Below are 57,671 nucleotides of genomic sequence, written 5' to 3' on the forward strand. Positions count from 1 at the left end.
TGGTTACTTTTATTTTAGCAAAAGTGTTCTTATTTTTGTACAACAAAATAATCCAGATGCCAATCAATTTGACTGGTATCTGGATTTTTCGTTTAGACTTATGTCCCAAGCTCTTTTTGTTTCATCAATGAGTATCGCTTTGCAGCAATGAACTTTCATAATAGTTTAAAGATTGTCGCAAATGATTGGCCATCGTCAGTGTGATCTGCCCATTTTGGAACAAAACTTGGACAGTTTCTCGTTCAGCGTCGAGGGCCTTCATATAGTATTCATGCATTAATTTTTGATAATCCTTTTTACTTTGCGTACTTAATTGCTTGATACGTTGAAGTTTATGTAAATACTCATGGAGCTTTTGAGTGACGATATGCTTATGTAACTCAAATCCCTCGCTTGTAGCATCCAAGTCCTTTTTATAGGCGCGGAGAGCATTAATAGCACCCTTAGTACTTTCAATTTCAAGCTTTAGTAGGGAGGTTTCACCTAAGGTCATTTGCTCTGGCTGTTGATTGGATTTAAATTGCCAGAGAGCTAGATTTCCCTGGCGGCGCAAGACTGTTAGCATTCGTTTAAGTGAATTGACAAAGCCAGGCTGAAGAGCCACTTTTTTTGTTGTCACGATTCGGATATAATTTTTTGCAAATCGTTCGGAGACCCCACCATTTTTGACGGTCTCTTCGACACCAGAAAGCTCACCAACGATTGCCACTTCTTGTACTCGCTTTTCTAAAGTGGCATATAAGCGGTTCGTTTGATCGTCATTTTGTTCTTTGTATAAGTATCTCAGACGAGATTCAAATTCTTGAATTAAGTCAGATAGGATTAAGTGATCACGATTACTTAAGGATTCTTGTTTGAGAACCATTAAGGCGTGTTTGACCATCAGTTTACGGGCTTCTAGTTCAGTTAAGTTTTGGTCAGAGCCATCGATAACGTGTTTATTCAAAACATCGGACTTAGCCGAGCAATCATCTCCAACTAATGCTAGCCGTTTTTTCTTTTTGGTTAGAACTGGCAAGGTAATGGTGGCGACAATTAAGCTAGTTAGAATAACCCCACAGGCCAACGTAATAATTAGAGGTCGTTCTACAAATAAGTCTCCATTTGGCAGAACGAGTGGCATGGACATGATGGAAGCCATTGTAACAGCTCCACGAACCCCTGTTAGCCCCGTCATTAGTGCGGTAATAAACGAGGGCTTGTCATTTTTACCATTGTTTTTTCGCAAATAAGTCAGCCACATATACATGTAGGACCAAGCGACACGAATAATCAGTAAGAAAATCCAGATACAGAGAATCCAAAACAGTAAAGTTCCATTGTGAATTAAAGGATTTTCGATTGTCCCTCGCATAGCGATGGGAAGTTCAATTCCTAGTAAGATGAAAACTAATCCATTTAGTAAATAAACCAGTATATCCCACATTTTATTAGTTACTAGGCGCACCTCAGAATGCTGACTTCTAAAGATAGGGGTTTGGTTAATTGATAGAACGCCAGCCGCTACGACAGCAATGACGCCAGATGCGTGGGCAACTTCATCGGCCAGAATATAAATGACGAAGGGGGTTAAAATCTGGATAGTTGTATGAAGTACCACATCTTGAATCCCTTGCTGAACTAGGAAGACACGGAGGAAGTGGGCAAAAGAAATTAAGGCAACTCCGATTAAACCGCCGACAAGAGCCATATACAAAAAGTCACCAGCTGCTTGTGTCACTGAAAAATAGCCAGTCATAAAGGCGGCTAAGGCATATTTAAAGGCGATTAGACCACTAGCATCATTAATGAGACTTTCGCCACTAATTAAGCTTAAAATTTTGGGTGGTAATTTGATCTGTTCCGCAATCCCGTGAACAGCAACTGGGTCAGTTGGTGAAAGGACAGCAACTAAGGCCATTGCTAAGGCTAAAGGAACCTCGGGGATTAGCCAATGAATAAAGAATCCACCGACAATCGTTGTCAATAAGACGAGCCATATTGCATATGCGAAGATGGGGGCTCTTAACTCCCACAGTTCATTTTTAGGAAACAGTTTTCCATCGTTAAATAAAAGTGGCGCTACAAATAACAACATAAACCAATCAGCTTCCAAATTTATCTGGATATCTAATACTAGTGCAATGATAAGCCCTACAGCGATTTCGATTAAAGCTGTTGGGATGGCCACTAGATAATGACTAATAATATTTGACACAATCACAAGTACTATCATCATGATACTTGCTATTAAAACATTCATACACATCACCTCTCTTAGTTATTATACCAAATAAACGTCAGAATTAGTCAATAAAAATAGGTTATATTTAGATATAGTTGACAGTTTGTTTGTGAATATAAGAAAGATTATGATAATATTTTTTAATAAAGGTCTGTCAGATATTGCAAAAAAGGCCGATTTAAGATATAGTGTTCAAAGTGAGAAAGATACTAGAAATGAGGAAATAGTGTGGATAAACAATCAATTTATGGGTTGACGATGAGTGATCTCCAAACGTGGTTTGAAGAGCAGGGAGATAAAAAGTTTCGTGCCACCCAAGTCTGGGATTGGCTCTATATTAAACGTGTCAAAACATTTGCTGAGATGAGCAACTTATCAAAACAAACGATTGACCTTTTAAGTGAGACCTTTGACATGAGTCCGTTAAATCAAGTGGTTGTACAAGAATCTCAAGATGGCACTATTAAGTATTTATTTGAATTGTCGGATAAAAATATGATTGAAACTGTTTTGATGCGACATGAGTATGGACTATCAGTTTGCGTTACAACTCAGGTAGGATGTAACATTGGTTGTACATTTTGCGCAAGTGGCTTGTTGACTAAACAGCGTGATTTAACAGCAGGAGAAATTGTCGCGCAAATTATGCAAGTTCAGTTTTATCTGGATGAGCGCGGCTTGGACGAACGTGTCAGCCATATTGTTGTGATGGGGATTGGCGAGCCATTTGATAATTATGACAATGTTATGAAATTCTTATACATTGTGAATGATGCTAAAGGTTTGGCTATTGGTGCTCGTCATATGACTGTGTCCACTAGTGGACTAATCCATAAGATTCATGAATTTGCTGATAACGGCTTGCAAGTTAATTTGGCCATTTCTTTACATGCTCCAAATAACGAAGTTAGAACGTCAATTATGCGAATTAATCGCAGTAATCCAGTTGAAAAATTGATGGCTGCTGTGGATGATTATATTGAAAAAACGAATCGTCGGATTACGTTTGAATATATTATGCTTTCTAATGTTAATGATCGAGTGGAGCATGCTCAGCAGTTAGCTGATTTATTGAAGGATAAGAAAAAGCTGACGTATGTTAACTTAATACCGTATAATCCTGTGAGCGAGCACGATCAATACAGTCGTAGTACGAAGGAAGATGTCTTAGCTTTTTATGATGTCTTGAAGAAAAATGGCGTGAATTGTGTGATTCGTAAGGAGCAAGGGACAGATATTGATGCGGCTTGTGGTCAATTACGTAGTAAGCAAATTAAGAAAAAAGAACGAAAAAGAGTGACACAATAATGAAAAAGAATGAGGGGGAGACAAAGGTCTCATCCTCATTCTTTTTAGTCATTAAGTCGTTTTAGCTGATAAATTTTTGAAGGGCGCCCAATACCAGTAGGTCGCTCACCGATTTCAACAAAATAGTCTAGCATTGCCTTTTTATAATTGGAGTGATCAATACTTTTGTAATCCACGCCTAAAAATTTAGCAAATACCTTGCGAGCTTCTGTGATGGAAAAATCATCACCTAGGACTTGTAAGACTTTTGGCTCGTGATACATTTTATTGAGAACACGTTTAAATGCTTTCAGAATGATTTGCTCATGGTCGAAAGCAAGGGTTTCTTTTCCAATTGATTTTTCAGAGTCGATATCTAAAATAATTGCATCGTGCTGCCCATTTTCTAGCTTTAACAGATGGCCTTCTCGCTTGATAGTAAACCATTTTGCTGCTTTGGCATCATCGCCTGCTGTTAAGGGGTCTTCACCGATGAAAGCTAAGTAGCTGACGGTAATTACCCAGCCACGCGGGTCACGATTAGGGGTGCTGAAAGTATGCAATTGTTCAATGTTATCTAAGTTTATTGTTACGCCAGTCTCTTCTTGAGTTTCTCTGATGCAACTATCTTCTGTTGCTTCATTACGATTGACAAAGCCACCTGGAAGAGCCCATGAATACTGATAAGGATGGGTATTTCGTTGCACCAATAGAATCTTCAAATGATCCTCGGTACGGTTATAGCAGAGTAAGACATTATCAACCGTGACAGAAGGCGTCTCATATTTTGGCAAATCCTGTTGACCATACCAAGCTAAAAAATCTGCTTCACTTGCTTCGGTCTCATAATAATGTTTTTCTGCCTGCTTAGAAGAAAAATGAGTCATGATTCATCCAACCTTTCTGTTACAATTGTTAATTAAAAGTATTATCTACTTTATTGTAACAGAAAAGCTCAATGAGTAAAACAATAAAAGTGCTGCCGATTATTTAAGCCCACGTTGATAGCGTCTAATTTTTTTTAGAGCCCAATCATAGTGGCTAGAAGTAGCTGAGGCAAAGTAGGAGCCTAGACAAGTTGTGTTGGTCCAAGGATAGACTTTTTTAGTGAATAATTCCTCATCGCTATGAGCATTAATAAGTGACAACATTTTTTTATGGCTAGCAGCTAAGAGGTCGAGGGCCTCATCAAGAGGAGTCGTTTGATACTCTTGCCAGATGACGAGGTTCATCTCAGTAGTTGTTTTCCATGTATAGCCTTCTCGTGGCATGATGGGTTTATTTCCACTCATTCCGACAGTGTACCAATTTTCCATCATTGATTGCCATTCGTAAAGATGAACTAGGACGTCCCGAATTGTACGATCACGATCTTCAAAAGGAAAAGTACCTACTTGCTCCTCAGGGGAAAAGGAGTGAATCATGGTTAATAGTTTTTGATAGTTTGTTTCGCTAAAGCTGAGTAACTCTTCTTTGCTTCGAGCTCTTGCCATTAGTGATCATCCTTTCTTTCCGTAATTTGATAGCAGGCTTCGGTTACCCAGTTTTCAGGGAGCTTGCTTTCATTCGGTGAAACGTGAAAAATATTAAACATTGGTCCAGCAAGCTGAACGTTGCTAATCTCCATCCAGTTAGCAGCGGCTTCTGCGACAACGGGCATTTGGTCATAACTCCCGTTAAAGGTGATAGAGGCGACCAGCATTTCCGGAACCGTTTTAAAGGTGACTGACTCTGTGTTTTGATAACTTCCAGAGACGGAGCTTTGAATCTCAGTTTCAATCGTATGTTCTTGGTACTCATCGCCATGATAGAGGGTGAGACCTAGCGGTGGGGTACTTAGTTTGACATGTTGTTTTTTTGCTTCGACTCCGAGTAGCTCCCATAATTGTCCCTCATCATTATAAGTAGGGATGACTTGCTTAATACTCATAACATAGCGCTCAGGAATTATTTTTTCAACAACATGATAGGTTGATAATGACGTTGATTGGTGAATAATCGCTGTTGCAGAGGCAACTAACTGTTGTTGATGCTTTAATCTAGCAAGTTCTTCAGCGACTTCTTGCTGTCTGATTTCAAAGTAATGATCTAAAGGAATGGCTTGATTTCCTGTTAGCATCTCTTTAATGATGGCTAATGAGAAACCGAGTTCTTGAAGTTGTTTTATCTTGTTAACGGTGGCTAATTGAGCTGCTTGGTAGTAGCGATAATCAGATTCAGGATTAACCTGAAAAGGAGTTAATAGCCCTAACTTATCGTAGTGACGTAACATTCTGACACTTGTATTTGATAATCGTGAAAATTCACCAATTTTAAACATGTGATCCCTCCTGTAAGGTTTTTTATGGTCCCGTTATTTTGTGATTAATGATACTATATAGTCTAACATACTGTCAGAGTCAATAGTAACGCATAATTTTGGGTCAAAAAAAGGAGGAGACAAATGTCTCCTCACTTGATATCAGTTACTTGTTCTTGGAACAACGCTAGCACTCTTTAACTATTTTAGTTAATCTAGAGGGGTTATCTTTCTCGAATGACTTCGATTTTATAACCATCTGGATCAACGATAAAATAATAAGAAGGCGGAACGCCAGGTAAAGCTTTTAAATCAGTGACATTAAAACCAGTAGCTGAGTGTTTGGCATGTAAAGCTTCCAAATCATCAGTTGCAATGGCAATATGACCATAACCATTCCCTAAATCATAAGCTTCATGACCATAGTTATAAGTCAATTCTAACTCATAGCTATCCCCAGGTAAGGTTAAATAAACCAATGTAAATTTGTTTTCTGGAAAATCACGGCGCTTTGTTTCTTTAAAATCAAAGGCTTTTTGGTAAAAATCCAATGACGCGTCTAAATCTTTTACGCGAACACACGTATGTGCCATTTTCATATTAAATCATCCTTTCGAGATAAATGCTTACTCTTTCATTCTAGCATAGAGCGGAATCAGAATTCTAGTTAAATGATCGTTAGTAAGTCAAGTAGATGTATGTTTTTCTTGTTGCACACAAGTCACGGATAACGTAAAATAGAAATAAAACTGAAGGGAAACAAATAAGGATGATAGAAGTTCCGACTTTTGGCGATAAAGTAGAGGGGGAGACGTATGTTGAACGACATGCGGCTTATATTATTATTAAAGATTCTAATGAACAGATTGTTTTGGTTCAAGCTCCCAATGGCGCTTATTTTTTACCAGGGGGAGAGATAGAGGGCGAAGAGACAAAGGTGGAGACCGTTCACCGAGAAGTGCGAGAAGAACTGGGGTTTAAAGTATCGGTTGAGGCTTATCTTGGTCAAGCGGATGATTATTTTTATTCTCGTCATCGAGAGACGTATTTTCATAACCCTGCCTATTTTTTTTCGGCAAAAAATTGGCAGGAAGACGGCGAGCCATTAGAGAATTTTAACGTTATTAAATGGTTTTCGATTGAAGAAGCAATTGAAAAACTCAAACGAGGAAGCCATAAATGGGCGGTTAAAGAATGGCTAAGTGGTAAAAGACAAGAAATTTAGTTATTAATTAGATACCAAAAAAGCAGAGTCCTGGTCTCTGCTTTTTTGGTATCTAAAATTAAGCCCATGTGTTAACTGCGTGAGCGACACCTTGTTCATCGTTTGATTTAGTAATAAAATTTGCCGCTTTTTTGGCATTTTCTGAGGCGTTTGCCATAGCGACACCGATTCCGGCATAGGCTAACATATCTAAGTCATTTTCGTTATCGCCAATGGCCATGACTTCTTCTTGTTTGATAGATAAGCGAGCAGCGAGTTCACTCAGTGCTTGACCTTTACTTGCTTGTTTATTAACGAATTCAAAAAAGAACGGCATGCTATGAAGCATCGTATAGTCTTTGTAGAAGTCAGTTGGAATTTTAGGAATCGCTAGTTCCAATTTACCGGCATGATCTGCAAACATGATTTTATTGTAAGCTTGTTCGGGCATTTCCGCTATCGGGCAGTACTGTAAAGGCATCTGTGTAGCATGAGAATCGAAAACGGTGTATTCGCTAATGTGTCGATTAGGCGTATACATGCTAGCCAGATCAAGAACATGTAGTTTAAGTTCCAATTTATCCCCAAGTTCTGCTATTTTTTGAATATCAGCATAGTTAAGCGTATGTTCAATTAACTTTTTTTGATCGAGATTATGTTGAACGAGGGCTCCGTTATAGCTGATTGTATAATTGTTTTCAGTCAAAAGTCCAAGCTGCTCGATATACGGCAACATGCCGATCATAGGGCGACCCGAGCAGAGGACGACTTTCACACCTTCTGCCGCTTTAGCTTGCAAGGTAGTAATAGTATCTGGATGTAGCTGATGGTGTGAATCGATTAGTGTACCATCAATATCAATGGCAATTAATTTAATAGTCAAAATAAAAAGCTCCTTTAGCGAATAGTCAATTTTTTGTGAGTGTTAAGGCTTCGTTAAAGCACCATTATGAAGATAATGAGTAAAGGCAAAATACTCTTCCACAAATAGGTTGGGTTTGTCGGTTTGAATCATCTCTTTAGGGAAGAAAAAGCGTTCATCGCCATGAGTTTGTCCAGCTAAGGCGGCTACTAAATCACTCGCTTTTGATAATTCAATAAGACTACCATCTTTTTCAATCAATTCAATTTGGGTGCGGTGATGCTTTTGGTCTGGACGGTAAAAATCATATGGTAAGTCATAACTAGTGTTAACAGCCGTATAAAAGGTTGGATTGAAGCCAACTTTTTCAATAAGTTCTTTCATTTCAACAATTAGAGACTCATCCTCATCTGGTTGGAATCTAGCAGATTTAAAGGGTCTGCGATTTAAGAATCGGGCGGTTAAGTCACTCAGGATCTGATCACGGTCGTCAGTCCAGACTGTAAAATAAGTATTCAGAACACCATCGTCTAGTTTGAGGTAATCTGACAACGTGTAATTATTTTCAAAGAATGGAATCAGTAGTCGAGAGTGCCCTTCAAAGTAGTGGGGATCTTCTTCGTAAAGTAATGTGCCGCGCTTTAGCAAATGATCGAGAATGACTTCCATACCTCGTGATACAGGATGAAAATAGACTTGCATGTACATTTGATAGCGGCTGACGATATAATCTTCGACGGCGTGCATGCCATTGGTTGAAAAGCTAATCCCTTCATTATAAGGACGAATGACTCGCAGAATACGAGTTAAATCAAAGGTGCCGTATTCGGTGCCAGTAAAATAGGCATCCCGCAATAGGTAGTCCATACGGTCGGCATCAATTTGACTAGAAATCATTTGGACGACTTGAGGATTGGGGTAATCTTTTCGAATGACGCTGGCAACTTTTTCGGGGAAGCCTTCTTCTACTTGATTTAGACATTGAAATACTTCTGTTTCAGGTGACGTAATGATTTTAATTGTAAACTCTTCATGATTAGTGTTGAAAATCCCTTCAAATGTATGGGAATAAGGCCCGTGACCAACATCGTGCAGTAGAGCCGCACAAAGAGCAACGAGGCGCTCGCGATCATCCCAACCATTTTCAGGGTCTTCTTCAATTGAATAGTTGCGGCTGAAAAGGTCGCAAATCCTTCGGGTAATTTCATACACGCCTAGTGAATGCCCGAAACGGCTGTGTTCTCCTCCGTGGAAAGTAAACGAGGTTGTTCCTAATTGTTTAATTCGGCGTAATCGTTGAAACTCTTTTGTATTAATCAAATCGAGAATGACTTGGTGCTGTACGTGAATATAGTCATGGACAGGGTCACGAAAGACTTTTTCTATCGGTAATTGTTGGTCTTTATAGGGAATACTCAAGGTGCTTCAACTCCTTTTTCAATAATATCACTGTTGCGACGTCGCATTTTTTCAAGGTTTTTATTCAGTTCATCAGTCAAGTCTTTTTCAGCTACATAGGTTTCGAGCTCGGGTTCATGTAGGGTTTGCTCAAACTCACGAATAAAGAGTGCTTTTATTCGTTTTATTACCATCTTAGCGGTTAGAGGTGTGTGAAGAAGTTCGCTTAAATTGGCCATTGATGCAACTCTGACAGGTGGATACCCGTTTTGTCCAAAGGCTTCTGCTAGGCCAGCTTGATAAAAGTGACGAATCAACTCGCCGCGTTCATCTTGAGCTCCCTCAACACTTAAATAGATCATAACAGCAATTCCTTCTCGAATTCGTCTTTGAGCGATTCCAGCAAACTTCCGATTATTGATACTTAAATCGTAGTCGCCGGGACAATAGGAGTCACTGATTTCCTTAGCTTCAATAGTGACGTCAAAGTCGGCAAAAGCTTTTTGAATAACCAAAAGCATTAGCTCGTAAGCGTCTGGAATACTTATTTTTTGAGTGTCGGGTAACGGAATAATTAGTGAAAAATTAAGAATACCTGAGTCGGCTACAACGGCTAAACCGCCAGAATTTCGCGCAACATAATGATACTTGTGGTTGTCTAAAACTTCTAGTGCCTGCGGTAGTAAAGGGAGTCGGGTGTCTTTCATTCCTAGTATCACGGTTTTATCAGCTTCCCAGAAGTGTAGAATTGGTTGTTTGCTGTCACCAGCTTCTTTGGTTAGTAAATCGGTATAGGCGAAAGGATACAACGCATCTGGTATCTCTAAAGCACTTTGTTCAAAGACATAAAGGTCTTTCTTATTCAAAATAGTTTGCATTAACTCCATGTAATCAACAGCTTTCTCTATGTAAAATTACCTAATTAATAGGTCTAAATTTAGTTGCTTCAACTTTCATTATATACGATTGGCTCGCAAAATGTGAGGAATTCAGATCGAAAGTCTAAGAAAATACGGGATTTTGGATCGGATAGGTGAAACTTGAAAATTATTAAAATAAACAGTACACTACTTTACATATGTTTTAATTAAGAGCAAATGTAAAAAAGGGGGAGTCAGTGGTGACAAATGAGCAAAAAATACCAAATAGAGCCTTCCTTAAGGATGAAGAATTTGTTGATCTGCTGAAAAAAATGTGGCAGATTCGATTGTTTGAAGAAGAGGTTGAGGCTCTTTATCAGGCAGGAGAAATCCACGGAACTCTGCATCTTTGTATTGGACAAGAAGCGACGGCAGTCGGTAGTGGCTATTTATTGCGCAAACAAGACTGGATGATGTCAACTCACCGAAATCATGGTCATTCTTTAGCCAAAGGGACCAATCAGCGGGGGATGTTAGCGGAAATTCTTGGTCGTAGGACTGGAACCAATAAGGGAAAGGGCGGCAGTATGCACATTACGGATGTGGCAGCGGGGAATCTGGGCTCTAATGGAATTGTTGGAGGAAATTATCCTTTGGCAGCAGGCGCTGCTTTGACGGCAAAAATGACTGGCACGGATCAAGTGGTGATGGCTTACAATGGAGACGGCTCTGTTAATGAGGGAAGTTTTCATGAGGCGCTTAACTTGGCGAGTATCTGGCAGTTGCCAGTAATCTTTTTCATTGAAAATAATCAATATGGTATGAGTTCGGCGATTACGGATATGATGAACGTTAAACGAGTTGCTGACCGTGCTTCTAGCTATGGAATACCAGGAGTTACGATTGATGGTAATGATATTGTAGCGGTTATTGATGCTACTCAAGAAGCGATAACTCGCTGTCGAGAAGGGAAAGGTCCTATCTTGATTGAAGCATTAACCTACCGTCATTGCGGACATTCTAAATCTGACAAGCGGTTATATCGTAGTTTGCAAGAGGAAGAAGCTTGGCGACAACGGGATCCGATTCAGCGTTTAACTAAATTATTGTTGACTCAGGGATTAATCTCCGAGGAGCAGCTGATTGATATGCAGCTTGTTTTGAAGCAAGAGTTAGCGGAGTTGGTAGCGAGCGTGAAAAAAGATTTGCGACCAAGTTCAGCTGATTTATATACAGATGTTTACGCAGGAGGCCATGATGAGACAGCTAACTTATAAAGAAGCACTAAATGAAGCCCTAGATGAAGCAATGACGCTTGATCCTTTCGTTTTTTTACTTGGAGAAGATATCGGCATATACGGAGGTGGTTTTGGTGTTACCCAAGGACTTCAAGAGAAATTTGGCACGGAGCGAGTGCGTGATACACCTATCTCAGAAAGTGCCATAGCAGGCGTCGCCGTGGGTTCGGCTATGACAGGCTTACGTCCCATTGTAGAATTACAGTTTTCAGACTTTATTACAATTGCGATGGATCAGCTAGTAAATCAAGGGGCTAAAATTCATTATATGTCAGGGGGACAACTTCAGGTTCCCTTAGTACTGCGAACGGCTGGTGGATCTGGGACAGGCGCTGGGGCACAGCATTCTCAAAGTCTAGAAAGTTGGTTGGCTCATATTCCGGGATTGAAGGTTGTTCAGCCAGCGACAGCCTATGATGCTAAAGGGTTGCTCCATGCAGCAATTGCAGATAATAATCCAGTGATTTTTTACGAGCACAAACAGTGCTATCAAACGATTGCTGAGGTGCCTGAGGGGAGATATGATATTCCTTTAGGTGTGGCAGATGTTAAACGTCAAGGACATGATGTGACCATCATCGCTACCAGCTGGATGGTTCATCAATCGCTTGCAGCAGCAGAATTATTAGCTAAGGAACAGATATCGGTCGAGGTAATTGATCCTAGAACACTTGTCCCGTTGGATTTAGCAACGATTCTAACGAGTATTAAGAAAACTAAACGAGTGTTGGTGGTTACGGAGGCTGTTAAGCGCGGTGGTTTTGGTGCTGAGATTGTTGCTCAAATTGCTGAAAATGAGTTGGCAGCAGGCTTAAAAACACCGATTCAACGCTTAGGAGGAGAGGCCGTTCCTCTACCAGTCGCAGTTGAACTAGAGAAATTAGCGATACCTCAAGTGATCGATATTGTTACCAAGGTACGTCACATGTGTCAATAAATAAAGTGAGGGACTAAAATGAAATTAACAGAGGATCGTCGTAAACTTTTGAAGGTGGCTAGTTTGTATTATCGAGATGGTTTAACACAGGCGGAGATTGCGACACATATGGGGATTTCTCGACCAGTTATTTCTAAGATGTTGCAACTTGCAAAGGAACAAGGAATGGTAACAATCCAAATCAAGGATGAACATGGGGAAGTGATACAACTGGCCAATGATTTAATCCGAAAGTATCAGTTGCAAGAAGCGATTGTGGTTCCTTTAGGTGTTCAGCAGAGCCAGATAAAAAAAGAAGTAGCTCAAGCAGCGGCCGCGTATATTAGCAGCTGTTTGCCTGAGGTGCAGACAATTGGAATTTCTTGGGGCACAACCTTAGCCGAGGTTGTTGATGCAATGGCTTATGGAGAATTTGCGGATAAAATGGTACGGCCCTTAGTTGGTGGCGTTGCTAGTCAACATGTTTACTACGATACAAATCATTTAGCTTTTAGACTGAGTGAAAAGTTAGGGGCGAACTGTAGTTACTTCTATGCGCCTGCTTTGGCAGAATCTCGTGAGCTTGCAGATGTTTTAATTAATAGTGAGTTTATTCAAAGGGCGCTTGATGATGCAAAGTCTGTTGATTTGGCACTGATAGGCGTTGGCAATCCACAGAAGGATTCTACTTGGCGTCAGCTAGGCTATATATCGGAGACGTGCGTGTGTGATTCGGCAATTGTAGGCGATGCGGTAGGTTCTTTATTTGACAAAAATGGCAAAACGGTTAACAATAAACTGACAGAGAGAATGATAGGTGTTAAGGTGGAAGAATTGTCCGCTATTCCTAAAACGCTATTGATCGGAGCAGGTGCTCAGAAGGCAGAGAGCGTCAACGGTTTATTAGTTGGCAAACGAGCGAATCTGTTAGTTGTGGATCAAGCTTTGGCGGAAGCCTTGATGCTCATTAACTAAGTAGACAAAGGAGTTAATAAACAGTGAAAAATGGCACACCCGTACAAATACAATTACAGACAGAAGTTTATCAAAATAATGATAAGCAAGAACATTTTTTTGACGTTGCTGGACAGCTTGTCCAAATAGGAAGTACGCTTTATTTACGTTATCAAGAAAAGGAAGAAGAGGCTGAGCCGGTTCAAGTGACGATTAAAATTGAGGCAGACGGCACAGTTCAATTAATCAGAGCAAGTCAAACGCGTACTCGGTTGAGATTTAATTATCAGCAAGAAAATCATTCTAATTACCGAACTCCTTATGGCATGATGGAGGTTAGAACATTTACTAATAATTTAAGAGTGAGCTTGAAAGATCAGCCAACCTCTGGACAGGTCTCAATTGACTATGATCTTTACGCTGGCGATGAAAAACTTGGCGTGTATCATTTGCGATTAGCCTTTACAGCCTAAGCGTGAGATAAATGAATTTAGCATGCAATTTTTATAAGAAAAAGCATATTTTCATTGCTTTTTACAAGCATACTATTGTATGATAAGGAGTAGACTGTGAAAGGACGTGTGCCGTTTGGAAATAAAAGCTTTTGAAGGTATTAGCAAAGATGAATTATCAATGATTGAAGTTGCGCATGCAATTTTAGAACAACGCGCTGATGTCATGGAATTTTCAGATTTAGTTAACCAAATCCAAAACTTTTTAGGTAAAGCTGATAGCGATATTCGCGAAATCTTGCCACAATTTTATACAGATTTAAATCTGGATGGTAGTTTTATTTCTCTAGGGGAAAACCGTTGGGGCTTGCGCTCATGGTATCCAATCGATTCAATTGACGAAGAAGTCTCTCATTTAGGAGAAGACGAAGACGAGGATACGCCACGTCGTAAGAAACGTAAAAAAGTCAATGCTTTCTTAGATATGAACGATGAAAATGCCATTGATTACAATGATGATGATCCGGAAGATGCAGATTTAGTTGACGATGAAGAAGAAGATTACATCGATGACGAAGAGGAAGAAGACGAAGAGGAAATCGCTGAATATAATAAAGATTTATCAGAAATTGGTGCTGACGATATTGATGAAGAAGAGGTCCCAGAAGGTGTTGAGGACGAGTTAACAATCATTGATGAAGACGACATTGATTATGAGTTAGATGAAGACGAAGAAGAGGAAGAGACTGCTGAGTAGCTCTTCTTTAAAGCTAAGCTGAGAGGCTTGGCTTTTTTGTTTTATAGAAAAGAAAGGTGCTATGACATTCCCTGTCACAGCACCTTTCTTTGTATTCAACTAGTGTATCAGAAGATGGTAAGGAATAACCAATAGATAGAGGCCGCATTTTGTTTAGTCATGTAGTTGATCCATTTAATCCAAGGGCCGTGGCCTGTAACTAATTGAATAATAATGCTGGCGACTAGTATAAGGATAAGTAAGATAAATAAACCAGTAAAAAATCGAGTACTTGTCTTAACATCACTAAAAAATCGATCAAATAAGGTAGTTCGATGGCTATTTTGATCAATGGTGATTGCATTTAATTTAGGCAAAATATCCACCATATTTTCAAATTTTCGTGCATCGGCAGGCTGTAAAAACTCTGTAAAAATAGCGGTATTTGATTGGAAATCTAACGTATACCAGCCAGTTTGTTTACGTCTTGGAAGTGCTCCTTTTTGCCAATCAAAGTAACCAACCGTATGAGGCTCAAAACGGATGCCTTTAATGGTTTCGTAAGGGTAAGAATGATAGAGTCTTTCTTCAAGAAACTCGATAAGAACAGTAAAAATCATTCGTTCATTGGTGAATACAAGCATTCGGTTGCCTCGCAAATCAAGAAAATTATCACGGTATTTTTTTGCTTGCGGATTGGTAACATACGTCATTCCCATAAAGCCGTTAGTTGCCATTGCAGAGTTTTCTTCATTAGTAAATGGTAGATAGCCAGCTATTGTTTCGTCGGGAGCTAAGTCAGTTGTGAGGTCTGCAATGATTTCTTCCATTTGAATATACAACTGTGTTTGTTTAAATAATTGTTTCTTTTGACCAGCAGTTAGGTCTTTGTCGCCAGTTAGAGTCACTGTTTTTTGATTTTGATTAAGTTCGGCCATTACTTGCTTAAAGGTGTTTTTACTGTTTATCATGATATCGTCCCTCCTGATTTTTGTAAATCGCGCCGTAATTTTTTACGTCCGCGTGATAATCGGTTATAAACTATTTCTGGTGTTAAATTGAGATCCTTGGCGATTTCGTTGACTTTATCTTGATAGAAATAGTGCTTTAAAAAGATAATTTGATCCTCTGCTGAAAGAGTGGCAAGCAACGTTAAAAAGTTTTCTTGTTCAAAATAATGTTCCTCTAGCTTTTCATCAAATTCGGCTGAATCAGTTGGGCTTAGCTTCAATTGTCGAATAATACGCCTCTTTTCATCCAGTGCCTTATTTCTTGCAACGACGGTAATCCACGTTTTTAAACTACTTTTTGCTGGATCAAATTGTTTAAGCTCTTTCCATAATTGATAAAAAACTTTGTTTTGTACGTCTTGAATATAACTATTTTCAGCAGGATGGTTCAGAATATAATGAATGGTTCGTAATATATCCGCGCCAAATAAGTCTATTAATTGCTCCAGCCCTTGGAAATCATCATTTGTTACTCGTCTCAGTATTTCCTGTTCTTTTTCATTCACACCTCTCACCCTCCATCTTCACCTTAATATACGAAAGGACTCGCTTGTTTCTATCCATCATTCAGTTTTTAGTTTAAGTGTATGCTGATAAAAAAATATTAGCAAATAAATTTATTAAGTTATTTTTACGTATTAAGACTATGAGGAAATGATGGAAGGAGGAGGAGAAGGATGTCGCTAAAAAGGTGGCTTAGAGATCATCAGTACATCATTTTGCTAATTGTATTAAGTGGGAGTTTAATTTTGGGTTTTGGCGTGTTTCAACTAAGTAAGGAAACGAAACGGTCAGAATCCACGATTTTTTCTGTAGGCGAGAGCGTAGCAAGCGAGGCAGAGCAGTCAAAAGATGAAGAAATCAGTCAGGTTTATACGGACATTAAAGGGGCGGTGGTTAAGCCTGGGATGTATCAGATAACTAAAAATGCCCGAGTGTTAGACGTGGTTAATATGGCTGGTGGATTCACGGAAGCAGCTGATCAAAGTCAAGTGAATTTTTCTCAGTTAGTAGAGGATCAAATGGTTATCTACGTGCCAACGTCAGCAGAGGATATGGCACAATGGCAATCAGTGATGCCAGATACTCAAGGGGCTGACGTAACAGGCACTAAAGAATCGGCTAAAATTAATCTGAATACCGCTGATAGCGCAGCCCTCCAACAACTGAATGGAATTGGAGAGAAGAAGGCTATTGCAATCATTGCCTACCGAGAAGAAAAGGGATCGTTTAAAACGATTGATGATCTCAAAGAGGTGGCAGGGATTGGCGACAAAACATTTGAAAATTTAAAGGATGATATTGAGGTCTAATAAGAGAAAGGAATAATTTCAGTAATAGGAGAGAATGATAGTTAAAGATTATGGTTGCAATCTTATAGGGACAAGCTATACAATATAAGAAACTCTATAGAGAAAGCGAGTCGATTTGTGTGACCTTTGAAAGAATACCATGGGACCAATATTTTATGGCCCAGAGTGTCTTATTATCTTTAAGAAGTACCTGCTCTAGACTAGCTGTAGGCGCAACAATCGTTCGTGATAAACGAATTATTGCTGGTGGCTATAATGGATCGGTTAGTGGCGATGTTCATTGTATTGATGAAGGGTGTTATGTAGTAGATGATCATTGCGTTCGAACGATACATGCAGAGATGAATGCGATATTGCAATGTGCAAAATTCGGTGTTCCGACAGAAGATGCTGAAATTTATGTCACACATTTTCCGTGTTTACAGTGCACAAAAATGATTTTACAGGCAGGGATTCGTAAGATTCATTACTTGAAAGACTATCGGAATAACAAGTATGCCCTTAACTTGATAGAAAAAACAGGGGCTACGGTTGATCAAGTTGTCTTATCTACTAAGTATTTTACTGAAATTCAATTTGGACAGGATGAAGAAGAGACGACGAATTAAGACTATCAATCGTATTAACCAATTGAACTCGCTCAAAGGCTACGTTACATTTATTGCCTTGAGTGTCGCGAGTGTCGGGTGGGTGGTGATAAAAAGTAGTTGGCTAGCAATTTTAGTTCTGCTACTTGTTTGGTTACGCCTATATCGAAGTAAACAGCTACTATTATTAGTGAGCTGTTTTTTGGCGTCGATGTTGCTTGGGGGCTATTTTTTTTGGCAGACACGTCCAGTTAATCAGATGAGTGACGCGCTAGAGGAACGAGCCCAGACTCAAGTCATGGTAGATCCTAACAGTCTGACGATAGAGGGGGATTCGTTGAATTTTGAGGGCCGAAATCAAGTGACGAAAGAGCGGTACGCTTTAAAGTATCAACTAAAATCCGCTGAGGAGAAAGCTGTCTTTAAATCACAAGCAGCATTTTTTTATTTAACAGGAGGGATGACTTTTGAAATACCAGAGGGACAACGAAATTTGAATGGATTTGATTATCGTCAGTATTTGATAGAGTCTGGTATTTACAGAGTTGGAGTTGTTGAAAGGCTACAAAAAGTTCAGAATAAGCGAAGTTGGCATCCTATTCAAGTGATAAAAGTGTGGCGACGGCAACTTGCTTTATATATTGATGTCAACTTTTCTTATATAACTGCTTCCTACATGAAAAGTCTATTCTTAGGAATCAAGGATAGTACCTTTAAAAATCAACAAGAACAGTGGGGAACTTTAGGGATTTTACATTTTTTTAGTCTGTCAGGGATGCACGTCTATTTCTTTGTTAGTTGGGTTAGACAGTTGTTGCTGAGAATGAGATTAACACAGGAAATCGTTTTTTGGTTTGAGCTAGTATTTCTGTTTCTCTATTTATTTTTAGCTGGCTTTTCTACAAGTGTTGGGCGGAGTGTTTTTTATGTTGGTTTAAGAGCGATTAACGGTCATTTAAAAGGGCAATTTTCGGAATTAGATTGTTGGTCCTTGACGCTATTAATTAGTCTGATAGTGAATCCTTACCTGCTTTTTCAAGTAGCAGGCCAGTTATCGTTTGGCTTATCGTTTTACATCATTTACTTGAAGCCGATTGTTGGAAGACTGTCACCATTGACATCACAGCTCGCTTTTTCAGTACTGCTCTCATTATTCGCTATCCCCATAATGAGTGCTCATTTTTTTGAATGGCATGTATTAGGAATTGGCTTGACTTTTTTATTAATACCAGTCTTTAATTATGCTATCTTACCTAGTTTAAGCCTTTTACTGGTTGCTAGTTTCATTGTTCAAGTAAGTGGAGTGTCCGCACTAGTGGAAGGGGCTCTACAGGGTTTTCAAGCCGTACTAGGAGTTCTTAGTACTAATCGAAGCTTGCAGATTGTTACGGGCAAACTGCCAACGTTTCTCTACATTACTTGTTTGTGCTTAACGCTAGCTTGGCTTCATTATTACCATCAAAGAAAAATTGGGCGTTGGCTAGTGCTTGTCATGATTGTTTGTCTGCCAAGTGTTGCTAAGTACGGCGATTTTCAAGGCATGATTGCTTTTATTGATGTTGGTCAGGGAGATAGTTTCCTTATTCAACGCCCGTTTCATCAAGGGGCTATTTTAGTCGACACAGGGGGGCGTTTGCCTTTTGTGGTAAATGAGTCTTGGCGACGAAAAGAACGTCTCACAAGCCAAGCAACATACACCTTAATCCCTTTTTTAAAGAGCCGTGGGATAAAGACCCTTGATCAAGTGATTATTACCCATGCTGATGAGGATCATTTTGGAGATCTTGATGTTATTAATCAAGTGTTTGATATTAAACAACTACTTTATACCAAAGGGACTGGACTTCAAGAGAATTTTAGCAAGACTTTAGATGAATTTAATAAAGGAACACAAAAAATACAGGTAATGGCAGGAACTAGTTGGCATACAGATGACTACCAATTAGACGTATTATATCCAAGAGAAGTGGGGGATGGTGGTAACGATGATTCTTTGGTGATGCTACTAAGCATTATGGGAGAAAAAATATTATTAACAGGTGATTTAGAAGCTCGTGGAGAAGAAAAATTAATTCAGACCTATCCGTCATTAACTGCTACTATCTTAAAGGTGGGGCATCATGGCAGTCGAACGTCTTCAACGGCTCCTTTTCTTAAACAGATTAAGGGGAAGACCGCTATTATATCATGTGGGGTTAATAATCGCTTTGGTCATCCTCACGAGGAGGTTGTGGAACAACTAATCGAGGGCAATAGGAGAATTTATCAAACGAATCAACATGGTATGATTTACTATTGCTGGTACCCTTGGAGAAAAGAGCTATCGGATGTTCAAACAATCAAAAGAAGTCACTAGGAAAAAGTTCTAGATAATGATAGGATAGAGAAGAAGAAAGTACTTAATAGAGTGGATGATAAGATGAGTTTACAACAAGAGTTAAAGAAAATTAAAAGCGGTCAACTAGCGCCGATTTATTTAGTTTTAGGTGAGGAACGCTTTCTTAGCGAGACCTTTAAAAAAGAAATCACTGATACAATTATTCAAACAGAGGACGATGAGCTGAATTTTGCTTCGTTTGATATGAACGAAACGAATTTGTCACAGGCTGTTGAAGAAGCCAATACTATTCCTTTTTTTGGAGATTATCGGTTAGTGGCGATTGAGAATCCTTATTTTTTAACCGGCGAGAAACGGACGGGTGGTCTCGAACACAACATTGACGAATTGTCCGCTTATTTAACGGCGCCTTCAGACACAACCATTCTGGTATTTTATGCGAATTATGAAAAACTAGATGAACGTAAGAAGATTGTTAAGCTATTAAAAAAAGAGGCTGTTTTGATTGATGTAAAAGCGATGGAGGAAAAAGACGTTCGCCAGTATGTCCAACAGTATATTCAAAATGAGGGCTATGAAATCACGCCAGAGGCCTTTGAGCTACTTTTGCGTCTCACAGATATGGAACTATCAAAAATCATGGGAGAGATGACCAAGATTCTATTATATGCCTCAGAAACTAAAAAGATCGTCAAACCGATGATTGAGAATTTAGTTCCCAAATCCCTTGAGCACAATATTTTTGACATGGTGACTTACGTCATGGAGGGAAGGGTTGAATCAGCGTTATCTCTTTATCAAGATTTATTATTACAGGGAGAAGAAACGATTAAAATTAACGCTATTTTGATCAGCCAATTTCGTTTGATGTTACAAATAAAAATTATGGTTAGTTCAGGCTATCAACAAAGTAATATTGTTGATGTGCTAAAAATCCATCCTTACCGAGTCAAATTGGCTATGCAACAAACGCGTAAATTTGAATTAGAGGGGCTTAAAGCAACTTTTTCAGAGTTGGTGGAGAATGACTACCGTATCAAAACAGGGCAGATGGATAAGGAATTGATTTTTGAATTGTTTCTTTTAAAAACTGGTCAAGCATAGTTACACAAATAAAAAAACCTTAGTAGACCAGAAGTCACTAGGGTTTTGTTTATTATTTAGCTAATTTTGCGTGTAAACGTGATTTGTCACGGTTCGCTTTGTTTTTATGGATTAGACCTTTAGTTTCAGCCATATCAATTGCACGACTCGCTTTTTTGTATAACTCTTCAACGTTATCAGCACCAGCTTCTAAACCTTGTTCGAATTTTTTAATAGCAGTACGCATTGATGCTTTTTGTCCTGAGTTTAACTCGTTAGATTTTTCAGCAGTACGTACGCGTTTAATTGCAGATTCAATGTTTGGCATGTATTTCACCTCCGATAACTTTAGTTTTACCTTCAGTCGAAACTGAACGTAATTCAACATTATCCATTATACATAATGATTTTTCAGTTTGCAATAAGTTTATCTCTATAGGGCTATTTTTTTTTGCTAATAATGTAATAATTAAAGGGATTTTTATGGATAGTGAAAACATTCTTAAAAAAGGGCTTCACTTTCTTGAAAATATGTTATTATAGATTTAAATAGACTATTAGAATTGGTGGGTGGACTTTAGTGAACATTGCTCTGTTAGTAACAATCACCTTAGTGATGGGCGTCATCTTTGTCAATGGTTGGACAGATGCACCGAATGCAATTGCAACCGCTATCTCAACGCGAGTGTTACGACCAAAAACAGCTATTAGAATGGCTGTTGTAATGAACTTTTTTGGTGCATTAGTGATGACGTTGATTAACTCACAAGTAGCGGAAACGATTAGTAATATTGTGACCTTTGAAGGCGCTAATAATTCTGCACAAGTTGCTTTAGCGTCATCTTTGTTTGCGATTGTCGTTTGGGCGGTTGCTGCTTGGTATTTTGGAATACCGACTAGTGAAAGTCATGCGTTGATTGCAGGACTGACAGGATCAGCAATGGCTCTTGGTGGGCTAGAAGCAGTTAACATGGCTGAGTGGTCAAAGGTGATTGTTGGATTAGTGGTTTCAACAATTGCAGGCTTTTTCGGTGGTTTTCTAGTAGTTAAAGCTATCGAGCGCTTTTTTTGGACAATTGATCGGCAAAAAGCAAATAAAATTTTTACTTTAGGGCAAGGTTTTGGCGCGGGAGCGATGGCTTTTCTTCATGGCGCACAGGATGGACAAAAATTTATGGGGGTCTTTATGCTAGGTCTGTCTTACAATGGATTAGTGGAGGCCAGCGCTTCAGGAGCCTTTGCCATCCCTATCTGGGTGATGGCACTTTGTTCGCTAACGATGGGATTTGGTACCTCAGTTGGCGGAATGCGGATTATTAAATCAGTGGGGATGGATATGGTTAAGCTTGAAAAATATCAAGGATTTGCTGCGGATTTAAGTGCGGCTGTCTGTTTGTTAGGGGCCTCCTTGTTTGGCATTCCTGTTTCAACGACTCATACCAAGACAACTGCGATTATGGGAGTTGGGGCAGCAAGAAGGCTATCCAGCGTGGATTGGAAAATTGTTAAAGAAATGATACTTGCTTGGGTTTTGACGTTTCCCGGGTGTGGTTTTATTGCGTATGTAATGTCAAAAATCTTTTTATCCATTTTTTAAATGACATAGTTACTTAGAGGTAATAACAGATAAAATTTGAGGAGGAACAATTAGATGGCGAAAAGAAAAGGCTTTGATTATTTTGACGCATTGAAACAATTAGCAGATAAAACGCAGCAGGCAGGGACTAAGTTGAAGAGCATCGTTGAGGATTATCAAGCAGAGACACTACTTGAACGAGCAGAAGAAATCCATCTTCTTGAGAGAGAGGGAGATGAGATCGTTCATACGATTATGGATGAATTGAACCGATCCTTTATTACGCCAATTGATAGAGAAGATATTGTTGTTATTACAGAGCTGATTGACGATGTTTTAGATGGGATTAATTCTATTCTCTATCAATTTGATAATTATTTAATTGCTGAGATGCGTCCGAAAACAGAGAAAATGGCTGACTATATTGTGGAAGCGACAGAAGGTCTTGCAGTAGTGGCGCATGAATTTGCCAAATTTAAAAATTCTAAAACGTTGGGTGAGATGATTGTTCATGTTAACACGATTGAAGGGAAGGCCGATCAACTTTACAGTTCATTGATAAAAGATTTGTTTTCTAATGAAAAAGATGTTTTAGAAGTGATAAAGTGGAAAGAAATCTTTAAACGATTTGAAGATGTGGTTGATATGTCAGAAAAGGCAGTGGATGTGTTAGCTGGATTAGTCATCAAGAATACGTAAAAAAACGCGGAATTTTCCGCGTTTTTTTAATGCTGTGGACTAATTTTTTTATGATGAGTGATAATTTTTTTTTGAGAATTGGTGACGAGTTTAGGGTGAACAGTTCTTAATAATCGAAGCCCGTTTAAAATGACTAGAATCGTGCTACCTTCGTGACCGATGACACCCAATGGTAAGTTGATGATTTTTAGAAAATTAGACATAATCAGGAGAAGAATTACGGATACTGAGAACATGATATTTTGTGTAATGATTCGTTTCAATTTTTTTGCTAAGATATGCGCCATTTGTAATTTTTCTAGATCATCTTTCATTAAGACCACATCAGCAACATCAATAGCAATATCGGTTCCCTGTCCCATTGCAATACCGATTGACGCATTAGCTAGAGCTGGGGCATCATTGACTCCGTCGCCAATCATGGCAGTGACATTATAAAGAGCTTGCTGTTCTTTTATTAGTTTTGTTTTTTGTTCAGGACTACAGCTTGCATGGATTTCATCAATATTAAGCATCTTACCAATTGCTTGTGCAGTATTTTCATGATCACCTGTCATCATAGTTGTATGGATACCTGCTTGATGAAAATACGCAATAGTTGATTTTGCCTCTTCTTTCGGTATATCTAGTAGGGCAAAATAACCTAAGATGATTGAATCACGAGATAAGAAGACGACGGTTTTACCATCTTTTTGAAGCTCGTTGACTGCCGTCTCTAGTTCTGCAGTCAATTTATTGTCTGAAACAAATGGTGCTTTGCCAATTCGCCATTCATGATTATTTTCTCGACCAAGCATACCTGAGCCAGTCAAATCTTCAACCTCTAATGAGTCTAGCGTATCACTGATTTGTTCAGAAAAATAATGCGTTAAAGCCGTGGCTAGGGGATGAGTGCTCGTTTGTTCAATGGCGACGATGGTATTTATAGCCTGTTCTTTTAGTGAATCATCCAAGAAAAAAGCATCGGTTACAACGGGCTTACCTTCTGTTAAGGTTCCAGTTTTATCAAAGCTAATAGCTTTTAAATCTGCCAGATGTTCTAAGAAGACACCGCCTTTAAAAAGAACCCCATTACGCGCCCCAGAAGAGATTGCAGCTAAAGTTGCTGGAGTTGCTGAAGCAACAAGAGCACAGGGGGAAGCGACAACTAATAGCACCATACCGCGATAAAAACTTTCACTCCATGACCATCCCATAAAAAGATAGGGGATAAAAATCATCAGTGGTACCATTATCAGAACAATTTTAACATAAGTATTTTCAATTCGATTCAAAAAGCTAGCAGTTTTTGAAGGGGTATTTTGAGCTTCTTCAACTAGTAGAATAATTTTACTGAATAAGGTGTCTTTACTTTCTTTTAGAACCCTCATTTCAAAACTATTTCCAACATTGATCGTACCAGCAAAGATTTCATCCCCTGCTAATTTTTCTACAGGAATAGATTCACCAGTAATGGAAGCTTCGTCGCAAATCCCAATTCCTTTACTGATTTCACCATCAATGGGAATACTTGCACCTTTGGGAACGAGCAAATGATCGCCAATAACTAAGGTATCAACAAGAACTTTTTCGGTGGAACCATCGGGAAGTAGACGAAAGGCATCTTCAGGCTGCAATTGTAGTAAACTAGATATTTCTTGCTTACTTTTATTGGTTGTATATTCTTCTAGGGAACCACTAAGGGAAAAGATAAAGGTTAGCATGATTCCTTCAAACCAATACTGAATGGTACAGGCTCCAATAGCTGCTAGAGCCATCAGTAAATCGACACTGAGATGTTTGTCTTCAAAGGTTTCAATCAAGCCCTCCTTAGTTTGATAAAAACCGCCAATAATCATGCCACTGACATAAATTATCGGATAGAAACTTGCTCCGCTTTTTTCGGTTAACCAACCAGTTATCATTAATAATCCGCAAATAATAGTCGCTAGAATGACTTTTTGTTCATGGCTTACTTTTTTCATTTAACTCATCTCCTCTACATCCATAGAATAGCAGAATAAATTAGTTATTGATAATAGATAATGGTTAAATGATAATGATAATTCTTACCTTTTATCATAATTGATAATTTATAATCGGTATATAGTTATTTGTTTAACTTAATTATGAAAGTCGATAACGATTATCATTATCATTTGAAATATAATAATTATAATCTGTGAAGAGTTAACTCAAACCGTAAGGTAAATCCATACAAAAAGGCTGTGACGTGATGTCACAGCCCTTTTTGTAGGTAAACTTAGATCATTTTTATGAGCCAGTAGCCAATTAAGATTGCACCGAGAATGATTCGATACCAACCAAATGGTTTGAAATCGTTTGTCTTGATGTAATCTAGTAAGAATTTTATTACCACAATTGAGACAAAGAAAGCTACAACACTGGCAACTAGCAAGATCAGGGTCTCATCAAAGCTAAAGGAATTACCTTTAAGTAAAAACTTGACTATTTTTAGGAAACTAGCTCCAAACATGACTGGAATACTCAAGAAGAATGAGAATTCCGTTGCAACATATCGAGAAGCGCCGATTAGGAGTGCTCCGATAATGGTTGCGCCTGATCGAGATGTCCCAGGCATAAGAGATAGAACTTGGAAAAGTCCAACGATGACTGCTGCTTTGTATGTAAAACGAGTCAGATCGGTACATTTTGGTGTTCGATCTTTATTCCAGTTTTCAACGACGATAAAGAGTACCCCATAAATTATTAACATTAAGGCAATTGGTAAAAACTTGTGGAAATGTAATTCAAACCAATCGTCTAAAGGAATCCCAATAATAGCAGCGGGTAAGCAAGCAATGATGACTTTCCCCCAAAGCTCCCATGTATTCTTTTTTTCTACGGTGTCTTTTTGAGGTGAAAAGGGATTTAATTTGTGGAAAAAAATCACCACAACCGCTAAAATAGCTCCCAGTTGAATTACCACATTGAACATCTCTTTAAAATCTGCTGAGGCATTTAATTTAATAAATTCATCGACTAAGATTAAGTGACCAGTACTACTGATTGGGAGCCATTCGGTAATACCTTCGACAATCCCTAAAATTACGGCCTTAAATAGATTTGACCAATCCATCATTTCATTCCTTCCAAATTGATTTCCATAGATAGGTTAAGTGTGACTTGTTATCTATGTAAAATCAGTATACCGATATTTCTAGTAAAATCCAAATAAAAATCAGTATTTTTACACTTTCTATATAAATAGAGTGAAAAAACCTGTTACGACTGGTTGAGGATTAGTCGAAAACAGGTTAGGGAAAATTTTGCTTAGCTATTGCTATAACGAGAATTTTTACAATACGTTAGATTAGTCAACATATCGTCTCAAATTAGCTAATGAAATCCGCAGGCCTTCAAGATTATTCTCAATTCCTTCAAATTCAATCGCGAGAGGACCAGTGTAACCGGCATTTTTTAGACTAGTAAGGCATTGCTTGATAGGTACATTGCCATGACCAATAATAGCACCACGCAGGAAATTTCCTCCTCTGGTTTGAAAGAAGCCTTCACCCGGGTGTGAGCCACTTCCGGACTTGATGTGGAAATCCTTAGCGTGAGCGTATCCAGCGTAAGGTGCTACACGGCTAACTGCTTCAGTAGGCTCTTCATCTACACATAAAAAATTCCCCATATCGACAAGCAGTTTAAAATTAGGATGACTAACGCCTGAATAAAGAGCTTCTACACGGCTGCTATCCTGTGAAAAAAAGCCGTGATTTTCAACCATGGTCATGATACCTTTAGTGGCTGCGTAGTCGGTTACTGCTCGACAAGCCTTTATGAGAGTTGGCAGAGCTTGAGTAAAGGTTAGGCCTGTTTGGCCACTAGTAGCGTCATGTCGGACGCTTTTAGCACCTAAAATCTCAGCGATATCTATTAAGTCTTTAACACGCGTAATTTCTGCCTCTAAATCGCCATCAGAGCCAGTAAGAAAGTCGGCTCCAAAGGTAAAGTTTGTAATTGGAAAGGCTAATCGATCGAGCTCTTGTCTGAGGCTTAGAGCGTAGTCACGATCGGTTTGTTGAGTGTCGTGAATTAAATCGACAATTTCAATCGCGTCAAATCCCATATCTTTTGCGAGTGATAGACTGTCAAATTGCGTGAGTGTTCCATTTGAAATTAATTGATTAAAACTATAGGTACTAGCGGCAATAATAGTCATTTTAGTAACTCCTCCTTGATTAAATGATGACTTCGTGACCTGTTCGAGCTGATTCGTAGATAGCGTCTAAGATCCGCATAATCGTGACACCATCAGTAGCTGGGGTTAAGCAATTAGTTTGATTCATGACGCAATCGACAAAATGAGCCACCTCATTATAGAATAATCCATCCATATCCAAAGCTGTATTAGTTTTTAGTTGAATATCAGTCATATAGCCGTTAAGATCCGTAAAAAGTTCTAATTGAGGACTAAGCTTAGCCCCACCTTTAGTACCAAATAACTCAATTTGTCCTTGGTCTTCCTTTATATTTAAGCTGAAGCTTGCCTCAATTGAAACAACTGCGCCGTTATCAAAGCGAATCATGGCACTGACAAGGTCCTCGACATCACAAATATCCTTTTCGCTAGTTGCAGAAGCGGAGTATTCGACCGAGTCTTTGATAGTAGGTCGATTGAACAATTTTTGGAAGGTGGCACCGTAGACTGAAATCGGCTTCGGTTGGCCCATCAGGTAGGCTAATGTGTCAATCACATGAACGCCTAAGTCAATCAAGGGTCCGCCGCCTGAGCGGGCTTTGTCGCCAAACCAACCACCGGGATTTCCGTTTCGGCGTAGGTAGGTAGCTTTGCCGTAGTAGATGTCGCCGAAGAAGTCATTGTCCCGGAAATCCGTCACGATTTTGGCATCATTACCAAAGCGGCGAACGAAGCCAATCATCAATAATTTATCGTTTTCTTTTGCAGCAGTCTCCATGGCAAGTGCTTCTTCAACGGAAATGGCCATCGGTTTTTCACACAGGACATGTTTACCAGCATTGAGTGCAGCGATGGCACATTCTGCATGGGCGGCATTCCATGTACAGACACTGACTGCATCGATGTCTGCTTGAGCAAGCAGTGCTTCCTTCGTTGAATAGGTTTCTGTTATACCGTATTTATCAGCCATCAGGGCTAATTGCACAGGATTAATGTCGCAAAAGGCCACTAATTCAACCTGCTCCATTTTTTGATAAGCTTGAATATGTTCATGGGAAATAGAACCAGTCCCAATCATGGCAACTCTTAATTTTTTTGTCATCTTCATGTCCCTCATCTCTTATTGGTTGGTTTGTTGCCTTAAAAAAGTTACAGCTTCGGCAATATCTTTTTCTGGATGCTCGCCAACTTCTCGTTCAATCGTCAAATAGCCAGTGTAACCAATATCAGATAAGGCGTTTAAATAGTTAGGAAAATCGACGTCACCTTGTCCCAAAGGTAGCTCAATAAATGCTTTACCACTTTGGATTTCATCTTCGACCGTGGCTTTCATTCCATACAAAATTTCAGGATCGCGGTCTAATAACTTGCGTCCGTCTTTGGCATGAGTGTGGACAATGTAGTCTTTCAGCGTGTAAACAGCTTCGACAGGATCGTCACCTGTCACCATCACAAAGTTGGCGGGATCAAGGTTAACGGCTACACCTTTTCCAGGTAATGGGTCAAGAAAGGCTTTTAAGGTAGCAGCAACTTCAGGCCCTGTTTCAATTGCGAAATGGGCATCAAGGCTGTTGGCATATTCTGCTAATTGGAAGCAAGCTTCTTGCATTAATTTGAATCGATCATGAGCGGGATCGTTGGGAATTACCCCAATATGTGTAGTGACGATGGAACTATTTAGCTCCTTTGCCAAATTAAGTACACGTTTTGCTTCATCGATAATAGCGGGATACTTGCTTTTATCGTGGAGCATTAAATCTCCAACAATACCTGAGATTTCGAGGCCTGATTCGCGAACCTGAGAGACAAATAAGTCAGTTTTATCATTAGTTAAATTATGGGCAGTTAGTTGACCATTGAGAGCGTGAACCTGTATTCCTTTAGCTCCTATAGCAATAGCTTGCTTTAAAGCGGTCTCATAATCAGTCCTAAAGGATTCTAGCATAACGCCTATGGGAAATTTGTACATGTGACTTCCTCCTAAATATAAGTTGTTGTTGCTCTTAGTTTAACCTGAATGTGGGCGGACTTTAAGTTTGAAACTTGCTATCTGATAGGACAATCTTGCTATTTGTGAAGGAGGCAGAGCGTTAGAGACTAAAAAAGAGAATAGTCCTTAGGTTCTATTCTCGGATAACTAGCTATATATACAACAGGATTATTTTGTCGGTTATGTCTTATCAGAGATTAAAATAGCTACTGTCCTGCTTTTGCTTGAGATATTTCTTGTGAGGGCAGGTAACCAAAGTGCTTACGATATGTTTTAGCAAAATAAGAGGGATCATTAAATCCGCAAGCCAAGGCACAATCAACTACGACAGCATCTTTTTGCAACAGGAGCATTTGAGCACGAGTACAGCGGAAATGGTTGATAAATTCATTGACAGTTGATTCTGTGACTTCTTTAAAGATGCGACAAAAATGAAATTTGCTTACCCCGATCGTGGCGCAGATATCGTCAATTAGAATGGGCTCTTGATAGTGTTGGCTGATATAGTTTATTCCCAACTTTGCCAGTTCAATCTTAGATGGGGTTGCTGGTTGTTTTGGCACAAGTGTATAAGGTAATTCACGAAATAGCAGAGCAATCATTTGCAGGCACATCCCTTGTAAACTTGTTTTGTAATGAGACTGCCGCAAGTCAAACTCATTGATCATTGCTAAATAAAGCGCAATAATGGTGGGATGAGTTGTTTTAGTTTGAAAATTAATAGTCGTGTAATCTAGTTTATGCTGATTAATAAAGCTTTCTTCGATAATGAGACAGCGGTACCGACTGGTTGGGGTAATGGTTCTAAAGGTGTGTAAGCAATTGGAATTGATCACAATCAGGTCACCAGCCAAAGCGGGATAGTCTTGTCCGTCAATAGAGACAACGATTTCGCCTTCTTGTATATAGAGTATTTCGATATTTGTATGCCAATGAGGGAGAACGTCATTCTCGATGACACAGTCATGAAGTAATAAGGGTAAATCTGGGTCAGGACAAAGATCGGTTTCGTAAAATACCACTTGCATGATTCGACTTCCTTTCGTTGTGAGTTTCTATTTCCATGAAGATATTTTTATTGGAACAGCTTTATAGATAGTATACAACAATTATTTCTGAAAAAATCAACTCTTAATTTTTTTTGAGGGATATGTGGTAGATTGATATGTTATGATGAACAAGAGAATTAATGTGATAAAAGCCTTAACGGTAAAAATAGGCAGTCGTTTAATTTTATATATTTAGATAAATTGATAGAAAAGCTTTGCTATTTAGACGAGTCGAGATAAAATAAACTATTAAAACTAATACAGGTTACTCAGCTTTTAATTAGGAGGTTCGTACAAATGAGTGTTAGTAAGTACTTAGAGATACCGCAGATGGATAGTCGATTTCCTTTTCGTTGTTTTATAGACTATGGTAAAGGGCTTGTTTATCCGCATTGGCATAAGGAGATTGAGATTATTTATGTGATAAAGGGAACGATCAAGATAGGCGTAAATGATGAATTGATCGCTGTTAATGAAGGGCAAGTTTTTTTCTTTGATAGCGGTGCGACACATTATTTTTTAGCGACGCCCGAAAGCGAACGGCTTGTTTACCAATTTGACAGTAAAATGTTTAATGAGGGGATTGAAAGTATGGCTAATCGTCAATCCTTAAAGGAAATTTTTGCTAGTCGTGAGAATTGGAGTGTGAATTGGTCCCCAGAGGTAGAGCGCGAGATGTGTCAGCATTTGCAAGTCCTTTATGATGAAACTTTAGCAGCAGAGTCGGGATATATATTTGCGACCCAGCAACATTTGTATGCAATTCTCATGATTCTTTCAAGAAAAATTCCTGAAAAATCACATTTGATGAAAAAAGCGTTAAATGATGATTCTATGAAGAATAAAGAAACTCTGGAACGAATGGATAAGGTGTTTGCGTTCATAGAAGATCGCTACAATCAGGGAATTACCCTTGAAGAGGTAGCCCAATATGTTGGTTTTAGTCCTCATTATTTTACTCGGTTTTTTAAGAAAAACACTGGAACCACCTTCGTTGGCTTTCTAACAGAGTATCGGATAAACATGGCCAAGTCGATTTTAGGAACAGAAGAAATGCCGATGATAGAGGTGGCAGAAAAGGCTGGTTTTAACAGTGTTAAAACCTTTCATCATGTCTTTAAAGAGAATGTGGGCATGTCACCGCTAAAATATCAAAAGTTAATATTCGGGAATTAGTCCGTAAATCTTGGGAAGAAATCCTTTACATTATTTTGTATAGTAGTGGTATCAAACAAATACAAAAATGATGTGGAGGATTTTTTTATGACCTTAAAAGTAGGAATTATTGGATGTGGTGGAATTGCTAATGGTAAGCATATGCCTGCCCTGAAACAAGTGAAGGAAGCTGAGATGGTAGCATTTTGTGACATTATCAGTGAACGTGCTGAGAAAGCGAAAGAGGAATTTGGGGCAGCTGACGCGAAAGCGTATACGGATTATAAAGAGCTTCTAGCTGATGACTCTATTGATGTTATTCATGTCTGTACGCCAAATATATCTCATTCATTTATCTCAATCGATGCCATGGAAGCTAAAAAACATGTGATGTGTGAAAAACCAATGGCTAAGAGCTCAGAAGAAGCGCGAGCAATGATTGATGCGTCAAAACGCACAGGAATGAAATTAACAATTGGTTATCAAAATCGTTTCCGAACAGATTCACAGTACTTACATGAGGTGTGTGAAGCCAATGAATTAGGGGAAATCTATCTAGGAAAAGCTCATGCGATTCGTCGTCGTGCGGTTCCAACATGGGGCGTATTTTTAGATGAAGAAGCCCAAGGAGGTGGCCCGCTGATTGATATCGGTACTCATGCGTTAGATTTAACACTCTGGATGATGAATAATTATCAACCTAAATATGTGGTGGGGAATACGTATCATAAATTATCTCAAACAAAAAATGCAGCGAATGCTTGGGGACCTTGGGACCCAGAAAAATTCACCGTGGAAGACTCAGCCTTTGGTTTTGTAACAATGGAGAACGGCGCAACAATCTTCTTAGAAGCAAGCTGGGCACTAAATACTCTAGATGTTAGTGAAGCGACAACGACCTTATCTGGGACTAAAGGTGGCGCAGGTATGAAGGATGGCTTACAAATCAATGGTGAAGATCGTGGGCTGCTGTACGAGAAAAAAATCGACACTGAAACTGCTGGAGTTGCTTTTTATGAAGGCGCAACTAATAGTCCAGAAGCAATTGAAGCGCAGCAATGGATTAATGCCATTATCAATGACACAGATCCAGTTGTTTTGCCAGAACAAGCATTGGTTGTAACAGAAATCTTGGAAGCGATGTATAAATCGTCTGAAACAGGCGAACCTGTTTTCTTAAACAAATAAACTCGAGGTGAAACGAAATGACAAGCATTAGTTTACAGCTATGGAGTATTCAAGATGAGTGTGCCAAAGATTTTCTTGGCACCTTAACAAAGGTAAAAGAATTTGGTTATGACGGTGTTGAGTTTGCTGGTTATTATGAAACAGACGCGACGGTATTAAAGGCTCATTTAGATAAAATTGGACTAAAAGTTTCTGGCTCTCATGTGGCGGCTGAGAAGTTATTAACGGATTTGGAGCAGACCATTGCTTATGAGAAAGCCTTAGGCAATACTCATGTGATTATCCCTTGGGAACAGGGGGAATCGTTGGCTGATTGGCAGGCGCATTTTGCGGCGTTCAAGCCAATTCAAGCTCGTTTACAGGAAGAGGGCTTAGTCCTTGGTTATCATAATCATGCCCATGAATTTACTCAAATTCCAGAGGTCAATATTTTAGAAGCGATGGTTGAAGCTGTACCTGAAATTAAGTTAGAGGTCGATACTTATTGGGTAGAGTTTGCCGGTGAAGTGGCTATCAAGTGGATGACAAAAAATAAAGAAGCGATTGAGTGGTTGCATATTAAAGACATGCGCAAAGACGGCGAGGTTACAGAGAGCACAGAGATTGGCTCAGGGATTTTACCAATTAGAAGCTTTGTTGAATTTGCTAAGGATAATGATATTCAGTGGCTAGTCATTGAGCAAGAGGCTTTCCAAGCACACACGCCGTTTGAAAGTGCTGAACTTAATGTTCGTAGCTTGCGCAAAATTGTTGACGAGGTGTTCGAATGATTAATGTAACGGTTTGGAATGAATACCGTCACGAAAAAGAAAGGGAAGAGGTTCGGGCGGTTTATCCTGAGGGGATTCACAATCAACTTAAGTCATTTTTAGAAGAAGACTTTACTGTACAGACGGCCACGTTAGATGAACCAGAACATGGATTAACCGAAGAGGTTCTCGGGAATACGGACGTTCTCGTCTGGTGGGGGCATGTAGCTCATCAGGAAGTTAGCGATGAGATTGTTAACAAGGTTCATCAGCGAGTTTTGGAGGGCATGGGATTAATTGTGTTACATTCAGGACATATGTCGAAGATTTTTATGAAGCTCATGGGAACAAGCTGTGACCTTAAATGGCGAGAAGCGGAAGAGATTTGTCGAATGTGGAGTGTTAATCCGAGCCATCCGATTGTAGAAGGGATTGGCGAATACATTGAATTAGAGCGCGAAGAGATGTATGGTGAGCACTTTGATATTCCCGCACCAGATGAATTAATTTTTATTAATTGGTATGAAGGTGGCGAGGTTTTCCGAGGTGGCTGTACTTATCGCCGTGGTAATGGAAAAATATTTTACTTCCAGCCCGGTCATGAAACTTATCCTTCTTATTATCATAAGGATGTTCAACGGGTCATAAAAAATGCGGTTCGTTGGGCTAACCCAACGGCTAATACGTATCCAGCGTACGGCAATCATCAGCCGTTAAATACTATTAAACAAAAATAAGCTACAAAGGAGCTATTAACATGAAATTAGGCGTATTTACTCCCTTATTTAATAACTTAAACTTTGAAGAAATGATTGAAAAAGTCTCAGCAGCAGGTTTACAGACCGTGGAAATAGGGACAGGTGGTTCTCCAGGAACAGCTCATTGTGATATCGATGGCTTACTAGCAAGCGAAGAGGCACGTAATGAGTATGCAGCAAAATTAGAAGCAAAAGGGCTGACAGTCAGTGCTTTTAGCTGTCACCATAACCCTATTTCTCCTGACCCAGCAGTGGCAAAAGAGGCCGATGAGTTATTACGTAAAACAATTAAATTGGCGTCATTAATGAATGTCCCAGTCGTGAATTGTTTCTCAGGTGTCAGTGGGGGAAATGCAACAGATACAACAGTTAACTGGCCAGTTTTACCCTGGCCAACAGAGTATAATGACAGCTATGAGTGGCAATGGGAAAACAAATTAATTCCTTATTGGAAGGAAATTAATGATATTGCCGTAGCAGCTGATGTTAAGATCGGGATTGAGTTACACGGTGGTTTCTTGTGCCACACGCCTTACACAATGTTGAAATTACGTGAAGCAACTGGGCCAGCTATTGGGTGTAACTTGGACCCATCTCATTTATGGTGGCAAGGGATAGATCCAGTTGGTGCGATCAAAATCTTAGGAAAAGCGGGAGCAATCCATCATTTTCACGCCAAAGATACTTATCTAGACCAGGATAATATCAACATGTATGGCTTAACAGATATGCAGCCTTATGGCAATGTACAAACTAGGGCGTGGACATTCCGTTCTGTTGGATGTGGTCACAGTATGCAGGATTGGTCTGATATGATTAGTGTGTTACGTCTATACGGTTACGACTATGTGCTAAGTATCGAACATGAAGATCCAATTATGTCAATTGATGAAGGATTCAATCGTGCCGTTACTAACTTAAAATCAATCATGATTAATGACATGCCGACAGACATGTGGTGGGCATAAATAGTATATATTTCTAGATTAGTTTATGAGAGGTAGCTAATTTAACAGTCTTTAACAAATTTTTAATTAAAAGGAGTCAATTACAGTGAAACCAATTAATTTTGTTGTCGTCGGTTTTGGTGGCATGGGGAGTTACCATGCTCGTGGCTTAATCGGTGAAAACCAATATGTTAATACTTATGGGACATACGACAGTGATGAAAAAAGGCAAGTAGCAGCGAAAGAAGAAGGATTTAATGTCTATGACTCTTTTGAAGCAGTTTTAGCAGATGAAAAAGTTGAGGCGATTCTTGTTGCGACGCCTAACGATTCTCATAAAGAACTAGTGATTGCTGCTTTAAGAGCAGGTAAACACGTTGTCTGTGAAAAGCCTGTCATGATGTCGGTGGCGGATTTTGATGAGGTGGTTAAGGTTTCTGAGGAGATGGGGAAAGTCTTTATGACCCATCAAAACAGACGATGGGATTCGGATTTTCTTATTATTCGTGAGCTATACAACACAGAAGAAATTGGCGCTCTTTTTCAAATCGAATCACGTGTTCACGGAGCTAATGGAATCCCTGGGGACTGGCGTCATTTAAAAGCTCAGGGGGGCGGAATGCTGCTAGATTGGGGCGTTCATTTGTTGGATCAACTATTATTTATGGTTGATAGTCCAATAAAAAGTGTGTCTGCTGATTTAAGCTATGTATTGGGTGACGATGCAGATGATGGCTTTATGAGCTACATTATTTTTGAAAATGGCGTTCGTGCATTGATTGAAGTTGGGACGAGTAACTTTATTAAGCTACCAAGGTGGTATGTCAAGGGGTATAAAGGGACCGGGGTTATTAATGACTGGGATCTTTCAGGTGAGTTGGTTTTGCAAAGAGAAACAGAGATAAAACATGAACCCACTCCGATTCAAGCAGGACAGGGCTTGACTAAGACAATGGCTCCCCCATCAGAAGAAATGACAGAACGTCGTGAATTACCTAAAGTTGAAGCTGAGTTTGACTCTTTTTATGATAATTTCTATCAAGTCGTTCGTGAAGAGGCTGACGCGGTTGTTAAAAATCACGAAGTTCGTGATTGCTTGGTCTTGATTGAAACAATTTTTCACGCAGCTGAAACAGGTGAAACCATTAAAATGTAAAAAGAAGCACGTATCAGATTACGAGTGACTGATACGTGCTTTTGTGTGCCTATAATTTGCTTTACAAAGAGTCTTAGATAGAGTTCATACTTAGGGTTGAGGACGAGGTTAAAGGCCATGTGATAAAGTATAGGAAAAGAAGCGGCTCAGCGATAAACTAAAAGAATGATGAGGAGTAACCTATGGATAAAATGACCCATTATCAAACAATTGATAGAATAAAATTTGTCACAGCACTGTTAGTTATTTGTGTCCATTGTCAAGCCATAGTAACCCAACCAGAACTCAACTTCTTTATTAAAAATATCGTCAGTCGCATAGCGGTTCCTTTTTTCTTCGTAAGTAGTGCTTTTTTTGTTAGAAAAGGAATACAGACTAAACCTGATTACTTAAAAAAATATTTAAAAAACTTAAGTAAATCCTATCTGTTTTGGAGCCTTCTATTTATTCCTTTGGGATTAGATTGGATTAACCAAAATTTAGCAATAGAGCTGAAGTTATTACCGATTGCGTTATTAGTAGGCTTGGTTCATGTTGGAACTTATTATCATTTGTGGTATATTCCGGCGATAATCTTCTGTCTTTTTTTTGTCAATTATTTATTAAAATGGGTTTCTTATAAAGTGGTTTTCACAATTTCTACCTTATTTTTTTTGTTTGGGAGCTTAGAAACGTACTATGGCTTTTTAAAAGAATCGTGGTTTAAAGCATTCTTTCACTCAGTCATTCAATTGATTTTTACAACGCGAACAGGGTTACTATTCGGTATGATTTTTACTGTAATAGGCTTCTTCATTTATGATAATCAAGAAAAATTGTCCTCTCTATTAAAATTTATTCCGATCCTTACATTGATATTTGGCGGGTTGCTGATAGCAGAAGGAATGACTATTTATCAAGTTAGAGGCTTGGATGCCAATTTTTATTTAATGCTCGTGCCGTTTAGTTTTTGTTTTTTCTTGTGGGGGCTATCAACTTCCATGGGAAAGGTTACAGAGACTAAAAAGCTACGTGAGCTTTCAAAATATTATTATTTTATTCACCCAGTTAGTATTATTATTGTAGTTGAAATTGGCAAAGCATTTAATTTAAGCATGTTAAAATCAGGACTTGGCAGCCTTTTATTGATTGTCATGTTGACACATGTGTTTAGTTTAGTTATTATTCAGCTTAAGAAACAATCCCTAGCTATAGTACCTGTAGTTCAATCGGTCTTGTTAGGATTGGCAGTGACGTTTATTTTAGCTCATATTCTCTATTTCCTAAGAGAATCGACCCTAACGATCAAATTTGAATTTGCTTCAAGTTTATGGTTCTTCCTAAGCTATCTTATGTATTTTTTATTAACTCAACAAGAAATAATTAGACAGAAATTGAACTTTATGAAAATAAGTTAAAGAATATAGATTAAAAATTGATTTCTTATGGCAATATTTCTATAAATGAGTTACTCTTTTTTAGTGAGTATTTCAAGATTGGTTTGCTTCATATTCTTGTATGTGAGAAGACTAATTTATGAAACGCTGAATTGTTGAATAAAATAATTAGTGCGAGTGAGGGAGATAAATGATTGTTTCAGATGTATTATATGGTGATTATCAAGTTGAACCAGTATTAGAAGAGTTAATCAATTGTAAAGAAGTTCAACGCTTAAAAGACATTCATATGATTGGCCCGTCTTATTTGTTAAATCCAGTATGGAATGAGACTCGTTATGAGCATTCAATCGGAGTGATGCTTCTAATTAGAAAAACGGGAGGAAGTATTGAGGAACAAATAGCAGGTCTTCTTCATGATGTTTCTCACACCATTTTTTCTCATGTTATTGATTTGGTAATGAAGAGGGAAGACGAAGATTACCATGAAGAAATTAAACAAAATTATCTTTTGACAAGCTCGATTCCTGCTATTTTGGCGAAACATGGGTTTGATTATCAAACTATTTTACTTGATGATAGTCAATGGAAGATTCTAGAACAAGAAGCTCCTCTTCTTTGTGCAGATCGAATTGATTATACCCTGAGAGAAGTCTATCGATATTTTGATGCCAATTTATCTGACATTCATCAGTTTGTATCAAGTCTGGAGTTTGTAGAAGATAAACTTGTGTTGAAGGAGCTGGCAGCTGGTGAGTGGTTCGTTGAACACTATTACAAAGTAGTAATCGATTTATTTTATGATCCAGTTAATATTTATGGCTATGAGATCATGAGTAAGATTTTAGGGTACGCGCTGAAAAGTGGTTATTTATCTGAGGAAGACTTGATGAAAGAAGAAACCAAGGTATTGAGTGAGTTGAGAGGGCTTGAAGATAAGAGCATGGTAAAGTTATTTACTGAGTTCTTTTCGTCTGTTACTTATGAGAGAGTTGAGTCATCACAAGCGTATGATATCTATCAAAAGAAGAAAATGCGTTTAGTAGACCCCTTAGTCATGATTAATTCTCAGCCAGCTTTCACCTCTTCATATTCAGCCTTAGCTCGAAAGATGACTGATCAAGCTAGAAAAAAAAGTGCAGAAGGGATTTACTTACGAGTGATACCGCAACTTGATTAGTTAGCCTGTGGGTAGATTGAGTGAGATATCGGCTTTTTTATTAACGATAACATCAATTAGAAGCGATCAGACTTGTTATTAAATCGAAAAATCTCGATTGAGTCATGTCCGCTAAAAGCGTACATAGTGATTGACACGTTTTGTAATGTTAAAAAGTGGCCAGCGTGTCTAGTAGCGATTGTATGAGTGCTTTCCAAGGAAGAGAAGGAGTTGTGAAACGATTAGATTTGTTATTAAATCGAAAAAATCTCGATTGAGTCATGTCCGCTAAAAGCTTACATGGCCATTGCTAGATAGTGTTATGTTCACTAGTTTGAGTTAGTAGATGGGTTGACTACTAAACTCGCTACTATCTACTAGTTATATCATAGTTATCTAAGCCGTGTCCATTGGGCTTAGTGCCAGAAAAGTTCTTATCTTGCCTTAAATCAAGCTATTTTATGGGGTGGTTTTATTAATGTTTCAGTATTTAGTGGGATTGGATGAGAGAGAGCCTCTATTTGAAGGTAAGTTAAGTGAATTAGAGGAAAGTTAAGAGATAGTAAGGTCACATGAATGGATTGACTGAAATAAACGATAAAAGCTCCTTGTCTCATTGAGACAGGGAGCTTTTTTATGAATTAATGTCTTAGTCTTCTAAATACTAAGAAATTTAGCTATCAATAATTAAAAAGGGATATAATAACTCTTCTTTTATTATACATTTTTTAATCAATAGGTCAACCATCTATTTAAAATTTTTTTTTGAAGCCCCTTCAAATAAGGGCCAAAGCTATACTAATGAGGAAAATAAGAAGCTTAAGAGTGATAGACTTAAGAAGATGTCTAAAAAATGACTAGTTTTATCCGCCGTCATTATCGCCGTCAAATTTTTCTACTAAAAAGGAGTGTGTATCAATGTCAAAACGTGGTGAAAATATTTATAAACGTAAAGATGGACGCTGGGAGGGACGTTATCCGAAAGGGAGAAAGTTAGATGGAAGCCTTTATTACGGCTATGTCTACGCTCGTAGCTATAAGTCTGTCAAAGAGGAGGTTGCTTTTCAAAGGAGACGTTATCAGTTGAAAAGTAATCAGGAAAATTTGCCCTCTCTTTATCAAGGGACATCCCAAGAATGGATTAGTTATTGGCTTGAAGAGGTAATCGTTACAAGAGTTAAGCCTAGTACCTATGCTAACTATTTTAGTAAGTTGAAAGTTCATTTTATCCCTATATTTGGGGAAAAGGAGCTTTCCTCAATTACGAAACAAGCATTAGAAAATTGGATAAAAGAATTGCGTTCAGAATTATCTCTATCTACAATCCATGTTTTATTTCGAATTATAAAAAGTTGTTTTAGTTATGCGAAAAATCAAGGGTATTTGTTGGTAGACCCAACGAAAGGTGTGTCGCTTCCTATATTAGCGACTAAAAAAGCGCAAGCCTTTTCAGTTTCTGAGCAGAAAACAATAATTGACTATAGCCAAAGGAATGAGAAAGATTTACCAGTGGTGATCGCACTAGAAACTGGTATGCGAGTAGGAGAAATTTGTGGATTAAAATGGGAAGATATAGACTTTGATCAACAAGTTATTCATGTCCGACGAACAGTTCAGCGGTTAACGAGTTATTCTAGAGATAAAGTCAAAACGTATCTTGAAATAGGCAAGCCAAAAACAGTTCAGTCAGAACGCATCATTCCTTTATCCGAACGTTTGAAAGGGGTGTTGCTAAAGAGCGATTCCCAAGTTGGAACGGAGTTTGTTGTCAATAATAAGGAAAAACCACTAGATCCACGTACGGTTTCTTATCGGTTTAAGCGGCTAAAAATGCAGTTAAATTTGCCGAACCTAACCTTTCATACCTTGCGCCATACATTTGCGACACGTTGCGTTGAATTAGGTGTAAATATTGCAGCGATTAGCTCTTTGCTAGGCCATAGTTCAATTAAGATGACTCTGGATGTTTATACCAGTTCATTTATAAAGGATCAACGAACGGCTGTTAATCAACTAGCCACATTGTAAAAAAAAGGAGGAAGGATACTGATTGCTAAAGGGGTAGGGATATTCATATAACGTTAGTTAATTTATCATACCTGCTATTTTGTTACCCGTTATTATTTAGAATTAATCGAGGTGGCTAACTTGATATCTATAAGCCGTCACCATCGCCGTCAAGCATCACAGTATGTCTACTGGGGAGGCTTTTTTTAGTACATCATCTTAGTATTTAGAAGACTAAGAAATCTTTTAGATAACTAAATTATTATTTATACGATAACTGTAACTAAAAATAAGCTTAAAGAAAAGTAAAAAGCTTGGAAACCGTTATGACTGATCAATTAATAGGGACAGTTGTCATTAATCAGATGAGAATCATTTAAGGAATAGTAGAGACAAATATGAAGGAAGTGCCTCACATGAAAAGAAAAGCCTTTTTTTTATTATTAACCCTAACAGTTGTTGCTTTAGTTATTGTTTTTGCGACGCATGAGAAGGGAGAAAATGTTAAGGCGAAACCTGTCGCTGATACACCAATAGTCATAGATAAAAATACGAGTAATGCTTATACGCTTCCTTTTGATGGAGGGAAAGTGAAAGAACAAGAGCTACTTGATCAGAGTCCGATATTTGATGATTTTACCCAAGATTCGAATTTTTTATACTCAGTTAAAAAAACACCTTTAGGAGAAAGTTCGGTTCCGACTATTTCTATGTCAAGTGAAATAACGAATTCAACAGGAGAAGCTTATCAAACTGTTTATGGGAATATTATATTTACTCAAATGTTTAGTACCTATCCTTATGGCGCCGGTTATGTTTCAATAAACGCCACTAAAGTTGTACTAATGTCAGCTAAAGGTGAATTTTTAGATTCTAAATGGGTGTATAAAACGCCTGAACCAAATACGATGAACTCATCAGATGTTTATTATAACTATTTCGTTCAAAAGTCTGAAAATGAATTCTTAATGACTTATGCAGTTGGCGGTAGTCCAATTAATGTCACGATTTTTAAAGATAATAATGGAAAGTTAGAAATTCCAGCAGGTGGAGCCCATCAAAAGATTGATATTTCCTCTTATAACGTAGGTGGTCAGACTATTCAATCTCCTTTTATTGCCAACAACGGCTCAGTGTTTAAAGCAGGTGTTATTTATAAAAATGCGACTGAAAAAAAATATTTTCATTTGATTAATTATAAAAATGGCGGTGTGTTAGGCCAGTACAAGTTTGAAACAAGTGGGGAAGCTAATGGCTTTACAGTCCAAGGAGCAGAGTACGATCTAATTAATTCCGATATGATGGTCCCAATCTCTGATACTGAATATGTTGGAGCAGAAAGAGTTATGAGAGTATCGGGAACAACGACTTATTTAGTCAGGTGGACGATAAATCCAGCGACAAAAATTGCGACGAGAGATGTTATTACGACAGATGAATCGATAGGCATTGAGAGACGAATCAGTGATAAAGATACGATATATTTCACTAAAAAGAAAGAGAATGATCATAACGAATTATGGAAATATACAGTCAGTTCAAAAACAATTGAAAAATTATCCAGTTATCCGCTAGGAACGAACATCGCCTATATTAATTCGGGAACTGATATGTACACTTATATGGGACAAGTGGTTTCTTATTCGGATGCTTTTGATAAGTGGAGTGGGAGGAAAGCCGGGGTAGTTTTAGGGGCGATGGATAGTGAGTTTAATGTTCAGACCCTTGACACGATTGAGTTTGATTATGTAGGCGTGACAGGATCATATCGACCATCAACTCTACTGGATTTGGGGCAACAAAACTTTGTTGCTTTTGGTTCGTCAACGGCGGACGAGAAGCAGTTTGTTGACAAGGTCATTGCAGCTAATTATCCGGGTGATGCCACTATAGCTGGCGGGCGATGGCTTTCGCAAAATAAGAGTCCAGTGGCAGGAAACTCTGTTATTTCTTATTTAAGTATGAAAATGGACTATCCGCCAGTCATTAAAGCAACGGGGAATTTGATTATTGATGTAGAAGATCCAGACTTAGCTAATCCAACAATTGTTGATAATCTATTGCTGTCTGGTAATAAAACAGGCGACAGGTCTGGGGATAAGGCAGTTAAAGTCTACGATATGTTTGATCTACAGCATAGTCTTGATCCTAAAACACAAGAGTGGCTAGATGCTCGAATTAACCGAAATCCGTTGAATCCGACGTTGCCAATTGATTGGAAGACGCTAGGATTTAAACAAAATGAGACTGGCCCGCAATTGATTTCTTATTTTATTACAGATAGTCAAATGCAAACTACTACAACGTCTCGTTGGATAAATACGATAGATGATGAAACTGAATACGATAAAATGCAGACCGTTTTTCTTCGTGCACAAAATTTTGCTATTTCTAGAAATGATGTCGCGAACTTGACCGAAACATTAGCTCGAAGTCACGCTAAGACACGTGCTTGGTTAGGGACACCTGAAACTATGACAGATATTTACACAGAGGATATGCCTGACAAAGATTCTAATGGAAAAGTCACGGTTGATGCTACACAGCTAGCGGCGATCAAGGCCGCAACTGATAGAAAGTCTGCGAAGCCTTATCCGTTAGATATTACGTATAAGGAGAAACTTGCTGACGGGGCTGAAAAAAAAGTAAAAAATCGTGTATGGGTATTTGTTACAAACGATAATACAACAATAGAAAATGGGGTAGTTCTTTACGCAAATGATTTTACTCTACCGCTTAAAAAAGCAACAGAAGCGACTCCAGAGACATTATTGAAGTCAGCCAAATTTAAGCAAACTGAGCCTAGTGTGGTTGCGTATGATTATGTCGCTCAGCCACAGACAGTTAAGTCACTGACGCCATTTAGTAAAGGAAAAACAGACGGTGTTACCAAAGGTTTGTCAGCGGTTCAAGCAAGCGTGGATCAAGTAAAAGCCGCAACAACGGCAACTACTATTCCCAATTTTGAGTTTACTTACACCAACCCAGTGGATAACAAAATGACGAAGGTAAAGGTGACTGTTAATTTGGATGAATCTGATGAGTTTTGTTTTAAGTTAGAGAGAACTAAAGAAGAATTGAAAATAGTTGAAACTGTTATAGATGAAATAATGAATAATAAATATGAATCAATTGAATTTAGGCTACCTAAAAATTTAGTTATTAAAAATAGATTGACAATGACAATGCCAATAGGTTGGTTTGGATATGAAAATTCTTCTACTGAAGAGTATGATTCTTTTTCGTATTCAATGCAAGGAAACAATAGTATTCCAACTATCAAAAAGTTTTTAGAAGATATTCGTTTTGAAATCGAGTCACAAGTTGATCACCCTGGGGATATAAAAATCATTTTACATGAAAAAGTATATACTTCGTATGAGCATCCTGATGGAAAACGACATTATTATACTTTTGTATCAGGAGCAAGGTATTGGTTAGCAGCGTATAATGCAGCAAAAAAAATGACCTATCGGGGATTAACAGGATATATGGCAACTATTACATCCTTAGAAGAGCATAACTTTGTTTATGACAATATTGGAAAAGCATCTGGCTGGCTTGGAGGTACTAGAATATTACATGCATCGAATGAACAGATATTGGATGTATCTCCTATTTCAGAAAATGGTACTGCTTATAACTTAGTAGGTCCTCAGTGGTATTGGGCAAGTGGACCAGAAGCGGGGATGGTTTTTTTTGATAAACCAACTTTTGCAGAAGGTGGAAAAGCACCAGCTGGAGTTTATCAAGGATTTAATAATAGTGACTCTGGTGGCAAATATTCAGAACCTAATAGTGGGTCGATTTGGGGTTACGAAAATGTAGTTGAATTTGCGTACTCGGGTGTGAATACTAAATTATGGAATGATTTGAATATGTATGAATTGAACTTTAGAACAGGCTTTTATGTTGAATTTTCGGAATATAACAATCAAATAGAGGAAGAATATGATGAATATGATGTTTTTTGTGAAGCCAAAATCCCACAAAAGATTTACATCAAAGCACAAGATGATCAAGGAAATTCTTTAGCCAGTGGTGACCAAGTTTTGGAAAACAAATTGAGAATTAATAAAGTTCTGCCTTTTACTGCTACATCGATCACTAATTATGATTATGTGGAGCTAAAAGACTCTTCCAATATAGTCATCACGCCTGATGAATTTCATGTCGCAGGGACTAAGCAAGATGTCAGTGCTATCTACACTCGGATAACAGCTTACCTGCATCTTAAGCAGGTAGTGTTGGATAACCAAGCAGAGTTAGTTATTCCGACAACTGGAGCAGGCACTTTAGCAAATACCTCAACCTTAGGTGGAACGGTTATGGAGAAACTTCCGATAGATTATCTTACGCAACCTATGTATGCGTCAGTCTTTAAAGACGTAACCTATCAGGTGAAAACGACCAAACCTTATTATTTAATTGAGCCGATCATTCCTGAATATTATGTTGCAGATGGTTTTGTATTGACCACAACTAATGAGGCTCATACAACGGCAATGAAGCAATCAGGTTTGCCAAAATGGGACATCACTCAAGCGCCAGAAGTTTGGGTGACAGTATACTTGAAACCAAGTTTGGCTAGTGGAACGTCGCCTAAGTTTTATGGCTGGAATTACGGTCAGAATGAGACATATAAGGTTACCCCGTAGGAAGAAATAGTGATTAGAAACGGTAAAAGAGTAGGAGGACTTTGAGACGTGAAGAAGAAAAAGCAACGACGGTCGTCGGTACGTAAACAGCGACATTCAACTCCTAAAGTATTGCCACCGAGTCCGACTAAACGTCTATTAACGCTTATCTGGAATGTTACATTTTATATCTGTGTGATTGGGATATTTATCGGAGCGTTGTTATTTAATTTTAATGATTCACCTGATAAATCCTTTTATGGTTACCGATTTATGACGGTTAAAACTAACTCGATGGCACCCAATCCCAGTAAGCCTAAACTAAAAGGGGGATTTGTCGCTGGTGATTTAATCATCATCAAGCAAATTGACCCAGAATTGTTAACTAAGCATGACATTATTACCTTTTATCCGGTCAAAGGCAATAAGACTGCCTATTTAACTCATAGAATTATTGAGGTTGATACCCCTCTTGTCGGAAAAAGTGACGGTGAAGAATTATTAGGCTTAACCACTCAAGGAGATGCCAATACTGGGAAAGATTTGCCGATTCAAAAGTCTCAGGTAGTAGGGAAAGTCATTGGTCATGTGCCGGGGATTGGTCAAGGCATTCAGTTTATCCGTGATAAATTGGTGATAGTTTTAACCTTAATTTGTGTGGTTTTTGGCTTTAGTTTAACGCTGAAATACTACCTAAGCATCCCGAAATTCGAGGATAAAAAGCGCCGAGCACGGGCGTAAAATGTGCCAATAAATGAGGTATATGAGGGTTCCAATAGGAATCGTTAATATAAAAAAAGAAAACATAGGAGGTTTTTTTCGATGAACTTTTACGGAAAAAATAAGCAAAAGAAGAAAAAAGCTGTTGTAACATTGGCAGCACTCGCAGTCATTGCGATGATCGCTGGGACATTTGCCTGGACATCATACGTAGACTGGAAAAAGAACCACATGCAGTCCCGTGGATTTGAAACAGGGGAAGTCTCTATCGTGGAGCAGTTCCCAAATCCAGAAATCAAGCCCGGTGGCGAAATTAAAAAGGAAGTCGGCGTGGTAAATGCGTCAGACAGTAATGTGTTTATCCGTTTGTCATTTGAGGAGATGCTACATAAACTAGATCCTGCATCAGTCTTAAAAGATTATGCTAATTTAGTGGATGCGGGCTTCCCAGTGATTATTGATTCATCTGAATACACGAAAGTCAGCAGTTTATGGGAAGACAAGACAACTGATTTGAGAATTGATGGCGTGGCACCAGTCGCTCCAACCAATGGCGATATCGGCTACAAATTATATGTCAATGATGATAAACGTGCGTTGATTTATGTGAAGAAAACACCAGTTGCTTACTTCCCAACCCATTTCGAGTTTGACAATCCGGGCACAAAAGTACCTGTCTTCTCAGGATCATTTGCAGCAGATGATGCACAAGTGGCGCAAAAAGTAACAGGAACACCGTTAAAACAAGCAGATAACAGCTATACGTATACAACTCAAGGTCAAACAAGCCCAACAGGCGTTCCAGGGGACTTGAAATACTATGGTTACGGAAAAGAATCTGTCGCAAAAGTTGAAAATAACTGGGCAGGTAATTCAATCAAATTATCAGATACAACTTTAGTTGCGTCGAAACCAGCTGATCCAACAAAATCAGCGATTGATCCAACTATGATTTATGTAATGGGAAATGTTGGAACTGATGAGGCTAATATTGGAGCTAAGGATTGGTTCTATAACAAAGATGATGGTTACTTCTATTATACAAAGAAATTACCAGCAAGTACGACCACTGGTAGCACTGTTTTACAATCAATTCAAATTCCGCAAGACGATTCATATGGAATCTCAAGCTATGATTTGTGGATTGGCATGGAAGCTATTCCGTCATACTTAGCCGCAATGGAAGCAGCTGTTGATGATGCTCAAAGTGGCAAAGGGTCAGGCGGTTGGGGCTTAACGACAACCGATAAAATGTACACGTACTTCAAAGCAATCGCAGATGCGGAGTAAGCTTAGCTAAGTAATGGAGGAACAAGAATGATCAAAAAGAACTATTTGTCTCTTTTGGTCCTTATCAGCTTGTTCAGTCTCTTCGGTTGGGGCACTTCTGTTGATGCAACAGAAGTGCTACCACCAGGAGTGATAGTTGGGGATGATAGTGGCTTACAAGTAGGAGACGATGGCAAGTATTTCATTGAACACACAGATATTAAGCCGGGGCTGACTTTTGAGAAAGCAATCTCAATCAGTAATTATGCTCAAAAAGAAGGGACGTTTACCTTACGTCTTGATATGAAAGCAGATAAAGTCAGAGGCGAGGTTAATTTATTAGAAGCGATAAGTGTCAAACTATGGCTGGAAGACAAAGTTATCTATGAAGGAAATTTGGCAGGCATTAGCAAGCAGCAGAAAAATAGTTTGCCGATTGACTTAGGAGACTACGAGACAGGGACGACGCGTACGTTGAAAGCAGTCTTTACAGTGTCGGATGAGTATCCTGAAGAGAGCTGGAAAAAGGTCAATGATGCCGAGTTTTATTGGGTGTTCTATGCCAGTAATGAAACGGAGCCAACAATTGATTCTAGTAAACCAAAACCCGCACCAAAACCCAAGCCAAAGCTCTCTCCTTTTTTACCACAAACGGGAGAAGAATGGCGCTGGGCAGCAATTGGAGTTTTGATTGGCTTATGTGTGACGATGGTTAGTTTGATTGTGGCGAAAAAAAAGCAAGCTCGAACCAACTCATGATGCTTTAGAACCCTATCATGAGTTGAGTGAAGGATCATGTCATTCATTCAATTGATGATAGGGGTAGAAGGGAGGTCTAGTGTGACTAATAGACAGCGCAATGTGAAGCGAAAAGGATTGTCTTTACAAGAAAACAAACGGTTTTTTGGGGTATTCATGGGCTTATTAAGTCTTGTATTAGTGATTAATGCGACCTTTGCTTGGACGAGTTTTGCCAAGTGGCGAAAAAATCATATGCAGGGGAAAGAAGAACTTCTAGTTCCAACGATTGAAGTTCAGGGACAGCTAGGTGGTTTATTGACTCATCAAGCTCCATTGACTCCTGGGATAAAGGTGGCTAATACAGGCCAAGTTCCTGTGTTTATTAGAGTGAATTTAAAAGAAAGCATACTGACATTAGAAGTGGACACAGTGGACCAGACGGGGAATGGTCATTTAAAAACATACCCGGCATTGGAGGGGAAACCGAAAGTTTTATTAGACTATCCAACTACTTGGCAGGTTGGCGGACGTTATACACCAGACGAGGTGACCTACTATCAGACCGATACATTATCAAGCTATGTTTACCGAAAAGGACAGGAAAGTCGACCAACGGATTTGTCTTTTGTGAGTTATACATGGGGCGTAGTCGACCCTGTAACACCACCTGAGACAGGCTATTGGCTCTATCAGGAGGAAGTCGGTACTCAGACTGGCTACTATTATTATTCAAAATTGGTAGATCCGGGAGCTATGACGACTGTTTTAGTCGATCAGCTTGAGTTATCAGAGGCAGCACCGAATCGTCTAAAAGGTAGCTTACACCGATTAGATGTGACCGCAAATGCTGGTGAAGCAACGAACGGTGTTTACGGTCAGTGGCAGATACCAGAAAGTAGTGGTAATCCAGTTTATGATGCATTTGAGTATGAGTTATCCAGACGCTAAGGAAAGGGAGGCAAGACCGTGAAACGACAAAAATTTCCGCTAAAAACAGTCATCACCGTTGCTCTAAGCACGTATGTAATGTTTCTAAGTGTGATGTTTCCTGAAACGAATGCGTATTTGACTGAATCTGATCTTAAACGAACGAATCAGCAAGTAGGAGAGCTTCATGTTTTGCTAAAGGATTCTGGTACTGGCGGTACGACTTCTTTACCTGCTAATCAACGAGTTGAACGACGGGTAAGTGTTCAAAATAAAGGGACAGAAGCGATGTTTATTCGAGTGATGATCCAGCCGATTTTAGTTGATTCATTAAATCGTCAGAAATCGGTCAGCTCAGCTGAAGTTCTTGCAGATGTGACACAATCTGATTGGTTAGCTGGTGGGGACGGCTATTATTATTATTCAAAAAAATTGGAAACAGGTGCTTCTGGTGAAACTGCGCCGATTTTCACTCAGCTACAGGCCAGTTCAGGAATGGTGAGTGGGGATCAGTTGAAGCTTGTGATGAAAGTTGAAGCAATTACTAGCAAAGGCCACGCCTACCGTGAGGCATGGTGGCGAAAAACACCTGCTGTGACTGACGGACCATTGTATCAAGTCGATCAGATTTTAACAGGTCTGAAAGAGTGAAGAACGAAGGGAGGCCCTGGAATGAAGCTCGGGTATAGTAAAAATTCTTCGCCAACTACCAAGAGACAATTAATAGAGCTAGGGGCTGACAAAGTTTGGCAGGAAACGAGCCACCACCGTGAAAATTGGGCAGAACGTGTAGAGTTTCAGAACGTTTTGTCGACTGCTCAAAAGGGAGATACTGTTTTGATTCCGTCACTAGATGATTTGAGTGATTTACCAAGTGAGTGGCTCGTGATTTTGACTGATATGGAAGCCCGTCATCTTTACTTGGAGGTGGCCAGTTTTGCTCGCTTAACTTTAAAAGAGTGGCGCCAGTTGATGAGATGGATGAATAAAAGCGTTCAGTCCACAGGCAAAGGCTTGAAAATTATTTCAGTCGGACAGGAAAGTAAAGAAGAGAAGCGTAATTATCGGGCTTTTTCAAAAAATGAGAAGGGGCGAAAAGGCTATTGGGGGATTTTTAATGCCTTACTTCAAGATTATTCATTGAGACGAACGGCCAAGCTTTACAATGTTTCTCAAGCAACGGTTTATCGTATAAAGCAACAAATGATGCAAGTTAAGCATATTGGCTGGTTAGTAGGGACATTTTTGGTGACTCTCATCAGTCTGCAAATTGCTCGGCAGTATTCTGATAGTTGGCTTTTACAGTTGGTGATAGGTGCCGTAGCAACGGGCTCGATTATTTATTTCACCTATTCAGATACAACAGAATCGTAAAAAATAGTTGTTGGCAAAGAGTTCATTTTAGCAATATTATTGTCAGCCAACAAAGTGAAAGGGGAAGAGGACTGTGACACCAATCATTGGTTATACAGTGAAAACTGGCTGTAAGAATGAGCGTCACCGATTAATGACGGAGGGACAGTGTGAAAGAATCGTTGAGGCAGGGGAGAATCAGGATAATTTTGAGCAATTTGAAGCCTTTTTATTGGGACATAAAAAAGAGTTACTGGTAGTCGTCAATTTTCAAAGTATGGGGTTACAGGTGAGTCAATTACTCCCTTTATTAACACTGATTAAGCGAGAAAATATAGTACTGCGAGTGATTGAAAAAAACATTCCATCAGATACTCTTTATTTTGAATGGCTGTATGAGTTGGCACGTGATGAAAAAGCAATTATTAGTCGCCGAACACGCCAAGGGTTAAAAAAAGCTCATGCAAATGGCATTGTTAGTGGCAGGCCAACGATTAATGATGAAACGATTAGTAAGATTAAGAATCTGCACCGTGTTCAAAAGAAAACTCTGCGTGATATTTCAGTTGAGTGTGGGGTGTCTTTAGGAACGGTCCATAAATACGTAAAGTTAGCGTGAGTAAGTTTTTTTCTGAAAAGAAAACCAAAGGATATGAGTGAATAAGATGAAAAAGAAAATCATGTCATATAGAGAGTACAGTCAGTTAAAGAAAGCTTTAGAAGGCTTGAGCTGGGCATGGTATACCTATCAACAGAACTACCCTGAAGGCTGGTATAGCTTTAAATATCAGCCAATATTACGGCACATGGTGAAAGAAAAAGAGGAGCTACTGCTAAGTCAAGTAACTGTCAGGCGATTTCTAGGTTATGTGAAGCTACCGCGAGTAGTTTATGAAGAAATGAAAGAGTTGGCGGTTATTTACAACGAGTTGCAGGAGGTCTTGGTTTATCCGCCTTATGGGGCAGAAAGTGCGTATTTAAGTGAGTTGATCAAGCCTAAAATTGAAGGGAGAGAGGCTTAATGGCTAAGTATGGCTACGTTAGAAAAGGATTTCCAATGAATGAAACAGAGCAATTAGCAGGGCTTGTTAAATATGAGTGTGACGAGCTGTTTTTTGAAGGAGCCTCACTTGTTGAAGAGACGGAGTTAATGGTTCTACTAGCTAGATTGAATGATTTTGATCAAGTTGTGGTAATGAGTCTGCAAGTGTTTGGTAAAAGTCTTCGCCAATTGCAATCGATGATAGGGTTATTTAAAGAGAAGAAGATTCGATTGATCAGTGTTGAGGATGGCTTAGATACGCAGTCTGATCGCTTTTTTTATCCTTTTTTTGACTTGCTTGCAGAAACAGATAGCGACTGTAAAAGCGAACGAATGAAGCAAAAAATTAGGATGGCGCGCCAGATTGGTAAGCCAATAGGTCGTCCAACTTTAGATGAGAACACGATTGATCGGATCTCCTTTTTATATCATGATCAAAAGTGGTCTATGAGACGGATAGCGACAGAGTGTGAGGTCTCATTAGGGAGTGTTTATAAATATACTCAACAGGAAGAAACAATTCCTAGTGAAGCGTCATTAAGTTAAGGTCATTTTGAAGAGAAAGAAGATAGTAGATGGCAACTTATGGATATGTGCGACAAAAAAGACCATTACCGACTAACGATCAATTAAAAATTGTCTCAGATTATCAGTGTGAGACAATTTTTATTGAGCGGCTAGGAAAACGAGATGCTTATGCTCAGCTGATTGAAAAACTTGAAGCGGGGGATACGGTAGTAATAGCCAGTTTGCAAGTGTTTGGGCGCGAGGCGAGCGATATTTCACGTGTGTTAAGTCTCCTAAGGTGGAAAGAGGTACAGGTCATCAGTTGGAGTACTCAACTCCATTTAAATTATTATAAGCGGACAAACGGACTTTTGTAGAGGCTAAAAGTACTTTGAGCCTCTTTTAAAATAACAACTGATAAGACATGTAAAATAAATATTTGACAACCCTTTCTTAATATGATAAAGTCTAGGTACAGTTAGATACAGGAGTGTTACTGATACGATCAGGCACCACCAAGTCAATCACAACGTAGAAAAAGGAGTGCCTTTTTCTCGTAAATGTTAAATTGATGTTGGTGTTTTTTTATGCTTTTTTTAGGAGGGAATCAAATGCTGACAGTAATAAAATCATTGAATAATAACATTATTTTAGCTGTGACAGAAGCTGATGAAGAGTTAGTTGCATTTGGAACCGGAATTGGGTTTAAAAAGAAAAAAGGCGATAGAGTAGACCGAAGTCTAGCAAGTAAAATTTTTCAATCTGATGTGAATAGTCAAGTTAGTCAACTCTTAGAGGGCTTGACGCCTGAGCTGTTGGCAGTCACTGAGAAAATAGTTAATCTAGGTGAAACGACTCTTTCTAAGAAGTTAAATTCGTCTATTTTGTTTACTTTAGCTGATCATTTAAGATTTGCACTTGAGCGTAAGGCGCAAAACTTGGATATTGACAGTCCTTTTCAGTGGGAAATTCCTCATCTTTACTTCGAGGAATATGAGGTGGGTGAACGAGCCTTGGGAGTGATTCAAGAATCTCTGGGAGTGGCCTTGCCTAAGACTGAAGCGTCGTTTATTGCACTTCATTTGGTTAATGCCCAAATGGATAATCAAACTATGGGAGAAACGATCCAAGTCACAACAGTGACGAAGAATATTGTTAAAATTATCCAATCGTTATTCGAGGTTTCTTTGGATAAAACGACCATCAATTATTCGCGTTTTATTACTCACTTACGTTATTTTATTGCAAGACAACGAAGTAATGATATTAGTAAAGTTGAAATGGATGTTAGCTTAAAAGAAATTATTCAAGAGCGTTATATGAAGAGCTATGCTTGTGGTCTCATGATCAAAGAAATGTTGGAAAGAGAGTATGGCTGGAAAATTACTGAGGATGAATTAGTTTATCTAGTCATTCATATTGAACGAATTATTAAAGAGAATAAAAAAAATTAAATGTTTGCGTCAGGCGTGTCACTGAAAATAGGCATTAACCTAAGCAAAAATTTGCACAAGTAAAGAAAGTGGATTTACTGTGTAGATTTTTGTTTAGGTTATTTTTATACAGAAAAGTCATAATTGTAGTCGATTATGGTACCTAGTCGACTTAGATGCTTCACTAGCCTAAAGGAAAAAAAGGAGAAGAGCAATGGATAAAAAACAATTAGCAAAAGAGATCGTCGCACAAATGGGCGGTAGTGAGAATATTAATCAAAGCTGGCATTGTATCACTCGTTTGCGATTTAATTTTAAAGATAAAACAAAAATAAATGATGGTGCGATCAAACAATTAGAAGGTGTTTTAGGGGCTCAGTTTCAAAGTGGGCAATTTCAAATTATTATTGGTAACGAGGTTACCGCTGTGTATGATGAATTAGCTCGCTTGTTAGAGACTAGCGTAAGTGATGACGATCAGCCACAGGTGAAAGGAAATCTGATTGAACGAGTGTTAGACACGGTCTCAGGAATTTTTACCCCGCTACTACCTGCGATTACGGGGGGCGGTCTACTTAAAGGGGTTATGGCATTACTTGTCGCACTGAATTTGATGTCAGAAACAAGTTCTAATTACGAAATATTGACAGTGATTTCGGATGCTCCCTTTCATTTTTTACCCTTTCTAATAGCTTTTTCGGCGGCAAAACGATTTAAAACAGAAGCCTCTTTGGCGGTTACCTTAGCAGGAATTCTGATGTATCCAACATTGATGAATTATGCAGCTGGCGGTGAGGTTACTAGCTTGAAATTTATTGGAATGAGTATTCCTATGAATAGTTATGCTTCGTCAGTACTGCCGATTATATTAGGGGTATTATTACTTAGTTATGTTCATCGCTATATCAATAAACTAGTGCCAAAATCGCTAAAAATTATCTTTACGCCTTTATTGACCTTAATAATTACGGCGCCATTGACACTGATGTTTATTGCCCCACTTGGTAATTATATCGGTGTTTATTTAGAACGTTTCTTTGCTACTCTATTTGAGGTGGCAGGTCCTTTTGCCGGTTTGTTGATGGGGGGATTGATGCCTCTTATTGTTATCACGGGTATGCACTATGCGTTCTTTCCAAGTACATTTGCCAGCTTTGACAAGGTTGGTTATGACATCATGTTATTGCCAATGAATTTAGTGGCTAACTTGGCACAAGCAGGAGCGGTCCTAGGAGTTTTACTAAAGACGAAGAATCAGAAAATGAAGCAATTGTCATTTTCAACCTTGATACCTGCTGTATTTGGAATTACTGAACCGGCCATTTATGGTGTGACGATGAAGCTAAAAAAACCTTTTTATGCTAGTTTGGCTGGTGGAGCTGCTGGTGGGGCAATTTATGGACTATTCCATGTTAAAACCTTTGCTTTTGCAGTACCAGGTATTATGGCGTTGCCGTCTTATATTGAAAAAGGAACATCTAATTTTCTGATAGCGTTGATTGGGATTGGCGTTAGTTTTGCTGTTTCATTCGTGGTGACGTTGTTATTAAAATTTGATGATGAGCAAGAAAAAGTGGCTGTTGTCGTACCACGTGAATCGGTGACAAAAGCTATGGCTAGTGAGCAGCCGATTGAAGTATTAAGCCCGCTAACAGGACGAATTCAACCACTTGAAACGGTGCCAGATGCCACTTTTTCAGAAGGGATGGTTGGCAAGGGCGTTGCTATAGTACCGACAGAGGGAATAGTGAAGGCACCATTTACTGGCGAGGTGATGATGGTGACTCCGACGAATCACGCGATAGGATTACGATCTGATGATGGCGTTGAGGTCCTTATTCATATTGGGCTTGAAACGGTGGAGTTACAAGGGCAGGGCTTTGAGCTGTTTGTGACAGATGGTCAAAAAGTAAGCTTAGGTGATCCGTTGATAGGCTTTAATTTGGCTGAACTAGTCGCAAAAAACTATAACATGATTAGCCCTGTTATTGTAACAAATGCTGCGCAATATCTTGATGTGATACACACCGCTGAGGCAGTGGTAGCAGCAGGTGAAACTAAATTATTAATGTTAATCAATTAAGCCGTATTAGAAGAAATAAAGAGTCGTAGACTTTTATTAATAAATGAAATCATTAGGAGGAAATAAGCATGATAAACAACGTAAAAACAGGTTTTCCAGAAGGCTTTTTATGGGGTGGTGCTACAGCAGCTAATCAAATAGAAGGAGCATTTGATGAAGGGGGAAAAGGGTTATCAACCTCAGATTTGGCAGCATATAAAGATCCATATGCTAAAGGCGCGGTGGATAATTTTACATTTAATGTTAGTTCAAAAGAGTTGAGTGAATATACGGAGCATCCAGAAAAATATTTATTCCCTAAACGGTGGGGAATTGATTTTTATCACCGTTATCAAGAGGACATCGCGCTATTCGCAGAAATGGGCTTTAAAACCTTTAGAATTTCAATTTCTTGGGCGCGTATTTTTCCGACAGGATTGGAAACTGAACCGAATGAAGAAGGCCTTGCTTTCTATGATAAGGTGTTTGATGAATGTGCTAAATACGGAATTGAACCTCTTGTGACCATGTCTCATTATGAGATGCCAATTGAATTGACAAAAAAATACAATGGCTGGGTTAGCCGTGAATTGATTCCACTGTTTGAACGTTATGCTCGGGTCTTATTTGAACGATACGGGGGGAAAGTTAAGTATTGGATTACATTCAATGAGATGAATATGAATTTGAATAGCCTATATACTGGGGCAGGAACGTTAACTGATAAGCTTGATAATCTGTTAGAAGCGACGTATCAAGCGTCTCACCATCAGTTTATCGCAAGTGCCTTAGCAGTCAAGCTGGCCCATGAGCTAATGCCGACTGCTAAAATCGGCTGTATGATTAATCAGATTGAGTCCTATGCTAAAACAACAAAACCAGAAGATCAGTTACAAGCATTAAAATCCAATCAATTGAATATGTTTTATCCTGATGTCCAAGCTCGTGGCGCTTATCCCACTTATATGACGCGCTATTTCGCTGATAATCAGTTGACTATTGTGATGGAGGAGGAAGATGAGGCTATCTTGAAGGCAGGAACAGTTGATTTTGTGGCTATTAGTTACTATATGACTCATGTGACAGAAGCTCGTCCAGATGCAGCTAAGCTTGCAGGCTCATTTGATAGTCCGATTAAAAATGAATTCTTGGAGTTGTCACAATGGGATTGGCCAATTGATCCGATAGGGTTGCGAATCTCATTGATGAAGCTGTATGATCGTTATGAGTTGCCGCTATTCGTTTGTGAAAATGGTTTGGGAGCCAAGGATAGTATATCTGAAGATGGTAAAATTCATGATGATTACCGAATTGATTACATCAAGAAGCATGTGGAGCAAATGAAGGAAGCGATTATCGATGGTGTTGATTTAATGGGATATACCACTTGGGGCTGTATTGATTTGATAAGTTGTGGCACGTCTCAGATGAGTAAGCGTTACGGTTTTATCTATGTGGATCAAGACGATCAGGGAAATGGAAGCTTAGACCGTACTCCTAAGGACTCTTTCTATTGGTACAAGGAAGTTATTGCTTCTAACGGGGAGAATCTAGGCTAAGGAGGTTAGAAATTAGTTTGTAAGAATTTGGAGAAATTTTATGGGGAAAATAATTTTTATAGATGTGGATGGGGCCTTGTGTGATTCAAGAAAGCAGCAATTAATTTAGATAAATAAAATAGCCTGAGAGAGGAGTGACCTTTCTCAGGCTATTTACGTTATTTTCCTTGTTCTAAGTAAGTCATATCATTAACGCTTAAGACCTCAAATTGTCCTTTGTGGTAACGAACCTTTGAAATGCTGCCATTTTCAAGCTGAGGGTAAACGGGTTGCTTGGAAACAAGTGAAAGAAAATGAGAGATGGTTAAACCATGAGTGACAACTAAAACGTGGCCAGCTTCCTTTTCAGCAATATCTGTTATTCCTGTTAGAATTCGTTTTTCGATGAGTTCATATGGTTCAGCCCAGCCACGTTCATCTAAATCAAAAATTGCCTCAGCGATTTGCTCGTAAGAAGGGGATTCTGCCATCATGTCAGCGGCATGCTCAAAACCAGCTCGGTTTGCCATCATTTGCATCCAAGTGGCTTCTAATTCACCTTCAAAGCTGCCAAAGCTCCATTCTCTGATTCTAGGATCGCAATGATGAGCGATGGTGGCTTGTCTATCTAAAATTAACTGTGTTGTCTCTTGAGCACGACCACT

The 57,671-nt window shown here is 38.9% G+C and carries 54 protein-coding genes (1 of these 54 running past the window's edge); 36 read left to right on the forward strand and 18 right to left on the reverse strand.

From position 1 onward, the window contains the following. Positions 1–124: 124 nt before the first annotated feature. Positions 125–2,242, reverse strand: coding sequence for a cation:proton antiporter (locus AC5KOD_RS11185; protein ID WP_496914644.1), 2,118 nt, complete (start codon positions 2,240–2,242; stop codon positions 125–127). A 210-nt stretch (positions 2,243–2,452) separates the two neighbouring features. On the opposite strand from AC5KOD_RS11185, the gene rlmN reads away from it, so the two are divergent. Continuing rightward, a complete protein-coding gene (rlmN, locus tag AC5KOD_RS11190) occupies positions 2,453–3,532 on the forward strand; it encodes a dual-specificity RNA methyltransferase RlmN (protein WP_496914645.1) in 1,080 nt (359 codons plus the stop codon). Positions 3,533–3,576: 44 nt separating this feature from the next. Here rlmN and AC5KOD_RS11195 read toward each other — a convergent pair whose 3' ends face one another. The 4 genes from AC5KOD_RS11195 to gloA all read right to left on the reverse strand — a co-directional run bounded on the left by AC5KOD_RS11195 (position 3,577) and on the right by gloA (position 6,409). Continuing rightward, the gene (locus AC5KOD_RS11195) at positions 3,577–4,398 is read right to left on the reverse strand and encodes an NUDIX domain-containing protein (RefSeq protein ID WP_496914646.1); all 822 of its coding nucleotides are present in this window, start codon (positions 4,396–4,398) and stop codon (positions 3,577–3,579) included. A gap of 99 nt (positions 4,399–4,497) precedes the next feature. Continuing rightward, complete coding sequence (locus tag AC5KOD_RS11200) at positions 4,498–5,004, reverse strand: ClbS/DfsB family four-helix bundle protein (RefSeq protein ID WP_496914647.1); 507 nt, start codon at positions 5,002–5,004, stop codon at positions 4,498–4,500. Continuing rightward, positions 5,004–5,831 carry a MerR family transcriptional regulator gene (locus tag AC5KOD_RS11205; RefSeq protein ID WP_496914648.1) on the reverse strand — a complete coding sequence of 276 codons (828 nt, stop codon included), beginning with the start codon at positions 5,829–5,831 and terminating at the stop codon, positions 5,004–5,006. Before AC5KOD_RS11205 ends, AC5KOD_RS11200 begins: the two co-directional genes overlap by 1 nt. A gap of 203 nt (positions 5,832–6,034) precedes the next feature. Next, the gene (gene gloA / locus AC5KOD_RS11210; RefSeq protein ID WP_496914649.1) at positions 6,035–6,409 is read right to left on the reverse strand and encodes a lactoylglutathione lyase; all 375 of its coding nucleotides are present in this window, start codon (positions 6,407–6,409) and stop codon (positions 6,035–6,037) included. 173 nt (positions 6,410–6,582) lie between these two features. Between gloA and AC5KOD_RS11215 the strand changes: the two genes are divergently transcribed. Next, positions 6,583–7,035, forward strand: coding sequence for an NUDIX hydrolase (locus tag AC5KOD_RS11215; RefSeq protein WP_496914698.1), 453 nt, complete (start codon positions 6,583–6,585; stop codon positions 7,033–7,035). Positions 7,036–7,093: 58 nt separating this feature from the next. On the opposite strand, the gene yidA is transcribed toward AC5KOD_RS11215, so the two are convergent. Genes yidA through AC5KOD_RS11230 form a run of 3 tightly spaced genes read right to left on the reverse strand, consistent with a single transcriptional unit; the run spans position 7,094 to position 10,161 of the window. Further along, on the reverse strand, positions 7,094–7,897 hold the full coding sequence (gene yidA, locus AC5KOD_RS11220; RefSeq protein ID WP_496914650.1) for a sugar-phosphatase: 804 nt from the start codon (positions 7,895–7,897) through the stop codon (positions 7,094–7,096). Positions 7,898–7,939: 42 nt separating this feature from the next. Beyond that, positions 7,940–9,295 carry an HD domain-containing protein gene (locus AC5KOD_RS11225; protein WP_496914651.1) on the reverse strand — a complete coding sequence of 452 codons (1,356 nt, stop codon included), beginning with the start codon at positions 9,293–9,295 and terminating at the stop codon, positions 7,940–7,942. Then, complete coding sequence (locus tag AC5KOD_RS11230) at positions 9,292–10,161, reverse strand: lipoate--protein ligase family protein (RefSeq protein WP_496914652.1); 870 nt, start codon at positions 10,159–10,161, stop codon at positions 9,292–9,294. The genes AC5KOD_RS11225 and AC5KOD_RS11230 overlap by 4 nt, the downstream gene beginning before the upstream one ends. Before the next feature lie 233 nt (positions 10,162–10,394). Between AC5KOD_RS11230 and AC5KOD_RS11235 the strand changes: the two genes are divergently transcribed. The 5 genes from AC5KOD_RS11235 to rpoE all read left to right on the forward strand — a co-directional run bounded on the left by AC5KOD_RS11235 (position 10,395) and on the right by rpoE (position 14,511). Next, positions 10,395–11,411: a thiamine pyrophosphate-dependent dehydrogenase E1 component subunit alpha gene (locus AC5KOD_RS11235; protein ID WP_496914653.1), complete on the forward strand. Its 1,017-nt coding sequence runs from the start codon at positions 10,395–10,397 to the stop codon at positions 11,409–11,411. Further along, entirely contained in the window at positions 11,392–12,369 is a 978-nt protein-coding gene (locus tag AC5KOD_RS11240) for an alpha-ketoacid dehydrogenase subunit beta (protein ID WP_496914654.1), read from the forward strand. Before AC5KOD_RS11235 ends, AC5KOD_RS11240 begins: the two co-directional genes overlap by 20 nt. A gap of 18 nt (positions 12,370–12,387) precedes the next feature. Beyond that, the gene (locus AC5KOD_RS11245; protein ID WP_496914655.1) at positions 12,388–13,323 is read left to right on the forward strand and encodes a sugar-binding transcriptional regulator; all 936 of its coding nucleotides are present in this window, start codon (positions 12,388–12,390) and stop codon (positions 13,321–13,323) included. Positions 13,324–13,346: 23 nt separating this feature from the next. After that, positions 13,347–13,775, forward strand: coding sequence for a YwiB family protein (locus AC5KOD_RS11250; protein ID WP_496914656.1), 429 nt, complete (start codon positions 13,347–13,349; stop codon positions 13,773–13,775). Between the two features lie 115 nt (positions 13,776–13,890). Next, positions 13,891–14,511, forward strand: coding sequence for a DNA-directed RNA polymerase subunit delta (rpoE, locus tag AC5KOD_RS11255; protein WP_496914657.1), 621 nt, complete (start codon positions 13,891–13,893; stop codon positions 14,509–14,511). Positions 14,512–14,618: 107 nt separating this feature from the next. Here rpoE and AC5KOD_RS11260 read toward each other — a convergent pair whose 3' ends face one another. Then, positions 14,619–15,461: a hypothetical protein gene (locus AC5KOD_RS11260; RefSeq protein WP_496914658.1), complete on the reverse strand. Its 843-nt coding sequence runs from the start codon at positions 15,459–15,461 to the stop codon at positions 14,619–14,621. Then, on the reverse strand, positions 15,458–16,006 hold the full coding sequence (locus AC5KOD_RS11265; RefSeq protein WP_496914659.1) for a sigma-70 family RNA polymerase sigma factor: 549 nt from the start codon (positions 16,004–16,006) through the stop codon (positions 15,458–15,460). Before AC5KOD_RS11265 ends, AC5KOD_RS11260 begins: the two co-directional genes overlap by 4 nt. Before the next feature lie 171 nt (positions 16,007–16,177). Here AC5KOD_RS11265 and AC5KOD_RS11270 point away from each other — a divergent pair, with 171 nt between their 5' ends. The 4 genes from AC5KOD_RS11270 (at position 16,178) to holA (ending at position 20,842) form a co-directional block, all read left to right on the forward strand. Then, entirely contained in the window at positions 16,178–16,813 is a 636-nt protein-coding gene (locus AC5KOD_RS11270) for a helix-hairpin-helix domain-containing protein (RefSeq protein ID WP_496914660.1), read from the forward strand. Between the two features lie 119 nt (positions 16,814–16,932). Next, positions 16,933–17,421, forward strand: a complete 489-nt coding sequence (locus tag AC5KOD_RS11275) for a ComE operon protein 2 (protein ID WP_496914661.1) — start codon at positions 16,933–16,935, stop codon at positions 17,419–17,421. Then, positions 17,399–19,756 carry a DNA internalization-related competence protein ComEC/Rec2 gene (locus tag AC5KOD_RS11280; RefSeq protein ID WP_496914662.1) on the forward strand — a complete coding sequence of 786 codons (2,358 nt, stop codon included), beginning with the start codon at positions 17,399–17,401 and terminating at the stop codon, positions 19,754–19,756. Before AC5KOD_RS11275 ends, AC5KOD_RS11280 begins: the two co-directional genes overlap by 23 nt. 63 nt (positions 19,757–19,819) lie before the next feature. After that, on the forward strand, positions 19,820–20,842 hold the full coding sequence (gene holA / locus AC5KOD_RS11285) for a DNA polymerase III subunit delta (protein WP_496914663.1): 1,023 nt from the start codon (positions 19,820–19,822) through the stop codon (positions 20,840–20,842). 52 nt (positions 20,843–20,894) lie between these two features. Here holA and rpsT read toward each other — a convergent pair whose 3' ends face one another. Beyond that, complete coding sequence (gene rpsT / locus AC5KOD_RS11290; protein ID WP_496914664.1) at positions 20,895–21,149, reverse strand: 30S ribosomal protein S20; 255 nt, start codon at positions 21,147–21,149, stop codon at positions 20,895–20,897. Positions 21,150–21,437: 288 nt separating this feature from the next. On the opposite strand from rpsT, the gene AC5KOD_RS11295 reads away from it, so the two are divergent. Continuing rightward, positions 21,438–22,418, forward strand: coding sequence for an inorganic phosphate transporter (locus tag AC5KOD_RS11295; RefSeq protein WP_496914699.1), 981 nt, complete (start codon positions 21,438–21,440; stop codon positions 22,416–22,418). A 54-nt stretch (positions 22,419–22,472) separates the two neighbouring features. Continuing rightward, entirely contained in the window at positions 22,473–23,096 is a 624-nt protein-coding gene (locus AC5KOD_RS11300) for a DUF47 domain-containing protein (RefSeq protein ID WP_496914665.1), read from the forward strand. Between the two features lie 26 nt (positions 23,097–23,122). On the opposite strand, the gene AC5KOD_RS11305 is transcribed toward AC5KOD_RS11300, so the two are convergent. The 6 genes from AC5KOD_RS11305 to AC5KOD_RS11330 all read right to left on the reverse strand — a co-directional run bounded on the left by AC5KOD_RS11305 (position 23,123) and on the right by AC5KOD_RS11330 (position 30,261). Further along, the gene (locus AC5KOD_RS11305; RefSeq protein WP_496914666.1) at positions 23,123–25,060 is read right to left on the reverse strand and encodes a heavy metal translocating P-type ATPase; all 1,938 of its coding nucleotides are present in this window, start codon (positions 25,058–25,060) and stop codon (positions 23,123–23,125) included. 278 nt (positions 25,061–25,338) lie between these two features. Continuing rightward, positions 25,339–26,175 carry an undecaprenyl-diphosphate phosphatase gene (locus AC5KOD_RS11310; RefSeq protein ID WP_496914700.1) on the reverse strand — a complete coding sequence of 279 codons (837 nt, stop codon included), beginning with the start codon at positions 26,173–26,175 and terminating at the stop codon, positions 25,339–25,341. Positions 26,176–26,409: 234 nt separating this feature from the next. Beyond that, complete coding sequence (locus AC5KOD_RS11315) at positions 26,410–27,264, reverse strand: sugar phosphate isomerase/epimerase family protein (RefSeq protein WP_496914667.1); 855 nt, start codon at positions 27,262–27,264, stop codon at positions 26,410–26,412. 19 nt (positions 27,265–27,283) lie between these two features. Further along, on the reverse strand, positions 27,284–28,360 hold the full coding sequence (locus AC5KOD_RS11320; protein ID WP_496914668.1) for a Gfo/Idh/MocA family protein: 1,077 nt from the start codon (positions 28,358–28,360) through the stop codon (positions 27,284–27,286). A gap of 3 nt (positions 28,361–28,363) precedes the next feature. Further along, positions 28,364–29,212, reverse strand: a complete 849-nt coding sequence (locus AC5KOD_RS11325) for a sugar phosphate isomerase/epimerase family protein (RefSeq protein WP_496914669.1) — start codon at positions 29,210–29,212, stop codon at positions 28,364–28,366. A gap of 227 nt (positions 29,213–29,439) precedes the next feature. Next, the gene (locus AC5KOD_RS11330; RefSeq protein ID WP_496914670.1) at positions 29,440–30,261 is read right to left on the reverse strand and encodes an AraC family transcriptional regulator; all 822 of its coding nucleotides are present in this window, start codon (positions 30,259–30,261) and stop codon (positions 29,440–29,442) included. Between the two features lie 318 nt (positions 30,262–30,579). On the opposite strand from AC5KOD_RS11330, the gene AC5KOD_RS11335 reads away from it, so the two are divergent. From AC5KOD_RS11335 to AC5KOD_RS11445, 23 genes are all read left to right on the forward strand, one after another. Continuing rightward, the gene (locus AC5KOD_RS11335; RefSeq protein ID WP_496914671.1) at positions 30,580–31,458 is read left to right on the forward strand and encodes an AraC family transcriptional regulator; all 879 of its coding nucleotides are present in this window, start codon (positions 30,580–30,582) and stop codon (positions 31,456–31,458) included. An 87-nt stretch (positions 31,459–31,545) separates the two neighbouring features. Beyond that, entirely contained in the window at positions 31,546–32,625 is a 1,080-nt protein-coding gene (locus tag AC5KOD_RS11340) for a Gfo/Idh/MocA family protein (RefSeq protein WP_496914672.1), read from the forward strand. 17 nt (positions 32,626–32,642) lie between these two features. Then, positions 32,643–33,395: a sugar phosphate isomerase/epimerase family protein gene (locus tag AC5KOD_RS11345; RefSeq protein WP_496914673.1), complete on the forward strand. Its 753-nt coding sequence runs from the start codon at positions 32,643–32,645 to the stop codon at positions 33,393–33,395. After that, on the forward strand, positions 33,392–34,111 hold the full coding sequence (locus tag AC5KOD_RS11350; protein ID WP_496914674.1) for a ThuA domain-containing protein: 720 nt from the start codon (positions 33,392–33,394) through the stop codon (positions 34,109–34,111). Before AC5KOD_RS11345 ends, AC5KOD_RS11350 begins: the two co-directional genes overlap by 4 nt. A gap of 20 nt (positions 34,112–34,131) precedes the next feature. Further along, positions 34,132–35,100: a sugar phosphate isomerase/epimerase family protein gene (locus tag AC5KOD_RS11355; RefSeq protein ID WP_496914675.1), complete on the forward strand. Its 969-nt coding sequence runs from the start codon at positions 34,132–34,134 to the stop codon at positions 35,098–35,100. An 85-nt stretch (positions 35,101–35,185) separates the two neighbouring features. Continuing rightward, positions 35,186–36,235, forward strand: a complete 1,050-nt coding sequence (locus tag AC5KOD_RS11360; RefSeq protein WP_496914676.1) for a Gfo/Idh/MocA family protein — start codon at positions 35,186–35,188, stop codon at positions 36,233–36,235. A 182-nt stretch (positions 36,236–36,417) separates the two neighbouring features. After that, on the forward strand, positions 36,418–37,632 hold the full coding sequence (locus AC5KOD_RS11365; protein ID WP_496914677.1) for an acyltransferase family protein: 1,215 nt from the start codon (positions 36,418–36,420) through the stop codon (positions 37,630–37,632). A gap of 169 nt (positions 37,633–37,801) precedes the next feature. Next, positions 37,802–38,791, forward strand: a complete 990-nt coding sequence (locus AC5KOD_RS11370; protein ID WP_496914678.1) for an HD domain-containing protein — start codon at positions 37,802–37,804, stop codon at positions 38,789–38,791. Positions 38,792–39,688: 897 nt separating this feature from the next. Then, the gene (locus tag AC5KOD_RS11375; protein WP_496914679.1) at positions 39,689–40,798 is read left to right on the forward strand and encodes a tyrosine-type recombinase/integrase; all 1,110 of its coding nucleotides are present in this window, start codon (positions 39,689–39,691) and stop codon (positions 40,796–40,798) included. Between the two features lie 395 nt (positions 40,799–41,193). Then, a complete protein-coding gene (locus AC5KOD_RS11380; RefSeq protein WP_496914680.1) occupies positions 41,194–45,435 on the forward strand; it encodes a C-type lectin-like domain-containing protein in 4,242 nt (1,413 codons plus the stop codon). A gap of 48 nt (positions 45,436–45,483) precedes the next feature. Further along, positions 45,484–46,155 carry a S24/S26 family peptidase gene (locus AC5KOD_RS11385; protein ID WP_496914681.1) on the forward strand — a complete coding sequence of 224 codons (672 nt, stop codon included), beginning with the start codon at positions 45,484–45,486 and terminating at the stop codon, positions 46,153–46,155. Between the two features lie 81 nt (positions 46,156–46,236). Continuing rightward, complete coding sequence (locus tag AC5KOD_RS11390) at positions 46,237–47,424, forward strand: hypothetical protein (RefSeq protein WP_496914682.1); 1,188 nt, start codon at positions 46,237–46,239, stop codon at positions 47,422–47,424. A 27-nt stretch (positions 47,425–47,451) separates the two neighbouring features. Then, entirely contained in the window at positions 47,452–48,162 is a 711-nt protein-coding gene (locus AC5KOD_RS11395) for a hypothetical protein (protein ID WP_496914683.1), read from the forward strand. An 81-nt stretch (positions 48,163–48,243) separates the two neighbouring features. Then, positions 48,244–49,092: a hypothetical protein gene (locus tag AC5KOD_RS11400; RefSeq protein WP_496914684.1), complete on the forward strand. Its 849-nt coding sequence runs from the start codon at positions 48,244–48,246 to the stop codon at positions 49,090–49,092. Positions 49,093–49,110: 18 nt separating this feature from the next. Further along, positions 49,111–49,722, forward strand: coding sequence for a hypothetical protein (locus AC5KOD_RS11405; protein WP_496914685.1), 612 nt, complete (start codon positions 49,111–49,113; stop codon positions 49,720–49,722). Positions 49,723–49,743: 21 nt separating this feature from the next. Beyond that, the gene (locus AC5KOD_RS11410; protein WP_496914686.1) at positions 49,744–50,445 is read left to right on the forward strand and encodes a recombinase family protein; all 702 of its coding nucleotides are present in this window, start codon (positions 49,744–49,746) and stop codon (positions 50,443–50,445) included. Between the two features lie 73 nt (positions 50,446–50,518). Further along, positions 50,519–51,043 carry a recombinase family protein gene (locus AC5KOD_RS11415; protein ID WP_496914687.1) on the forward strand — a complete coding sequence of 175 codons (525 nt, stop codon included), beginning with the start codon at positions 50,519–50,521 and terminating at the stop codon, positions 51,041–51,043. A gap of 46 nt (positions 51,044–51,089) precedes the next feature. Then, positions 51,090–51,446 (forward strand): hypothetical protein, encoded by a 357-nt coding sequence (locus AC5KOD_RS11420; protein WP_496914688.1) that lies wholly within the window; start codon positions 51,090–51,092, stop codon positions 51,444–51,446. Next, positions 51,446–52,012 (forward strand): recombinase family protein, encoded by a 567-nt coding sequence (locus tag AC5KOD_RS11425; protein WP_496914689.1) that lies wholly within the window; start codon positions 51,446–51,448, stop codon positions 52,010–52,012. Before AC5KOD_RS11420 ends, AC5KOD_RS11425 begins: the two co-directional genes overlap by 1 nt. 29 nt (positions 52,013–52,041) lie before the next feature. Next, positions 52,042–52,350, forward strand: a complete 309-nt coding sequence (locus AC5KOD_RS11430) for a recombinase family protein (protein ID WP_496914690.1) — start codon at positions 52,042–52,044, stop codon at positions 52,348–52,350. Between the two features lie 234 nt (positions 52,351–52,584). Continuing rightward, positions 52,585–53,427, forward strand: coding sequence for a PRD domain-containing protein (locus tag AC5KOD_RS11435; RefSeq protein WP_496914691.1), 843 nt, complete (start codon positions 52,585–52,587; stop codon positions 53,425–53,427). 193 nt (positions 53,428–53,620) lie between these two features. Then, complete coding sequence (locus AC5KOD_RS11440; RefSeq protein WP_496914692.1) at positions 53,621–55,489, forward strand: beta-glucoside-specific PTS transporter subunit IIABC; 1,869 nt, start codon at positions 53,621–53,623, stop codon at positions 55,487–55,489. Positions 55,490–55,557: 68 nt separating this feature from the next. Then, on the forward strand, positions 55,558–57,027 hold the full coding sequence (locus AC5KOD_RS11445) for a glycoside hydrolase family 1 protein (RefSeq protein ID WP_496914693.1): 1,470 nt from the start codon (positions 55,558–55,560) through the stop codon (positions 57,025–57,027). Positions 57,028–57,185: 158 nt separating this feature from the next. On the opposite strand, the gene AC5KOD_RS11450 is transcribed toward AC5KOD_RS11445, so the two are convergent. Then, positions 57,186–57,671 carry the 3' portion of a histidine phosphatase family protein gene (locus AC5KOD_RS11450; protein WP_496914694.1) on the reverse strand. It continues 174 nt past the right edge of the window, so only the last 486 of its 660 coding nucleotides appear in the window; its start codon lies beyond the right edge, outside the window; the stop codon is at positions 57,186–57,188.

The organism is Vagococcus sp. WN80Y, assembly GCF_059621045.1.

Coding starts and splice junctions, on each gene's coding strand:
- AC5KOD_RS11185 (WP_496914644.1), bottom strand. CDS start 2,242: ATGAATGTTTTAATAGCAAGTATCATGATGATAGTACTTGTGATTGTG.
- AC5KOD_RS11195 (WP_496914646.1), bottom strand. CDS start 4,398: ATGACTCATTTTTCTTCTAAGCAGGCAGAAAAACATTATTATGAGACC.
- AC5KOD_RS11200 (WP_496914647.1), bottom strand. CDS start 5,004: ATGGCAAGAGCTCGAAGCAAAGAAGAGTTACTCAGCTTTAGCGAAACA.
- AC5KOD_RS11205 (WP_496914648.1), bottom strand. CDS start 5,831: ATGTTTAAAATTGGTGAATTTTCACGATTATCAAATACAAGTGTCAGA.
- gloA (WP_496914649.1), bottom strand. CDS start 6,409: ATGAAAATGGCACATACGTGTGTTCGCGTAAAAGATTTAGACGCGTCA.
- AC5KOD_RS11230 (WP_496914652.1), bottom strand. CDS start 10,161: ATGGAGTTAATGCAAACTATTTTGAATAAGAAAGACCTTTATGTCTTT.
- AC5KOD_RS11240 (WP_496914654.1), top strand. CDS start 11,392: ATGAGACAGCTAACTTATAAAGAAGCACTAAATGAAGCCCTAGATGAA.
- AC5KOD_RS11245 (WP_496914655.1), top strand. CDS start 12,388: ATGAAATTAACAGAGGATCGTCGTAAACTTTTGAAGGTGGCTAGTTTG.
- AC5KOD_RS11260 (WP_496914658.1), bottom strand. CDS start 15,461: ATGATAAACAGTAAAAACACCTTTAAGCAAGTAATGGCCGAACTTAAT.
- AC5KOD_RS11270 (WP_496914660.1), top strand. CDS start 16,178: ATGTCGCTAAAAAGGTGGCTTAGAGATCATCAGTACATCATTTTGCTA.
- AC5KOD_RS11280 (WP_496914662.1), top strand. CDS start 17,399: ATGAAGAAGAGACGACGAATTAAGACTATCAATCGTATTAACCAATTG.
- holA (WP_496914663.1), top strand. CDS start 19,820: ATGAGTTTACAACAAGAGTTAAAGAAAATTAAAAGCGGTCAACTAGCG.
- rpsT (WP_496914664.1), bottom strand. CDS start 21,149: ATGCCAAACATTGAATCTGCAATTAAACGCGTACGTACTGCTGAAAAA.
- AC5KOD_RS11295 (WP_496914699.1), top strand. CDS start 21,438: ATGGGCGTCATCTTTGTCAATGGTTGGACAGATGCACCGAATGCAATT.
- AC5KOD_RS11300 (WP_496914665.1), top strand. CDS start 22,473: ATGGCGAAAAGAAAAGGCTTTGATTATTTTGACGCATTGAAACAATTA.
- AC5KOD_RS11305 (WP_496914666.1), bottom strand. CDS start 25,060: ATGAAAAAAGTAAGCCATGAACAAAAAGTCATTCTAGCGACTATTATT.
- AC5KOD_RS11310 (WP_496914700.1), bottom strand. CDS start 26,175: ATGGATTGGTCAAATCTATTTAAGGCCGTAATTTTAGGGATTGTCGAA.
- AC5KOD_RS11315 (WP_496914667.1), bottom strand. CDS start 27,264: ATGACTATTATTGCCGCTAGTACCTATAGTTTTAATCAATTAATTTCA.
- AC5KOD_RS11320 (WP_496914668.1), bottom strand. CDS start 28,360: ATGAGGGACATGAAGATGACAAAAAAATTAAGAGTTGCCATGATTGGG.
- AC5KOD_RS11325 (WP_496914669.1), bottom strand. CDS start 29,212: ATGTACAAATTTCCCATAGGCGTTATGCTAGAATCCTTTAGGACTGAT.
- AC5KOD_RS11330 (WP_496914670.1), bottom strand. CDS start 30,261: ATGCAAGTGGTATTTTACGAAACCGATCTTTGTCCTGACCCAGATTTA.
- AC5KOD_RS11335 (WP_496914671.1), top strand. CDS start 30,580: ATGAGTGTTAGTAAGTACTTAGAGATACCGCAGATGGATAGTCGATTT.
- AC5KOD_RS11340 (WP_496914672.1), top strand. CDS start 31,546: ATGACCTTAAAAGTAGGAATTATTGGATGTGGTGGAATTGCTAATGGT.
- AC5KOD_RS11345 (WP_496914673.1), top strand. CDS start 32,643: ATGACAAGCATTAGTTTACAGCTATGGAGTATTCAAGATGAGTGTGCC.
- AC5KOD_RS11350 (WP_496914674.1), top strand. CDS start 33,392: ATGATTAATGTAACGGTTTGGAATGAATACCGTCACGAAAAAGAAAGG.
- AC5KOD_RS11355 (WP_496914675.1), top strand. CDS start 34,132: ATGAAATTAGGCGTATTTACTCCCTTATTTAATAACTTAAACTTTGAA.
- AC5KOD_RS11365 (WP_496914677.1), top strand. CDS start 36,418: ATGGATAAAATGACCCATTATCAAACAATTGATAGAATAAAATTTGTC.
- AC5KOD_RS11370 (WP_496914678.1), top strand. CDS start 37,802: ATGATTGTTTCAGATGTATTATATGGTGATTATCAAGTTGAACCAGTA.
- AC5KOD_RS11375 (WP_496914679.1), top strand. CDS start 39,689: ATGTCAAAACGTGGTGAAAATATTTATAAACGTAAAGATGGACGCTGG.
- AC5KOD_RS11380 (WP_496914680.1), top strand. CDS start 41,194: ATGAAAAGAAAAGCCTTTTTTTTATTATTAACCCTAACAGTTGTTGCT.
- AC5KOD_RS11390 (WP_496914682.1), top strand. CDS start 46,237: ATGAACTTTTACGGAAAAAATAAGCAAAAGAAGAAAAAAGCTGTTGTA.
- AC5KOD_RS11395 (WP_496914683.1), top strand. CDS start 47,452: ATGATCAAAAAGAACTATTTGTCTCTTTTGGTCCTTATCAGCTTGTTC.
- AC5KOD_RS11410 (WP_496914686.1), top strand. CDS start 49,744: ATGAAGCTCGGGTATAGTAAAAATTCTTCGCCAACTACCAAGAGACAA.
- AC5KOD_RS11420 (WP_496914688.1), top strand. CDS start 51,090: ATGAAAAAGAAAATCATGTCATATAGAGAGTACAGTCAGTTAAAGAAA.
- AC5KOD_RS11425 (WP_496914689.1), top strand. CDS start 51,446: ATGGCTAAGTATGGCTACGTTAGAAAAGGATTTCCAATGAATGAAACA.
- AC5KOD_RS11430 (WP_496914690.1), top strand. CDS start 52,042: ATGGCAACTTATGGATATGTGCGACAAAAAAGACCATTACCGACTAAC.
- AC5KOD_RS11435 (WP_496914691.1), top strand. CDS start 52,585: ATGCTGACAGTAATAAAATCATTGAATAATAACATTATTTTAGCTGTG.
- AC5KOD_RS11440 (WP_496914692.1), top strand. CDS start 53,621: ATGGATAAAAAACAATTAGCAAAAGAGATCGTCGCACAAATGGGCGGT.
- AC5KOD_RS11445 (WP_496914693.1), top strand. CDS start 55,558: ATGATAAACAACGTAAAAACAGGTTTTCCAGAAGGCTTTTTATGGGGT.